The sequence below is a fragment of the Methylobacterium sp. 17Sr1-1 genome, assembly GCF_003173775.1.
Taxonomy (GTDB): Bacteria; Pseudomonadota; Alphaproteobacteria; order Rhizobiales; family Beijerinckiaceae; genus Methylobacterium.
In genome coordinates this window covers 885,001-942,095 of the sequence record NZ_CP029552.1, presented here as the reverse complement: position 1 = coordinate 942,095, position 57,095 = coordinate 885,001, and the positions used below count along the sequence as shown (strand labels likewise).

Genomic DNA, 57,095 nt, shown 5'->3' with positions numbered 1-57,095 from the left:
TAGCGGAGGAGGGATTTGAACCCCCGACACAAGGATTATGATTCCTCTGCTCTGACCAACTGAGCTACTCCGCCGCGCGGTGGCCGGTTCGTGTCCGGCTCTGCGGTGGCGCGGATATAGGGGGAGGCCATGGTGCCTGTCAAGGAACCGTCGCAGCCCTTTTCGCGCCTCGCCGTGAAAGGCGAGGCGCCAGGCGGTTTCAGAGGGCGTCGCCCAGGATCTCGGCCACCTGGGGGATGTCCTTGTCGCCGCGGCCCGACAGGTTCACGACCATCAGGTGGTCGCGCGGCAGGCTCGGGGCGAGTTCCTTGACCTTGGCGAGCGCGTGGGCGGGCTCGAGGGCCGGGATGATGCCCTCCATCAGCGAGCACAGCCGGAACGCCTCCAGGGTCTCCGTATCGGTCGCCGACAGGTAGGTGACGCGGCCCATCTCGTGCAGCCAGGCGTGCTCGGGCCCGATGCCCGGATAGTCGAGGCCGGCGGAGATCGAGTGCGCGTCGGCGATCTGGCCGTCGCCGTCCATCAGGAGATAGGTGCGGTTGCCGTGCAGCACGCCGGGCTTGCCGCCGGTGAGCGAGGCGGCGTGCAGGCCGCTCGAGACGCCGTGGCCGGCCGCCTCGACGCCGTAGATCGCCACCTCGCGGTCGTCGAGGAAGGGGTGGAACAGCCCCATGGCGTTCGAGCCGCCGCCGATGCAGGCAACGAGCGAGTCCGGCAGGCGGCCCTCCTGCTCCAGCATCTGCGCCTTGGTCTCGATCCCGATGATCGACTGGAAGTCGCGCACCATCGCCGGGTAGGGATGCGGTCCCGCCACCGTGCCGATGCAGTAGAACGTGTCCGCGACGTTGGTGACCCAGTCGCGCAGGGCTTCGTTCATCGCGTCCTTCAGGGTGCGGGTGCCGGACTCGACCGGCACCACCTCGGCGCCGAGCATCTTCATCCGGAAGACGTTCGGCTTCTGCCGCTCGACGTCGACCGCGCCCATGTAGACGACGCATTTCAGCCCGAAGCGGGCGCAGAGCGTCGCGGTCGCGACGCCGTGCTGGCCGGCACCGGTCTCGGCGATGATCCGCGGCTTGCCCATGCGCCGGGCGAGCAGGATCTGGCCCAGCACGTTGTTCACCTTGTGCGAGCCGGTGTGGTTCAGCTCCTCGCGCTTGAAGTAGATCTTCGCGCCGCCGAGGTGCTCGGACAGCCGCTCGGCGTAGTAGAGCGGGCTCGGCCGGCCGACGTAATGGGTGAGGTAAGCGGTCATCTCGGCCTGGAAGGCCGGATCGGCCTTGGCTGCCGTATAAGCCTCCTCCAGGGCGAGAATGTTCGGCATCAGGGTCTCGGCCACGAAGCGGCCGCCGAAGATGCCGAAGCGGCCGCGCTCGTCGGGGCCGGTGCGGAACGAGTTCGGGGTCTGGAGAGCGGTCACGGCAGGGACTCTTCGCGTCTGGGAGGTTTAGCGGATGTCGGTCTCGGCGGCGGGCCTTACGCCCTTCGCGCCTCTGGGGCAATTTGCGGTTCGGACGCAGCCCGTTTCGCGGCCGCCACGAAGGCGGCGATGCGGTCCGGGTCCTTGCGGCCGGGGCCCGATTCGACGCCCGACGACACGTCCACCGCCTGCGCGGCGGTCACCGCCAGAGCTTCGGCGACGGTGTCGGGCGTCAGGCCGCCGGAGAGCATGAACGGGTGGTCGCGGCCGGCGCCCGCCAGCAGCTCCCAGTCGAAGGCGTGGCCGTTGCCGCCGGGCAGGACCGCGCCGGGAGCCGGCTTGGCGTCGTAGAGCAGCCGGTCGGCGATGCCCGCGTAGCGGGCGGCGCGGGCGAGATCGTCGGCGGTGGCGATGCCGAGCGCCTTCATCACCGGGCGTCCGCTGAGGGCCTTCACGGCCGCCACGCGCTCCGGGCTCTCCCGGCCGTGCAGCTGAAGCCAGTCCGGATCGAGGGCCGCGACCACCGCCGCGACAAGGGCGTCGTCGGGATCGACCAGCAGGGCCACGCGCTCGGCCCGGCCCCGCGCCTGTCGCGACAGGGCGGCGCCGAGGTCGAGGTCGACGTGGCGCGGGCTCTTCGGAAAATGCACGAGGCCGATCAAGTCGGCGCCGGCGGCGAGCGACGCCTCCAGGGTGTCGGGCGTGCTGAGGCCGCAGATCTTGACGAGTGTGGGAGCGGGCGACATCCGCTCCCTATACGCCGATCCGCGCACGCCCGCACGTGGTGCGCACGCTCAAGGATCCTGCGTCAGGACTTCCCACACCGCCGCCGCGGCGGCCAGGTCCTCGATCGCGGCGCCGACCGACTTGAACACCGTGATCGCCTCAGGGCTCGGCCGCCCGGGCGCCTCGCCCCGGCACAGGGCCGCGAGGTCGCCGGCGATCGCCTCGGGTGCGAGGGCGCCGGACTGGATCGCGATCGAGACGTCGCCGCCCTTCTTGAGGGCGTCCGGCGTGTCGACGTAGACCGGCCCGCGCAACAGGGCCTCGTCGTCGGCCTCGCGCATCGCCGGCGTGAAGGCACCGACGAGGTCGAGATGGGTGCCGGGCCGCAGCCAGGCGCCGCGCACCAGGGGCTCGGTCGAGAGGGTGGCGCAGGAGACGAGGTCCGCCTCAGCCACCGCCGCCGCGAGATCGGTGACGGGGTGAGCGTCGATCCCCTCTGCGACGAGGGTCGCGGCGAGGCGCTGCGCTCCCTCCGGCCGGCGGTTCCAGACTGCGACGTCGCGGATCGGCCGCACGGCGGCATGCGCCCGCACCAGGGCGGGTGCGAGGGCACCGGACCCCACCATCACCATCCGGGACGCGTCCGCGCGGGCGAGGTGGCGTGCGGCGAGCGCCGAGGCGGCGGCGGTGCGCCAGAGGGTCAGGCGGGCGCCGTCGAGCAGCGCCAGCGGCCGGCCGTCGCGCCCGTCGCAGAGCAGGACCCCGCCCTGGATCGTATCGACGCCCCGGGCCGGGTTGCCCGGAAACAGGGTCAGGATCTTGACCCCGACATAGTCGGCCGTCCAGGCCGGCATCAGCAGCAGCGAGGCCCCGTCCGGGGCCGTCTCGATCGGGTGGTGATGGCGCGTCGGCGCCGTCGCGCCGGCCCGGAAGGCGACCCCGAGGGCGTCGACCATGCGCAGGGGCGTCAGCGCCGCGTCGATCTCGGCCTCGCCGATCAGCCGCATCTCAGGCGCGGCTCACCGGAGCCGGCAGGGCGGTGCGGCCGACAGTCGGGGTATGGGCCGAGGCGGTCTGGCGCAGGCGCTCGGCCTCGCCCCGCAGCCGGGCGAGCTCGCGGCCCTTGGCCCGGCGGTCGCGGCGGGTATCGCCCTGGCCGAGCCAGGAACCGATGCCGCCGACCACGATGCCGACCGCCACGGCGGCGAAGATCAGCGCGTAGAGCGGCATCGGCAGGCTGAAGGCCGGCGTCCCGTTCGAGAACGGATCGAAGGACAGCATCACCGGCTGGCGGTTGGCCACCGCCAGGAGCACGACCACGATCGCGATGGGCAGCAGGATCAGGCCCTTGAGGAAGCGGATCATCGGGAAACCCGGTCTTTCGTCGGTGATGCGGGAAGGAAGCGGGGCCGCCGGACGGAGCCCCGCATGGGCAAGTGTGCACGGGCAAGTGTAACGCGCGGGAACCCGAGCGCCAGGGTCGACCTTCGCCTCAGCTCGCCGCGGCCTCGGCCCGGCTCGGCTCGTCGGAGCCGATCCCGGCGGCGTTCAGGCGCAGGCGCATCTCCTTGCCGGTCTTGAAGACCGGGATCGCCTTCTCGGCCACCGCGACGGCGGCGCCGGTGCGCGGGTTGCGGCCGCGCCGCGCCTCCCGGCGCTTGACCGAGAAGGCGCCGAAGCCGCGCAGCTCGACCCGATCGCCTCGCGCCAGCGCATCCGCGATCGTGTCCAGGATGGCGTTGACGATGTTCTCGACGTCGCGCTGATACAGGTGCGGGTTCTGCTCGGCGATCTTGAGCACCAGCTCGGACTTGATCATGGGCGGTAGGGTCTCGACTGAGGCGGGCCGGCCGGGGGAGGTGCGCGGGGAGGCGTCTTGTCTTCTACGGTCGCCAGACCGCGAGGAGGCCGCCTTGGGTCAGGCTCTTCGTCTCCGGGCCGGCCTGCCGCAGCCGGGCGGCGAGGTCGTCGTAGCCCAAGAGCCCAGCGCCGAAGGCCGCAGCCGAGAACAGGCCGAAGCGGTTGTCGGAGCGCGGCTTCCAGTCCCGCACCGGCAGGTCCTTGGCGACGCCCTTCTCGCGCTCGAGCCAGGCGATGGCCTGACGCTCGTTGCCGGTCTCGTCGATCAGGCCGAGCGGCACGCTCTGGCGACCGCTGAACACCCGTCCGTCGGCCACCGCCTTGATCTGGTCGGGGTTCATCTTCCGGCGCTCGGCCACCAGGTCCTTGAACCAGCCGAAGGTGTCGCCGACGATCGCCTGCAGGGCCGCGCGGGCTTCCGGCGGGGTCGGGTGGAAGCCGCTCGGCTCGGCCTTGAGCGGCGAGGACTTCACCTCCTCCACCTTCACCCCGACCTTGTCGAGGAGGCCGGACAGCTCGGGATACTGGAACAGCACGCCGATCGAGCCGACGAGGCTGGTCTCGCGGGCGACGATGTGGTCGGCGGCGATCGCCGTGATGTAGGCGCCCGAGGCCGCCGTCCCGTCGACGAAGGCGACGATCGGCTTCTTCTCGGCAAGCGCGCGCAGGTTGCGGAAGAGCTCTTCGGACCCGGTGGTGGTGCCGCCGGGCGAGTTGATCGCTACGACGACGCCCGAGACGGCGCTCGACTCGCCGACGCGCTTCATCAGCTCGCGGGTCTTCTCGCTGCCGGCGATGAAGCCGTCGATGCTGATGCGGGCGATCTGCGGCGTGACGGCCGAGAGGCCCCTGCCCCCGGCCGCCCGCCAGCCGACGGCCCCGGCGGCGACGATCAGCGCCCCGATCCCGATCGCGCGCCAGACGGACAGCTTCCGGCGGAGAGACCGCCGGTCGAGGAGAAGTTCGGCATCAATGGCCATGCGGCGCCCGTATCCTGGTCAGACTCCGGAAGGCGCCGTCCTGCCGGGTGGTTCCCTGCAAGTCATTGGCGCACCTCGCTCCCGGGCTGTTCTACCCCCGGCCGTCGCGCAGCGGCAAGACCGGTTTTCCGGGCATCCCCCTCCCCGATCGCGGTAATTCGGACGTGAGAACGCCCGCGCGGAGGCTTTCCGCGCGGGCGCTCGGTCTCGATCCGGACTCCCGGGCCCGAAGGCCCGGGATATTCCTTACTTCTTGTCGCCCTGACGGGCCTTGAGGGCCGCGCCGAGGATGTCGCCGAGCGAGGCGCCCGAATCGGCGGAGCCGTACTGGGCGATCGCCTCCTTCTCCTCGGCCATCTCGAGGGCCTTGATGGAGAGCTGGACGCGGCGGGCCTTGCGGTCGAACTGCGTCACGCGCGCATCGACCTTCTCGCCGGCGGCGAAGCGCTCGGGGCGCTGGTCGTTGCGCTCGCGGGCGAGGTCGGCCCGGCGGATGAAGGCCTGGAGGTCGGAATCGACGATCTTGACCTCGATGCCCGAATCCTTGACCTCGAGCACCTCGCAGGTGACCACCTGGCCCTTGCGGATGCCCTCGCCCGCATCGGCGAAGGGATCGCCGGCGAGCTGCTTGATGCCGAGCGAGATGCGCTCCTTCTCGACGTCGACGTCGAGAACCTGGGCGCGCACCACGTCGCCCTTCTTGAACTCGTCGATGACCTGCTCGCCCGGACGGTTCCAGTCGAGGTCCGAGAGGTGGACCATGCCGTCGACGTCGCCTTCGAGGCCGATGAACAGACCGAACTCGGTCTTGTTCTTGACCTCGCCCTCGACCTCGGTACCGGCCGGGTGCTTCTCGGAGAAGGCCTCCCACGGGTTCTGCAGGGTCTGCTTCAGGCCGAGCGAGATGCGGCGCTTGACCGGATCGACCTCCAGGATCTGAACCTCGACCTCCTGGGAGGTGGAGACGATCTTGCCCGGATGGACGTTCTTCTTGGTCCAGCTCATCTCAGAGACGTGGATCAGGCCCTCGATCCCCGGCTCCAGCTCCACGAAGGCGCCGTAATCGGTGATGTTGGTCACGCGGCCCTTGAGCTTGGCGTTGACCGGGTAGCGGGCGGCGATGCCCTCCCACGGATCGGCCAGGAGCTGCTTGATGCCCAGCGAGATGCGGTGCGTCTCGTGGTTGATCTTGATGATCTTGACCTTGACGGTCTGGCCGATGTTGACCACCTCGGACGGGTGGTTGACGCGGCGCCACGCCATGTCGGTGACGTGCAGCAGGCCGTCGATGCCGCCGAGGTCGACGAACGCACCGTACTCGGTGATGTTCTTGACCACGCCGTCGATGACCTGACCCTCTTCGAGGTTGGCCACCAGCTCGGAGCGCTGCTCGGCCCGGCTCTCCTCGAGCACGGTGCGGCGCGACACCACGATGTTGCCGCGGCGGCGATCCATCTTGAGGATCTGGAACGGCTGCGGCGTGCCCATCAGCGGGGTGACGTCGCGGACCGGGCGGATGTCGACCTGCGAGCGCGGCAGGAACGCCACGGCGCCGTCGAGGTCGACGGTGTAGCCGCCCTTGACCTGGTTGAAGATCGTGCCGGTGACGCGCTCGTTGTTCTCGAACGCCTTCTCGAGCTTGACCCAGCTCTCCTCGCGGCGCGCCTTGTCGCGCGAGATGACGGCCTCGCCGAGCGCGTTCTCGATCCGGTCGACGTAGACCTCGACCTCGTCGCCGACGCCGATCGGCTGGTCACGGCCGGGGCCCGTGAACTCCTTGAGGGCGACGCGGCCCTCGGTCTTGGCGCCGATGTCGATGACGGCGACGTCCTTCTCGATCGCCACCACACGGCCCTTGACCACGGACCCTTCCGTGATCTCGTGCTCCCGGAACGACTCTTCCAGGAGGGCGGCGAAATCCTCGCGGCTCGACGCGGCGCCTTGCAAACCTGCGGACATTGATGCTCCTTTTCGTCCCGCCCTATCCGGGGGGACGGCGCCGGCGGCTCGTATGAACGGGCCGCTTCCGCCCGCCGGAGTCCCGAGAGGTCTCTCGGAACCGCCGCTCCCCGAAATGTGAAGGGGTGCGGGCCGGCGCATGATCGACGGGCGAAAACGTGTATTTCCGAAGGCCCCGGCCGATGCGCCGCTCAGAGCTCGTCGCTCCGCGCAGGCAGCATCCCGGCATCGGACCACCGGAGGTTGGGCCGATACACGAAAAGCAATCCTCCGGCAAGGCGTCGCCACAGGCGCGACGCGGCATTTCGGCGACGCGCGACCGTCTTGCCGACACGCGCGACTCCGGGGTACCCATCCCTAACCTGAAACAATTCTGAGTTTCAGGTGATGGCGGGCACACCCCCGGGGCCGGGGGCCGCCCAAGCAAGCAAGACCACGCCGATCCAGGCGTGATCCGGGAGGAACGGGGCGCGGGCCTGCGACGGCCGCCGCGCCGCGAGACGGGACGTAGAATCGACGGGGAGACTGGGCGCCGCGACCGGAGCCATGTCCGCGGGGCGTTCCCACAAAGCTCCCGAAGCCGGAGGGCGACGATGATCAAGCTCAACGTGAACGGTGAGGAGCGCCGCTTCGACGGCGATCCCGAGATGCCGCTGCTGTGGTACCTGCGGGACGAGCTCGGCCTGACGGGCACCAAGTTCGGCTGCGGCGTCGCGGCCTGCGGCGCCTGCACCATCCATGTCGGCGGCGCCGCGGTGCGGGCCTGCCAGACCGCGGTCTCGGCCGCCGACGGCCAGCCGGTGGTGACGATCGAGGGCCTGTCCCCGGACGGCAACCACCCGGTCCAGGCCGCCTGGCGCGACCTCAACGTGGCGCAGTGCGGCTACTGCCAGACCGGGCAGATCATGCAGGCGGCGGCCCTCCTCAAGGACACCCCCAAGCCGACCGATGCCGACATCGACTCGACGATGAGCGGCAATCTCTGCCGATGCGGCACCTATCCGCGCATCCGCGCCGCCATCAAGCAGGCGGCGGGGCTGACCCCGAAGGCCGGCCAGGGAGATCGCCTGTGATCCACGACCTCTCCTCCTTCCTCAAATCCGCCCCGGCCGAGGAGCCGGAATCCGCCCTCGCCAAGGCGACGCCCGGCCAGCTCAGCCGCCGCGGCCTGCTCGCGGGGGCGGGCGCCCTGGTGCTCGCCCTGTCGCTGAAGCCGAAGGACGGACTCGCCGCCGAGCCGGGGAAGTTCGGCGCCGACGGCATGCCGCATGGCTGGCGCGACGATCCGACCCTGTTCGTGGCGATCGCCCCCGACGGCACCGTGACGGTGACCTGCACCCGCTCGGAGATGGGCCAGGGCGTGCGCACCTCGGTCGCCTTCGTCGTCGCCGACGAGCTCGAGGCCGACTGGGCCAAGGTCAAGGTCGCCCAGGCGCACGGCGACGAGGAGCGCTTCGGCAACCAGGACACCGACGGCTCGCGCTCGCTCCGGCACTTCTTCATGCCGCTGCGCCGCGCCGGTGCCGCCGCCCGTACCATGCTGGTCGAGGCCGCCGCCAAGCAATGGGGCGTGCCGGCCGGCGAGGTGACGGCCGAGAACCACGCCCTCGTCCACGCCAAGTCCGGGCGCCGGATCGCGTTCGGCGACGTGGCGCAGGCGGCGGCCAGCGTGCCGGTGCCGGACCGCGGCTCGGTCAAGCTCAAGGATCCGTCGGCCTTCCGCTACATCGGCAAGGGCCGGGTCGGCCTCATCGACAACGTCGGCATCACCACCGGCAAGGCGCAGTACGGCCTCGATACCCGCGTCGAGGGCATGCTCTACGCCGTCGTCGCGCGGCCTCCGGTCTTCGGCGGCAAGGTCAAGAGCTTCGACGAGGCGGCGGCCCTGAAGGTGCCGGGCGTCGTCAAGGTCGTGACCATCGATCCGCCGGCCCCGCCCTACGAGTTCATGCCGACCGGCGGCGTCGCGGTCATCGCCCGCAACACCTGGGCGGCGATCAAGGGGCGCGAGGCGCTCAACCCCACCTTCGACGACGGTCCCAACGCGTCCTACGACTCGGACGCCTACCGGGCCACCCTGGAGCAGGCCGTGCGCAAGCCCGGCAAGGTGGTGCGGCAGGAGGGCGACGTCGACGCGGCGATGAAGAAGGCGGCCAAGCGCCACGAGGCCGAGTACTACATCCCCCATCTCGTCCAGGCGCCGATGGAGCCGCCGGCCGCGACCGTGCGGATCGCCAAGGACGGCAAGATCGAAGCCTGGGGCTGCGTGCAGTCGCCGCAGGCCGCCCGCGATCGGATCGCCAAGCGCCTCGGGATCGATCCCAAGGACGTGACGGTCAACGTCACGCTGCTCGGCGGCGGCTTCGGCCGCAAGTCGAAGCCCGACTACTTCGTCGAGGCGGCGCTCTGCTCGAAGGCGATGGACGGCGCCCCGGTCAAGATGACCTGGACCCGCGAGGACGACCTTCATCATGGCTACTACCACACCGTCTCGGTGGAGCGGCTGGAGGCCGGGCTCGACGACAAGGGCATGCCGGTGGCCTGGCTGCACCGCAGCGCGGCCCCGACCATCGGCTCGACCTTCGTCGCCGGCGCCAAGGAGCAGATCCCGATCGAGCTCGGGATGGGCCTCGTCAACGTGCCGTTCGCCATCCCCAACATGCGGATGGAGAACCCGCCCGCCGACGCCCATGTCCGCATCGGCTGGTTCCGCTCGGTCTCGAACATCCCGCGGGCCTTCGCGGTGCAGTCGTTCGTGGACGAGCTCGCCCACATGGCCGGCCGCGACCCGAAGGACTACCTCCTCGACGTGATCGGCCCGGCCCGGATCATCGATCCGGTCAAGATGGGCGATGCCTGGAACTACGGCGAGGATCCCTCGCGCTACCCCTACGACACGGGCCGCCTGCGCAACGTGATCGAGGCGGTTGCGCAAGGAGCCGGCTGGGGCCGCAAGGTGGAGAAGGGCCGCGGCCTCGGCATCGCGGCGCATTACAGCTTCGTCACCTACACGGCGGCCGTCGCCGAGGTCGAGGTGTCGCCGAAGGGCGAGGTCAGCGTCCAGCGGGTCGATATCGCCATCGACAGCGGCCAGCAGGTCAACCCGGAGCGGGTGCGCTCGCAGCTCGAGGGGGCGGTGGTGATGGGCATGGGCCTCGCGCTCACCGCCCAGATCACCTTCAAGAACGGCCGCGCCGTCCAGGACAACTACGACACCTACGAGCTCACCCGCATCGACGCGGCGCCCAAGATCATCAACGTGCACCTCGTGCAGGGCGGGTCCTGGGACAAGCCGCTCGGCGGCGTCGGCGAGCCCGGCGTGCCGCCGGTCGCGCCCGCCATCGCCAACGCGATCTTCGCGGCGACCGGCCGGCGCATCCGCCAGCTGCCGATGCGCGACAAGCTGAGCGCGTGATCCTGATCCTGCGGGGCCTCGTGCCCTGCGGGCCGAGACGAGGGGCCGCCTCCCGCACGGGGAGCGGCCCTTTTTTCCTGAGATGGTTCCCGCGATGCGGAACCCCCGCCCCCGTGCCGGTGTTCGCGACCAGGGTTCATCGGGCCAAGGTTCGCCAGTCAGTGCGCGCCGCGTGCTCGGAACGGGAGAGACACGCCATGAAGCTCATCCTCGCCGCCGGCCTCCTTGCCGGCCTCGCCGGTCCCGCCCTCGCCGGCGCCTGCGGCACCGAGATCTCGTCGCTGGAACCGCGCCTCGACGCGAAGGGCCGCGAGACCATCTCCGCATCGAGCGGCGGCAAGGAGGTGGCGTCCCGTCGGGAAGCTCAGGCCGAGGCGGCGACCGAGAAGGGCACCAGCCCGTCCGCGCTGCCCAAGGGCCCCGCCCCCGGCTCCGCCGAGACGCAGGCCACCGCCGACGTCGCCAAGGCGAGCGGCGGCGGCACCGGCGTGATGGAGGCGCGCGCCAGCCTCAACCGCGCCCGCGAGCTCGACAAGAAGGGCGACGAGACCGGCTGCATGAAGGCGGTGTCGGACGCCAAGGAGCAGATGGACAAGTCGTGACGTCCGGGGGGTTCAATCCCCGCCCCGAGGTGAGGCAGCGCACATCCCGGTCCGGGCCGTCGGGCCCGGGTCTGGTCCGCTGCGCTGCAGCGCCCACATCTCCCGGGCATCGCCCGGCCCTTGAAGCCGGGCTCGATCCGGAGTTGTTCTCAGTGCCCTCCCTGTTCGACCCGATCCAGCTCGGCGCCATCGCGGCGCCGAACCGCATCCTGATGGCGCCGCTCACCCGCGGCCGCGCCTCGCGCTCGCACGTGCCGACGCCGATCATGGCCGAGTATTACCGCCAGCGCGCGGGTGCCGGCCTGATCATCAGCGAGGCCACCGGCATCTCGCAGGAGGGGACCGGCTGGCCGTTCGCCCCGGGCCTGTGGAGCCCTGAGCAGGTCGAGGCCTGGAAGCCGGTGGTCGCAGCGGTGCACGAGTCCGGCGGACGCATCGTCGCCCAGCTCTGGCACATGGGCCGGCTGGTCCATCCCGACTTCCTCGGCGGGCAGCCGCCGGTCTCGGCCTCGGCCACCACCGGGCCCGACCACGCCCACACCTACGAGGGCAAGAAGCCCTATGCCGAGGCGCGGGCCCTGCGCGAGGACGAGATCCCGCGGATCCTCGAGGATTACGCCAAGGCCGCCCGCAACGCGATCGAGGCCGGCTTCGACGGGGTGCAGATCCACGCCGCGAACGGCTACCTGATCGACCAGTTCCTGCGCTCCAATTCCAACCTGCGCGAGGACCGCTACGGCGGCTCGGTGGAGAACCGGATCCGCCTGCTCGCCGAGGTCGCCCGCACCGTCGCCGACACGGTCGGCGCCGACCGCACCGGCGTGCGCCTGTCGCCGAACGAGCCGATCCAGGGCGTCGACGACGCCGATCCCGCGACCCTGTTCCCGGCCGCCGCCGCTTCCCTGTCGGAGATCGGCGTCGCCTTCCTCGAACTGCGCGAGCCCGCTCCCGACGGCACCTTCGGCAAGCCCGCCCACCCGCCGGTGGCGCCGGCGATCAAGGCCGCCTTCCGCGGGCCCCTGGTCCTGAACTCCGACTACGACGGCAAGCGGGCGCAAGCCGCCCTCGACGAGGGCCGCGCCGACGCGATCGCGTTCGGCCGCCCCTACCTCGCCAATCCCGACCTGCCGGAGCGGATCGCCAAGGGTGCCCCCCTCAACAAGGACAATTACAAGACCTGGTACAGCCAGGGACCCGAGGGCTACACCGACTACCCGACCCTCGACGCCGCCTGACGCGGCCATCTGACCGGCCCGCGCGTGCAGTGCAGCACGATCCGGCTTGACGCGCGGGCCGGCGTTTGCGACGCCCCCGGCGCCTGCCCCGACGGGCAGGCGCCGTCCCGCCGGACGGCCTTCGTCGCGGCACGCGGAGACGACGCGCATGAGCAACCCGGGCAACACCACGCCGTCCACCTCGCAGGAACCCAAGCAGCTCCTCCACCTGGTGTTCGGGGGCGAGCTGACCGACCTCGACAGCGTGACCTTCCGCGACCTCTCGAAGCTCGACGTGGTCGGCATCTTCCCCGACTATGCCAGCGCCGCGATGGCCTGGAAGGCGAAGGCGCAGCAGACCGTCGACAGCGCCCAGACCCGCTACTTCATCGTGCATCTCCACCGGCTGCTGCAGCCCTGAGGCGACCGGCGGGCGCGGCACAGCAATCCTGCACAGGAATGCAGGGGTGCTGCGCAGTCGCGCGCGCATGAAAGCATTGTGACGGTATCCCGGCACTGGTAAGAGCCTCGCCCGTCACATGAGAGCATCGTCGCGCGAGGGGTCCGTGTTCGCGCGAAGCTCGATGCGATCCTCCCTCACCCCGGCGCGCGCGGGCCTGACTCAAGGGCATCGCGCGGCAGCGCCGGGGGTCTTGGCGCGGGCCACGATGGAAGCACGATGAAATCCTCGATCAAGATCGTCGCCGGCAATGCGAGCCGCCCGCTGGCCGAGGCGATCGCGGCCTATCTCGAGAAGCCGCTGGCGGTCTGCTCGGTCCGCCGCTTCGCCGACATGGAGATCTTCGTCGAGCTCCAGGAGAACGTGCGCGGCGAGGACGTGTACATCGTCCAGTCGACCTCGTTCCCGGCCAACGATCACCTGATGGAACTGCTCATCATGATCGACGCGGCGCGGCGCTCCTCGGCGCGGCGGATCACCGCCGTGCTGCCCTATTTCGGCTATGCCCGCCAGGACCGGCGCACCTCCGGCCGCACCCCGATCTCGGCGAAGCTCGTGGCGAACCTCATCACCGAGGCCGGCGCCGACCGGGTGATGACCCTCGACCTGCATGCCGGCCAGATCCAGGGCTTCTTCGACATCCCGACCGACAACCTGTTCGCCGCCCCCGTCATGGTGCGGGACATCAAGGAGCGGCTCGACCCCGCCGACATGATGGTGGTGTCGCCCGACGTCGGCGGCGTGGTGCGCGCCCGGGCGCTGGCCAAGCGCATCGACGCGCCGCTGGCCATCGTCGACAAGCGCCGCGACCGGCCCGGCGAATCGGAGGTGATGAACATCATCGGCGAGGTCGAGGGCCGCTCCTGCATCCTCGTCGACGACATCGTCGATTCCGGCGGCACGCTCGTCAACGCCGCCGAGGCCCTGCTCGCCAAGGGCGCCAAGGACGTCTCGGCCTACATCACCCACGGCGTGCTCTCGGGGGGCGCGGTGTCGCGCATCGCCTCCTCGAAGCTCAAGGAACTGGTGATCACCGACTCGATCCAGCCGACCGCCGCGGTCAAGCTCGCCCGCAACATCCGGGTCGTCACCATCGCGCCGCTGCTCGGCGAGGCGATCGGGCGCACCGCCGAAGAATCGAGCGTGTCGAGCCTGTTCGTCTGACGATCCGTCGCCCGCCGCCCGTCCGGCGGCGGGCCTTCCTTTCGCGCGAAGGGACCTCACCGCCGCCGCGAAAGCTTTTCGCCCGCGAAAGCGGTTTGCGCCGGGCCTGAGACGCGCCTATATATCGGGCGATTCCCTCACAGCGTGAGACAGGCCGTCCTGGTCATCCCGGGACGCCGGCGGGGCCTCCCGGCCCCGCCCCGGGCGCCCTGTCGCCGTCGAGGGGCCCGTGTTTGGATTGGGCCGCTTCCCGGGCGGCCGTCGCGCTCCCGCGTCGGAGCGCCCCGAGGAGGTGTGGTATGTCCCAGGGACCGTTGATGCCGAAGGCGACGGCCGTCTGGCTCGTCGAGAACACGTCGCTGTCCTTCGATCAGATCGCCGATTTCTGCAAGCTCCACCCCCTCGAGGTGAAGGGCATCGCCGACGGCGAGGTGGCGGCCGGCATCAAGGGCCTCGACCCGGTCTCGACCGGCCAGCTCACCCGCGAGGAGATCGAGCGGGCGCAGAAGAACCCGAGCCACCGCATGAAGGTGGCAGTGTCGAAGGTGAAGCTGCCCGAGGTGAAGCGCACCAAGGGCCCGCGCTACACCCCGCTGTCGCGCCGCCAGGACCGGCCGAACGCCATCCTGTGGCTGCTGCGCAATCACCCGGAGCTGAAGGACGCGCAGGTGATGCGCCTCGTCGGCACCACCAAGTCGACGATCCAGCAAATTCGCGAGCGCACCCACTGGAATTCCGGCTCGCTGCAGCCGATGGACCCGGTGACCCTCGGCCTGTGCTCGCAGATCGACCTCGACTTCGAGGTCCAGCGCGCCGCCAAGGACCGTCCGCTCGTGGAATCCGCCGAGGGCGGCGCGACCCTGATGCCGCCCGAGCTCTCGGTCCTGCCCGAGCCCGAGGACCGCGACGAGGATCGCCGCCCCGGCCGCGGCGACGAGCGCATCGACGCGGATTCGGTCTTCGCCCGCCTCAAGCCGATGCGGAAGGGCGAGCAGGATGACGACGACGACGAGTATTGAGCTCTTCTGAACTCGTTCTCAGCAAGAAGACGCTTCGATGGCCGACGCGTAACCCTCCCCTCTGCGGGGGAGGGTGGCCCCTGCGTCAGCAGGGGTCGGGAGAGGGGCAGCGCAACGATTCAGGTTGGGGCGCCCTTCATGGAGCGCGCGACGTCTCCGGAAGCGTCGCCCCCTCTCCCGCCCCGCTCCGCGGGGCACCCTCCCCCGCAGAGGGGGGAGGGTTCGGGCGGCGAGCCTCAGCTCTCGAACAAGGACCCCTGCAAGGCGCCCGCCACGGGCGCCTTCTTCGTTTCCGCCCCGGTCTCCCGGCGCTTCGCCGCGCGGCGCGGAGCCGGCTTCGGCGGGGTCTCGGGGCTTGCGCCCTCCACCGTCGCCGCCACCCGCCCGTCGGCGAACTCGACCGTCACGCGTCCGGCCGCACGGGCGGCGTCCGCCGACCCGACCGGCGTGCCGGCCTCGTCGAGCACCAGCGCGTAGCCGCGGGCCAGCACCGCCCGGTAGTTGAGGCTCGAGAACAGGGCGGTCGCCCGCGACAGTCGCCCCGACAGGCGCTCCAGCCCGTGACCCGGCGCCTGCTCCAGCCGGCGCGACAGGCCGTTCAGGCGCTCGCCCTGCACCGCCAGCACCCGCTCCAGGGCGTGGCGCGGGCGGTGGTCGATCGCCGCCAGGCGCTCGCGGGCTCGCGCCAGGCGCAAGGACGGCGGGTTGCGGGCGAGCCCCTGGAGCGCCCGGTTGAGGCGGCTCTGCGCGTCCCGGGCATTGGCGGCGAGCGCCGGGGCGAGGCGGGCTTCCGCCAGATCCAGGCGCTGGCGCTTCTGGGCCAGCAGCGCCTCCGGGCCCGGCAGCGCCCGGGTCAGGCCACGCAACTCGCCCCGGCGCTGGTCGACGAGGCGCAGGAGCGCGCCGGCATGGCGCCGGCTCAAGGAATCGAGGTCGACCAGCAGCTCGTGCAGCACCGGCACCGCCATCTCGGCGGCGCCGGTCGGGGTCGGGGCGCGGCGGTCGGAGGCGTGGTCGATCAGCGTGACGTCGGTCTCGTGGCCGACGGCGGAGATCAGCGGGATCGTGCTGGCGGCGGCGGCCCGCACCACGATCTCCTCGTTGAAGCACCACAGGTCCTCGATCGAGCCGCCGCCGCGGGCGACGATCAGCACGTCCGGCCGCGGGATCGCGCCGCCGGGCTCGAGCGCGTTGAAGCCGTGGATCGCCGCCGCGATTTCTTCCGCCGCCCCCTCCCCCTGCACCCGCACCGGCCAGACCAGGACGGGGCGGGGGAAGCGGTCGGCGAGCCGATGCAGGATGTCGCGGATCACCGCGCCGGTCGGCGAGGTGACGACGCCGATCACCGTCGGCAGGTAGGGCACCGGCCGCTTGCGGCTCACGTCGAACAGCCCTTCCGCCGCGAGCAGGCGGCGGCGCTCCTCCAGGAGCGCCATCCAGGCGCCGGCCCCGGCGGGCTCCAGCGAATCGACCACGATCTGGTAGGCGGACTTGCCCGGGTAGGTCGTGATCCGCCCGGTGACCACGACCTCCAGCCCCTCCTTGGGCTTGTGGCGCAGCCGCAGCATCGTGCCCTTCCAGATCACGGCGTCGATCTTGGCGCCGCCGTCCTTGAGGCTGAAATAGGCGTGGCCCGAGCCGTGCGGGCCGCGATAGCCCGAGATCTCGCCCTTCAGGCGCACGTGGCCGAACGCATCCTCCAGGGTGCGCTTGAGGGCGGTCGCCAGTTCGGTGACCGACCATTCGGGCACGTTGGGGATCGGGGCGGCAAGGGAAGCGGAGTGAGCGGAAGCCGACATCGGGTGTGAGGCTACCGGCTCGGGCCGGGCCGCGGAAGGCCGTCCCGCCGCATGATCCGGCGACTTGAGCGGGTGAGTGGCCCCCGCGCATCAGTCCGGTTGCCGCCCGGGCGCGCCTTCCCTAAACCGTCGCGCGAGACCCTTGAGATCCTTGTCGGAACCGGCGATGCGCGACCAGCACCCCCTCACCCTCCTGCTGATCGGCTCCGGCGGGCGCGAGCACGCGCTCGCCTGGAAGCTGGCGCAGAGCCCGCTCTGCCGGCGCCTCTTGATCGCCCCCGGCAATCCCGGCACCGCCGCCCACGGCACCAACCTGCCCCTCGACGTCGCCGACCACGCGGCGGTGATCGCCGCCTGCCGGCGCGAGGGCGTGGACTTCGTGGTGGTCGGCCCCGAGGCGCCGCTGGTGGCGGGGCTGGTCGATGCGCTGGCCGAGGCCGGCATCCGCGCCTTCGGGCCCAAAGCCGCGGCGGCCCAGCTCGAGGGCTCGAAGGCCTTCACCAAGGAATTGTGCCGGGATTTCGCGATCCCGACTGCCGCCTTCGCGCGCTTCCGCGACGTGGAGCCGGCGCTGGCCTATTTGCGCGCCGGCCGCATCCCGGTCGTCGTCAAGGCCGACGGGCTCGCCGCCGGCAAGGGCGTGGTGGTGGCCGAGACCTTGCGCCAAGCCGAGGCGGCGGTGGAGAGCATGCTCGGCGGCGGGCTCGGCGCCGCCGGAGCCGAGGTGGTGATCGAGGAGTGCATGGTCGGCGAGGAGGCGAGCCTGTTCGCCCTGTGCGACGGCACCCGCGCCGTGCTCCTCGGCACCGCCCAGGACCACAAGCGCGTCCATGACGGCGACAAGGGGCCGAATACCGGCGGGATGGGCGCCTATTCCCCCGCCCCGGTGCTCACGCCCGAGCTCGAGGCCGAGGTGATGGAGCGGATCATCCGCCCGACCCTCGACGGGATGCGCGCGCGCGGCACCCCCTTCTCCGGCATCCTCTATGCCGGGCTGATGCTGACGGCCGACGGGCCGATGCTGATCGAGTACAACACCCGCTTCGGCGATCCCGAATGCGAGGTGCTGATGCCGCGCCTCGCCTCGGACCTAGTGCCGCTGCTGCTCGCCGCCGCCGAGGGCGACCTCTCGGGCGTCGCGCCGGACTGGCGCGACGAGGTGGCGCTGACCGTCATCATGGCCGCCCCCGGCTATCCCGGCCCCGTCGCCAAGGGCTCGGAGATCCGCGGCCTGTCGGAGGCGGAAGGAGCCGGCGCCCTGGTGTTCCAGGCCGGAACCAGGCGCGACGGCGAGCGGCTGGTGGCCGATGGCGGCCGGGTGCTCGCCGTGACCGCCCTCGGCCGCGACGTGCGGGAGGCGCAAGGGCGCGCCTACGCCGCCCTCGACCGGATCGACTGGCCGGAGGGCTTCTGCCGCCGCGACATCGGCTGGCGCGCCGTGGCCCGCGAGACCTGAGAGCCTGTTTGAGGCCCTCTGCCGGCCGTCCCCATCTGTCTTGCTGGGAACAACCTGGGCTCCGCCTGGCCGGGCGGAGGCAAGAGCAGATGTGGACGGACCGACATCGGACGCGTCACGAGACGCGCCTCAAGAACATAGTTGTCCAGGCAGGCCTGGACGAGATGGCCCGCCTGGTACAGCGCCTCGACCCACCTGGCAGCCCGAGCGCGACGCCGGCCCGCCAAGTCGTGGCGGCGATCGCCTGGCATCTGCGGGTCGGCAGCGCCTGGCGCGCCCTGCCGGCGGGGTTTCCTCCTTGGCGTACGGTCTATGGCTGGTTCCGGCGCTGGGTCGAGAAGGGCGTGCTCGATATCCTGATGCGGGCCCTGGCCCGGCGCCAGCGGCGTCGCGGCGGTCGTCGCCCGCAGCCCCGGCTGGCGATCATCGATACCCAGAGCGTCAAGTGTATCGGGGTGCGCGGGCCGCGTGGCTACGATGGGGCCAAGAAGCTGGTCGGCCGCAAGCGCGTGCTGATGGTGGACGCCCAAGGCTTCATCCTGGCCGTGACCGTCGTGCCCGCCGACGTGCAGGATTGCGACACGCTGCCGGCGTTGGATGCCGGCAAGGAGCAGTGGCCGAGCCTGCGCCTGGCGATCCTCGACGGCGTGTTCCGGGCCCATCGCTGCGAGGAGTGGTGCACCCTGCACGGCATGCGCTGCGAGGTGGTGCAGAAGGAACCGGGTCAGACGGGCTTCGTCGTGCTCAAGCGGCGCTGGGTGGTCGAGCGGACCTTGGGCTGGCTCAGCCACTGGGGCGGGTTGCTGCGCGAACGGGCCGGTCGCCTCGACGTCGCGACCGGCCGCATCACCTTCGTCGCCTGCCTGATGGCCCTCTCCGCACTCCACAATCCAGCATAAATGTAGGCCCTCAAACAGGCTCTGAGGCGGGTTCTCGCGTTAACCCAGGTCAGCTCGCGCCCCGGCGCGGGTCAAGGACCTTGGGGAGCGCAGATGCCCGCCGACCTGTTTCCCGGCTTCACCTCGCACTGGATCGACCTGCCCGACGGGCGCTTCTTCGCCCGGGCCGGCGGGCGGGAGGATGCGCCGCCGCTGGTGCTGCTGCACGGCTTTCCCCAGACCCATGCCTGCTGGCACCGGATCGCCCCCGCGCTCGCCCGCACCCACCGGGTGATCTGCCTCGATCTCAAGGGCTACGGCTGGTCGGCGGCGCCGAAGGGCGATGCGGGCCACGAGGCGTATTCCAAGCGCCGGATGGGCCGCGAGGTGGTCGCCGTGATGGAGCGGATGGGCCATGTCCGCTTCGGGCTGATCGGCCACGATCGGGGCGCCCGGGTCGGCTACCGCCTCGCCCTCGACGAGCCGGGCCGGATCGACCGTCTCGCCCTCCTCGACATCCTGCCCACGGTCTCGCAGTGGCAGAAGATGGACCGGGAGCCGGACGCCTACCCGCATTGGCGCTTCCTGGCGCAACCGGCGCCGACGCCCGAGCAGGAGATCGGCCGGGCCCCGATCCCGTACTACGAGGACCTGCTGCGGCTCTGGACCGGCGACGGCACCCTCGACGCGTTCTCCCCCGGCGCCCTCGACCTCTACCGCCAGAGCTGGAACGTGCCCGAGCGCATCCACGCGAGTTGCGAGGATTACCGCGCTGGGGCCGGGCCCGACCGGGCGGCCGACGAGGCCGACCTCGCCGAGGGGCGCCGCCTCGCCGGCCCGGTCCTGGTGCTGGTCGCCGACCGCTTCGTCGGCCGCGATGGGCTCGATCCGGTGCGGCAGGCCTGGACCGGCACCTTCGCGCCAGAGAGCACCACCTTCGAGATCGTCCCCTCGGGCCACTTCCTGGCCGAAGAGAATCCGGGGGCGACGCTGCCGATCCTCGAGCGCTTCCTCGCCGCCTGACCCTCCGGCAGCCCCGCCGGAAGACCCGCCGGAAGACCCGCGTGGAGCGGGTGACCGCTCCCCGCCCCGGACCGTAGCCGGGGCGGGCCGCCTGCGGCACAAGCCCTCGGGGGCGCGGCAGACGCCCGGGGGAAACATCCGTGGGTCTGATCTACGCGCTCGGCGCCTTCCTGAGCTGGGGCCTCGTCGTCCCGGTTCATTTCCGCCTGCTCGACGGGGTGCCGGCCTGGGGCATCCTCGCCCACCGCATCGTCTGGTCGAGCCTGTTCATCGCGCTGCTGCTGGCCGGTCTGCGCCTGATGCGCCGGGGGCCCGGCTTCACGCTCCAGCGCCGCCACGGCTTCCTCGTGCTCTCCGCCCTCCTCATCGCGAGCAACTGGTCGCTCTACCTGTGGGCGGTGCAGAACGGGCGGATGCTGGATGCGAGCCTCGGCTACTTCATCAACCCGCTGGTCAACGTGGCCCTCGGTGCGCTGGTGCTGCGCGAGTCCCTGCGCCCGCTCCAGCTCGCCGCGGTGGCTTTGGCCGGCATCGGCGTCGTCGCGGCGGTGGTCGCGGCCGGGACGCTGCCGTGGATCGCGCTGGCGCTTGCCGTCACGTTCGCGGTCTACGGCCTGATCCGCAAGCTGGTGCCGATCGACCCGATCCTGGGGCTTGGTGCCGAGACCTTCGCGCTCCTGCCGATCGCGCTCGCCTATCTCAGCCTCGCGCCGACGCCGCCGGGCCAGGACACCGGGCAGGTGTTGCTCCTGATGCTCACCGGCGTCACCACCGCCCTGCCGCTGATGTGGTTCGCCGCCGCGGCCTCGCGCCTTAAGCTGTCGACGCTCGGGCTGCTGCAATACCTCTCGCCGACGGGCCTGCTGCTGCTCAGCGTGCTCGTCTACGGCGAATCGCTGCCGCCGTCCCGGGCCCTGGTCTTCGGGCTGATCTGGGCCGGGCTCGCGCTCTACGCCCTCGACGTGGCCCGCCCGCGGTCCGTCGCGGCGCACCGGCCCGGGGACGAGCCAGCCTGACGCAAGCTCCACCGGTCAAGCTTCCCCCGTCCAACCACAATCGCCGGGCTTTCTCGCCTCACGCGACGAATCGGCGGGGGCGGCGATGATCCTGAACGAAGTAAAGACGAGGGACGAGGCCGGGCCGCACCCGATCTGGCTGGTCGTCGGGCCGTGGGCGGTGTTCGCCGTGGCAGTGGGCGGATTCCTGGCGCGGTGGCTGCCCTGATCCGGTGGCGGTGAGTCGACGGCGTCTCCCACCCACGGCCTCATCCTGAGGTGCTGCTGCTTGCAGCAGCCTCGAAGGAGGGCTCCAGAAGTCTCGGCGCTCTCTGGAGCCCTCCTTCGAGACCAACCGACCTTGGATCGGCCGGCACCTCAGGATGAGGTCGCGAGTGGGAGGAGGCAAATTCCGGCCTTGGCCCCGCTCCCGGTTGAGTCGCTCCTGGTGCGCGCCTTCGACTACGTCAGCATCTGCAGGTCGCCATCCACCGCCAAGGCCTGACCCGAGATGGTCTTGCCCCGCACAGAGGCCAGGAACAGGATCTGGTCGGCGATCTGGCGCGCGGTGACGTAGTCCTTGATCGAGGCCGCCGCGAAGGCCGCCTGCTCCATCTCGGAGAAGCTGATTCCGCGCTGCTGCGCCTTGGCCTCCAGCACCCGGCGCTGGCGGTCGCCGGCGACGATGCCCGGCAGCACCGCGTTGACCCGGACGCCGTCCGGCCCGAGCTCCCGCGACAGCGACTTGGTGAAGCCGATCACGGCCCATTTCGCCGCCGCGTAGGGCGTGCGCAGCGGGAAGCCGAAATGGCCGGCCACCGAGGACAGGTTGACGATCGACGGGTTGGCGCTCTTGCGGAGGGACGGTACCGCCAGGCGCACGCAGTTGAACTGCCCGGTGATGCAGATGTCGAGGGTGCGATCCCAGTCCTCCGGGTTGATCTCCTCGACGCGGCCCGTCGGCCCGGCGATGCCGGCATTGTTGACGAGGCAGTCGAGCCCGCCGAGCGCGGTGTCGGCCTCCGCGAACAGCCGGGCGACGTCGTCGCGCGAGGCGACGTCGGCGTAGGTGCCGGTGAGGCCGGCGGGCAGCGCCGCCAGCGCCTCGCGGTCGACGTCGCAGACATGGACCCGCGCGCCCTCCTCCACGAAGGCCTGCGCCACTTCGAGCCCGATGCCGGCGGCGCCCGCGGTGACCAGCACCTTCAGGCCGCTCAAACCCATGTCCATGGTATCCTCCCTGTTCAGGGCGCGAGGCGCCCGGTGGTCTCGATGAAGCCGGCGCTGCCGGCGATGTCGGCACTGAGCGCCGCGCGGGCACTCTCGGCATCGCCGGCGGCGAGCGCCGCCACGAGGGCCGCGTGGTGCGCCTGCGCCCCGCCCTCGGCGAGGCGGCGGGGCGAGGAGCGCATGTCGAGGTTGAGCACCGGGCCGATGCGCAGCCACAGCCCCTCGATGATCGCGATGAGCGAGGGCAGGCCGGCGGCCTCGTAGACCGCGAAATGCAGGTCGCGGTTGGCCCGCATCGCCCGCTCCAGGTCGGGCGTCGGCGACAGCACCTCGTGCCGGAACGCCGCATCGTGCTCAGCGATCGCCGCGAGGTCGCGGGCGCTCACCGCCCGCGCGGCCTCCGCCGCCGCGAAGCCCTCGACGGCGATGCGCACCCGGGTCAGCTCGCGGAATTTTTGCAGCGTGATGACCGGCACCCGCACCGCCCGGTTCGGCAGCACCTCCAGCGCCTCGTCGGCGACGAGCCGCGACACCGCCTCGCGGGCCGGCATCATCGAGGTGCCGAGGCGCTCCGCGACCGTGCGCAGGGACAGCCGCTCGCCGGGCGCCAGTTCGCCTGCAATCAGCAGGTCGCGCAGGGCGTCGTAGACCTGCGTGCCGAGGGTGATCCGCGCCGGCGGCGCGACGCCGTCCGGGTCGGGGCGCTCGCGCGCCTCCCCTCCATGCAAGTCCCGCCGTTCCAAGCGGACCTCCCCCGTGCGTTCCCCTCGCGGCGTCGCGCGGACGGTTTCCCGTCTCGACAGGCGCGCCGTTTGGTGCCAGCCTAAGTGTGATCACAGATCACGGCAACCCGAACGACCGTGATGCGATCCCGGGTAGGACACGCACCATGACGCAGGGCTCCATTCCCACGCGCCACCTCCACACGCGCCGTCACCTCCTGCAGGGCGGCCTCGCGGCCGGCGCCGCGCTCGCCATGCCGGGCCTCGTGCGGGCCCAGAGCGGGCAGCCGATCCGCATCGGCCATCTCACGCCGCGCACCGGCTTCCTCGGGCCGCTCGGCGAGTACGCCGTGATGGCGGCCCAGCTCGCCGCCGAGGAGATCAACGCCGCCGGCGGCATCGACGGCCGCAAGGTCGAGCTCCTGACCGAGGATTCGGTCAACCCGCAGACCGCGTCGAGCAAGGCCGAGCGCTACGTCGAGCGCGACAAGGTGGCGGCGATCGTCGGCGAGATCTCGTCCGCCTCGGCGCTCGCCATCGGCCAGGTGGCGCAGCGGGGCAAGACCATCTTCCTCAATACCGGCGCCAATTCGGATGCGTTGCGCGGGCAGGATTGCAAGCGCTACATGTTCCACGTCGAGGGCGCCAACTCGATGTACGTCAAGGCGGTCGGCCGCTCGCTGACCGAGGGCGGGCTCGTCAAGGGCAAGCGCTGGTACTCGCTCACCGCCGATTACGCCTTCGGTCACGACCTGCTGCGGGTCGCCAAGGGGTTCATGCAGGGCCAAGGCGGCACCTTCGCCGCCGACGAATTGGTCCCGACCGACGCGACCGACTTCTCGGCCTACCTCATCAAGATCCGGCAGGCGAAGCCCGACCTCGTGATCTCGAACCTCGCCGGCAACCAGATCACCAACTTCCTCAAGCAATACGCCGAGTACGGCCTGCCCTTCCCGGTCGCCGGCTTCGGCTTCGACACCGCGCTCGCCTGGGGCGCCGGCCCCGGCAACTTCGCCGGCACCTGGCCGTGCCTGTGGCACCACAAGGTCGACACGCCGTCGGCCAAGGCCTTCGTCGTCGCCTTCACCAAGAAGTACGGCAAGCCGCCGGAGAACCAGGCCTGGGGCGACTACAACGCGGTCAAGATCGTCGCCAAGGCGATGGCGGACACCAAGTCCACCGAGGGGCCGAAGCTGGTCTCGTATCTCGAGGGCGGCGCGAAGTTCGACGTGCAGAAGCCGCGGCCCGGCTATTTCCGCGCCCGCGACCACCAGCTCATCAGCGAGATGTACGCGATCACGGCGCTTCCCGCCGACAAGGTCAAGGACAAGTGGGACCTGTTCACCTCGACCCCGGCGATTCCCGCTCCGAACGAGGACATGGAGGTGCTGGCGCCGACGGCGGAGGAGGCGGCGTGCAAGCTGGAAGGGTAGCCGTCGCCGACGCTCCGACACTGCCAAGATAAGGCGCGCCTCCCCTCTCCCGTGTGGGAGAGGGGCCGTGGGGATCGAAGATCCCGCGTGAGGGTGACACGCTTCCGGATAAGTCTCCGGACGTTGAGCTGCCAGCACGACGGTCTGAGCTTCACACTGAAGCGTGTCACCCTCACCCCTACCCCTCTCCCATACGGGAGAGGGGATCCCGCGCTTTACTTGTCGGACAAAGTCGAAGCGCTGCAACCGGACTGATATTCGCGAAATTCTGAAGGAAGCGATCGTGCTCCTCCTCACCCTCGCCGTCGAGCAGGTCGTCAACGGCCTCTTCCTCGGCGCGATCTACCTCCTGATCGCGCTCGGCCTGTCGCTGATCTTCAGCTTAGGGGGTATCGTCAACCTGGCCCACGGCGCGTTCTACGCGATCGGCGCCTACCTGACGATCGTGCTCTCCCCTCACCTCGGCTTCGGCGGCTCCATCGTCGCGGCGCCCGTCCTCGTCGCGGTGATTGGCCTCCTGGTCGAGCGGTTCCTCTTTCGGCGGTTCTACCGCGCCGACCCGATCCTCTCGCTGCTCCTCACCTTCGGCCTCGCCATGGTGGCCGAGCAGGCCCTGCGGATGGTCTTCGGCGCGCCGCCCCTGCCCTACGCGATCCCGCAGGCCCTGCGCGGCCAGATCTTCGTCGGCGATTTCGTGCTGTCGCGCTACCGGCTCACCATCCTGGCGGCGGTGGTCGTCGCGGTGGCCGGCGTCTGGGTCCTGCTCCAGCGCACCACCTTCGGGCGGGTGGTCCGGGCCGGCGTCCAGAATCCCGACATGGTCGCGGCGCTCGGCATCTCGCTCAAGCCCTACATGGCGACCGTGGTGGGGCTCAGCGTCGGCCTCGCGGCGCTCGCCGGGGTGATGCTGGCGCCGATCTCCGGCGTGCACCCGGCGATGGGCGCGGAGGTGCTCACCGGCGCCTTCGTGGTGGTGGTGATCGGCGGGCTCGGCTCGTTCTGGGGCGTCGTGCTCGCGGCCCTCATCGTCGGCGTCGTGCGCGGCCTGATGGTGCTGGTCTATCCGGGCTTCGCCGAGGCCGCGATCTACGCCCTGATGGCTTTCATCCTGCTCGTGCGGCCCCGCGGCCTGCTCGGCGAGCGCATCCTGCGGTTCGAGTGACGACGATGACCGACCGCAGCGACCGTCTCACCCTGCCGCTCCTCGCCGCCGCCCTCGTGGCCCTGCCCCTCTGCCTGCAGGCCCTCGGCCTCACCCTCACCTCGGCCACCGACGTGGTGGTGTTCGCGGTGGCCTGCCTCGGCCTCAACATCCTGGTCGGACAGACCGGGCTCGTCTCCTTCGGCCACGGCGCCTTCTTCGGGCTCGGCGCCTACGCGGCGGCGATCGGCCAGCGGACGTTCTTTCCCGGCACGCTGCTGCCCCCGGTCCTGTTCGCCCTCGTCGTCGTGGCTGTGGCGTCCCTGCTCCTCGGCCTGCTGATCCTGCGCCGGCGCGGCGTCTATTTCTCGCTCCTGACGCTGGCCTTGTCGGCCCTCTCCTTCACAATCGCCTTCCGCTGGACGGCGCTCACCGGCGGCGAGAGCGGCTATGGCGGCGTCGAGCGAACAGGGCTCCTCGGGCTCGACCTCGATGCGGCCTGGACCTGGTATGGGCTCGTGGCGCTCGTCGGCTTCGCGGTCGCCTACGGGCTCGCGCGCTTCCGCCGGTCCCCGGTCGGCACGGTGCTGGAGGCGATCCGCGAGAACGAGCAGCGGGCGCGCTTCCTCGGCTACCCGACCAACCGCTACAAGCTCCTCGCCTTCACGGTCTCGGCCACCGTGACGGGACTCGCCGGCGTGTTGAGCGTCTTCACCCACCGCTTCGCCTCGGCCGAGCCCCTCGGCTCCGCCTTTTCGGGCGAGTTGCTCGCCATGGTGGTGATCGGCGGGATGCGCGGCCTCGCCGGGCCGGCGATCGGGGCCCTGTTCTTCATCCTGTTCCGCGAGATGCTGTCGATCTGGACCGCGAACTGGCTGTTCTGGTTCGGCCTCCTGTTCGTCGGCTTCATCCTGTTCTCGCCCGACGGGCTCGTCGGCATCGGCCGGCGGCTCTACCGGATGCTGCGCCCGCCCGCCACCGAGGAGGCCGCCATGGCCGGCCGCCGGGCCGGGTTGCCGGAGAACCTGCCGCCCTTCCTGCGGCCGGACGGCGCGATCGACGGGGTAATCCTCGCGGCCCGCGGCATCGCCAAGCGGTTCGGCGGCCTGAAGGCGGTCGACGGGGTCACCCTCCTGATCCGCGACCGGACGCTGCACGCCCTGATCGGCCCCAATGGCGCCGGCAAGACCACCGCCTTCAACCTGATCTCCGGAATGTACAGGCCGGATGCCGGCACCGTGACCCTGGCCGAGCGCTCGATCGCCGGCTTCGCGCCGGAGCGGATCTGCGCGGCCGGCATCGGCCGCTCGTTCCAGATCACCAACCTGTTTCCGGCGCTCACCGTCGAGGACAACATTCGCCTCGCCGTGCAGGGGCGCCGCCCCGGCCGGTTCCATCCCTGGCGCGACGCCCGCGCCGACCGGGAGGCCGCGGCCGAGACCGCGGAGATCCTGCGCTGGCTCGGGCTCGCCGGGCTGGAGCGGGCCGAGGCCGGTTCGCTCTCCTATGGCGGCCAGCGCCTGCTCGACATGGGGGTGGCGCTCGCGACCAAGCCCCGGGTGCTGCTCCTCGACGAGCCGCTGGCCGGCCTCGCCGCGGCCGAGCGCACCCGCATCGGCGACATCATCAAGCGGGTCTCGACCGAGATGCCGGTGCTGATGGTCGAGCACGACATCGACCGGGTTTTTCAGATCGCCGACGCCGTGACGGTGATGAACGAGGGCACGGTCTTGGTCGACGGCACGGTCGAGGACGCCCGCACCTCGCCGCGCGTGCAGGAGGTCTATATCGGATCGGGCACCGCCGCGATGGCGGGCAAAATCCGCCCGAGCGCCGCAGAGCCGCGCGTGCTGCTCTCGCTCGACTCCGTCGACACCTATTACGGCAAGAGCCACATCCTCTCGGGCGTCACCTTCGACGTCCACGCCCACGAGATCGTGGCCCTGCTCGGCCGCAACGGCGCCGGCAAGTCGACCTGCCTCAAGACCATCACCGGCCTCGCCCCCCACGCCGCCGGCCACATCACGCTCGGCGACGAGATCCTCGACGGCCGCTCGGCGGCGGCGATCGCGCGGGCCGGCATCGGCTACGTGCCGCAGGGGCGCGGCCTCTTTGCCGGGATGAGCGTCGCCGAGAACCTGGAGCTCGGCCGGCTCAAGCGCCGCACCGGCAACGGCGTGCACTGGGACGAGGAGCGGGTGCTGTCCTACTTCCCGCGCCTGCGCGAGCGCTGGCGGACCCCGGCCGATTACCTCTCGGGCGGCGAGCAGCAGATGGTGGCGGTGGCCCGCGCGCTCTCCGGCGACGTGCGGGTGCTGCTCCTCGACGAACCGTTCGAGGGCCTGGCGCCGGCGGTGGTCGAGAGCCTGTTCGAGACCTTCGACGCCCTCCGGCGCGAAGTGTCGATCGTCATCGTCGACCACAACCTCGATCTCGCGCTCGCCCTCTCCGACCGCACCGTGGCGCTGGAGCGCGGCCGGGTGATGCATGTCGGCCCGTCGCAGGCCCTGCGCGACGACCTCGGCTTGCGCCGGCAGGTGCTGTGGCTGTGAGTTCCTGTCTATGATCCGCCGCGAGGGAGATTCGTCGCAGATGCCAACAGTTGCCGTCGTCGGGGCCGGGCTGATCGGCCGGTCCTGGGCCGTGGTCTTCGCCCGGTCCGGGTTCGAAATCCGCCTCACCGACCTCCACCCGGCGGCGCTCGATGCCGCCCCCGGCCACATCGAGGCGGCTTTGCGCCAGCTCGAGGCCCACGGCCTCGTCGCCGACGTGCCGGCCGCGCTTGCCCGGATCCGCACCTGCCCGACCCTCGCCGAGGCGGTGGCCGGCGCCGACCTCGTGCAGGAGAACGGCCCCGAGACGGTGGAGGCCAAGCGCGCGCTCTTTTCCGAGCTCGACGCCCTGTGCGGACCGGAGACGATCCTCGCCTCCTCGACCTCGGCCATCGTCGCGTCGCTGTTCACCGAAGGCCTCGCGGGGCGCGCCCGCTGCCTCGTCGGCCACCCGGTCAACCCGCCCCACCTCGTGCCGGTGGTCGAGCTCTGCGGCGCGCCCTGGACCGACCCGGCGGTGGTGGAGCGCGCCCGCGCCCTCTACGAGGCCGCCGGCCAGGCGCCGGTGACGGTCAACCGCGAGGTCGAAGGCTTCGTGCTCAACCGTCTGCAGGGCGCCCTGCTCTCGGAGGCCTTCCGCCTCGTCGCCGAGGGCGTGGTGAGCCCGGCCGACCTCGACAGGACGGTGGCCGAGGGATTGGGCCTACGCTGGTCCTTCCTCGGGCCCTTCGCCACCATCGATCTCAACGCGCCGGGGGGCGTGGCCGACTACGCCGCCCGCTACGGCGGCTTCTACGGCCGCCTCGCCGCCGATCCTGCCCCCGCCTCGGTGTGGTCGCCCGAGAGCACCGCCCGCATCGTCGCCGCCTGGGGCGGCGGCCCCGATCCCGCCCCGCCGGCGGAGCGCAGCCGCCGCCGCGACGCGCGCCTCGCCGCCCTCATGGCGCACAAGCGCGCCCAATCCTAAGGAGCAATGTTCATGGCCAAGCGGAAAGTCGTCATCACCTGCGCCGTCACCGGCGCGATCCACACGCCCTCGATGTCGCCGCACCTGCCGGTGACGCCCGACGAGATCGCCGAGGCCGCGATCGGCGCGGCGGAGGCCGGCGCCGCGATCGTTCACCTGCACGCCCGCGACCCGAAGACCGGCAAGCCCGACCAGTCGCCGCAAGCCTTCGAGCCCTTCCTGAAGGTGATCAAGCAGCGCTCGAACTGCGTGGTGAACCTCACCACCGGCGGCGCCCCGACCATGGGCATCGACGAGCGCCTCGGCCCGGCAGCCCACTTCAAGCCGGAGGTCGCCTCGCTCAACATGGGGTCGATGAATTTCGGCCTCTACCCGATGCTGTCGCGGTTCAAGACCTTCCAGCACGATTGGGAGCAGCCGTATCTCGAGGGTTCCCGCGATCGGATCTTCAAGAACACCTTCGCCGATATCGAGCACATCCTCACGACCTGCGCCGAGAACGGCACCCGGTTCGAGGTCGAGTGCTACGATATCGGCCATCTCTACACGCTCGCCCACTTCGCCGATCGCGGCGTGATCAAGCCGCCGTTCTTCGTCCAGAGCGTGTTCGGCATCCTCGGCGGCATCGGCCAGCATCCGGAGGACGTGCAGCACATGAAGCGCACCGCCGACCGGCTGTTCGGCGACGATTACCGCTGGTCGGTGCTGGGCGCGGGCCGCAACCAGATGACCATCGCCGCGCAGGCGATCGCGCTCGGCGGCAACGTCCGGGTCGGGCTGGAGGATTCGCTGTGGATCGGGGCGGGCCAGATGGCCGAGTCCAATGCGCAGCAGGTCCTGAAGGTGCGCCAGATCATCGAGGGACTGGGGCTCGACGTCGCGACGCCGGACGACGCGCGCGAGATCCTGGCGCTGAAGGGCGGCGACCGGGTGGAGTTTTAGGAGTCTGCTCGAACGATACTTTGGAGAGGGCCGACGCCCAACCCTCCCCCCTCTGCGGGGGAGGGTGCCCCAACGGAGTGGGGCGGGAGAGGGGCGGCGCGACGTCGATCCAGGGAGAGCCCTTCATGACGGCCGCGACCTCTTCGGAAGCGGCGTCCCCTCTCCCGACCCCCGCTGACGCGGGGGCCACCCTCCCCCCCCCGCAGAGGGGGGAGGGTTCGCGCGCTCTACATAGAAGGCATCGCTCTACGTAAACTAAGAGCAAGTCCGAGACTTTACGGCACCATCGCCCCCTGCGTCTCGACATACACCGCGTAGATCGACGTGCTCGCGGCCATGAACAGCCGGTTCTTCTTCGGTCCGCCGAAGCAGAGGTTGGCGCAGGTCTCCGGCAGGTGGATCTTGCCGATCAGGTCGCCCGACGGCGTGTAGCAGCGCACCCCGTCCTCCTTCGGGTCGGCCCAGCCCATCGAGCACCAGACGTTGCCGTCGACGTCGGTGCGCACCCCGTCGGTGAAGCCCGGCGAGAACCCCTCCGCGAAGACCCGGTCGCCGGTGAGCTTGTCGCCCTCGACGGTGAAGGCGCGAATGTTCGCCCGCCCGCCATGGGTCGCGCCGGAATCGACCACGTAGAGGATCTTCTCGTCAGGCGAGAAGGCGAGCCCGTTCGGCCGGTCGATGCCTTCGGCCACCACCTTGGCCTGGCCGGTCGAGGGATCGAGCCGGTAGACCCGGGTCGGGAGTTCCGCCTTGTCCTTGTGGCCCTCGTAGAACCCGTCGATGCCGTAGCCCGGATCGGTGAACCAGACCGCGTTGTCGGAGGCCACCACCGCGTCGTTCGGCGCGTTGAGCGGCTTGCCGTCGAACTTGTCGATCAGCACCGTGATCTTGCCGTCCGGCTCGGTGCGGGTCACCCGTCTTGTGTCGTGCTCGCAGGTGATGAGCCGGCCCTGGCGGTCGCGGGTGTTGCCGTTCGAATAGTTCGAGTTCGCCCGGAAAACGCTGACATGGCCGTTCTCGAGCCAGCGCATGATCCGGTTGTTGGGAATGTCGCTCCACAACAGGTAGCCGCCGTCCCGGAAATAGACCGGCCCTTCCGCCCAGCGGAAGCCGGTGGCGATGCGCTCGATGGCGGCGTTGCCGACCTTGTAGCGGAAGCGCTTGTCGAGCACCTCGACCCGCGGGTCGGGATAGCGGGTGCCCGGCAGGTCGCCGAGGGGCAGCCGGTCGGCCCGCGCCGCGACCGTGGTCGCCGTGAGGGCGGCGGCGCCCGCGAGGACGTCACGTCGGTTCATCACTCGTCTCCTCCCGTCCGGTGTCTTCGCGCCGGACGGGAGGATTGTACGGAAGCGGAGCGCCGTGTCTCGTGGTTTTCTGGGTGGTTGGCGCTCAAGGGCGCTGGTTCAGCGCCTGTACGCCTCCCCATCCAATCCATGCGGCCGTCCCACCGCGAGAAGCGTCTCCCACACCGGATCGGACAGCGGCACGCCTTCCGCCAAACGCTTCGCCCGCGTCCGCCGCTCCGGCTCGCCCGGCAGCAGCACCTCGCCGCCGGGCACCGGCCGGGCGCTCTTGAAGAAGTCGAGATAGGCCCGGGTCTCGCGCACCATCGCGTCCTCGGAGCCGAAGGCCTCCGGCGTCATGTAGAGCGACAGCATGCCGTTGCAGAACCGCCGCGCGCCCGGCCCCGCCGTACCGGATCCCGTGAGCGCCCCGGCGAGCAGCTCGCACATCAGCGCCAGCCCTGAGCCCTTGTGTTCGCCGAAGGCCCGGATCGCGCCGGCACCGTTGCGGTTGTCGCGCTCGAGGCCGTCGAGGGGGCCGTAGAGGGTCGCGGGATCGGCGGAGAGGCGCCCGTCGGGCTCGATCAGCACGCCCTCGGGCAGCGCCTTGCCCCCTTGCGAGGCGACCAGCACCTTGCCCTCGGCGACCGCGGAGGTCGCGAAGTCGAGGATCACCGGCTCGCCGCCCTGGACCGGGAAGCCCGCCGCGAAGGGCGCGGTCGAGAAGCGCCGGTCGACCGAGCCGAAGGGCGCGACGAGAAGGCTGCCGGCCACGTTGACGAAATGCACAGAGACGAGGCCGGCGGCGGCGGCCTGCTCCGCCCACTCGCCGATGCGGCCGAGATGGCCGGCATGCCGCAGGGCCACGATGGCGACACCGTTCTCTTTGGCTTTGCGAATTCCGAGTTCCGTCGCGAACGGGCCGGCGGTCTGGCCGAAGCCGTAATGGGCATCGACGAGCGCGAAGGCCGGGCCGTCGCTCACCACCTCGGGCGTGCGGTCGGCCTCGACCTCGCCCTCCTGCAGCCAGGCGACGTAGCGCGGCACCCGGATCACCCCGTGGCTGTCGTGCCCGGTCAGGTTGGCGGCGACGAGGTAGCGGCCGATCCGCTCGGCCTCGGCCTCGGAGCAGCCCTCGCGCAAGAAGATGTCCCGCACGTAGGCGGTCAGGCCGCTGGCTGGGATCTGCATAAACAATCCTCCCGGTTTCTTGGTTCTGGCGGCCGCGGGGAAGCCATCTTCTGGCAGCCGCGTTCTGGCGGCCGGGAGAATGGCCGCGCCGGAGCCGCAGGTCGAGGGGATCCTGCGCAGATCTGACCCGGCATTTTTCAATCCCGGGGGATGGACATGGCAGCGCTGCCGGTGTCTCATTCCCGCCCAAGGCCGGGCCTCGAAGCACCGGCCATTTGCCCACGGGAGGAACATGCCGATGAGGACGACGCGCCGCGTTTTCCTGAAGAGTGCGGCCACGGTCGCGGCCACGGGCCTCGTCGCCCCGTCGATCATCCGACCAGTGAGCGCTCAAGCGGGCGGCACGATCCGCATCGGCATGGTGCTGCCGGTCACGGGGCCCGGCGCCGATGCCGGCCGCTTCGCCCTCAACGGTGCCAAGATCGCCCTGGAGGCCGTCAACAAGGCCGGCGGCGTCCTCGGCAAGCCGATGGAGCTCGTCACCGAGGACGACCAGACCACCAATCCGGGCGCGGTGCTGGCCTTCTCCAAGCTCGCCTCGCAGCCCGACCTCGTGGCGTTCCTCGGCTCGATCCGCTCGACCCAGAACCACGCCATGGCGCCTGACATCCTCAAGACCGGCAAGCCCGTGGCCTTCGGCGGCACCGACCCGGTGCTGACCCAGCTCGGCAATCCCTGGCTGTTCCGCTTCCGCCCGAACGACAGCTTCTCGGCCCGCGTCATTGCCGAGTACGGCGTGAGCACGCTGGCCAAGAAGAAGTGGGCGATCATCCACTCGACCGACGCCTTCGGCACCAGCGGCGCCAAGGCGCTGACGGAGGCGCTCGGCAAGGCCGGCGCCACGGTGGCGCTCGACCAGGGCTACACCAACCAGAGTCAGGACTTCACGCCGGTGGTGCTGGCGATCCGCCAGTCGGGCGCCGACGTGATCGGCTCCTACTTCACCTTCGAGAACGACCTCGGCATCTTCGCCCGCCAGCTGCGCCAGCTCGGCGTGCAGGCGCCCTGGGTCGGCTCGGCCTCGATCGTCAACGTCACGGCGCTCAAGCTCGCCGGGCCGTCGCTCTACAACACCTACGGGGTGGCGGATTACGCCGAAGAGTCGAGCGACGCGGCGCGCAACTTCGGCAAGGCCTACCGGGCGGTGATGAAGCTCGCCCCCGACAACCAGTCGTCCTGGACCTTCGACGCCGTGACGGTGCTGGCGAAGGCCATCAACGCCGCCGGCAAGACCGACCCGAAGGCGATCCGCGAGGCCCTGCTCGCCGTGCGCGGCCACGAGGGGGCGGAAGGCACCTACAACTTCGACCAGAACGGCGACGGCCTGCACGGCTACAACGTGGTGCGCAACGACAAGGGCAACATCGTCTTCGACAAGCGCATCGACTTCTACAAGGCCTGATCTTCGGACACCTTGAGCGGGACGGCTCTGTGCCGTCCCGATGCCGTTTCGGCCGTCTCACCAGCGGTACGCCCCCTCATCCGATCCAGGACGGGCCCTTATGGACCTCATCCTCCAGCTTCTGTTCACCGGGATCGGCATCGGCGCCGTCTACGCGCTCGTCGCGCTCGGCTTCGTGCTGATCTTCCGCGCCACCAACGTGGTGAACTTCGCGCAAGGCGAGTTCTCGATGGTGGCGGCCTTCCTGATGGTGGTCTTCGCCGTCGACCTGCAATGGCCGTACTGGCTGTCGTTCCTGCTCGCCATCGGCGGCATGGCGGTGCTGGGGGCCCTGTTCAACCTCGGCGTCTATTATCCCCTGCGTCACCGCACCTACCTGCCGGTCATCATCTCGACCATCGGCGCCTCGATCTTCCTCGCCAACACCACCCTCGCGCTCTACGGGCCGCAGCCGCAGGTGCTGCCGCCGGTCTTCGAGACCCAAGGGTTCCTGGTCGGACCGGTCTTCCTCGACACCCAGTACCTGCTGATCATCGCCGTTACCGCGGTGCTGGTGGCGTTCCAGTACTGGTTCTTCGAGCACACGCTGATCGGCAAGAAGCTGCAGGCGACCTCGCAGGACAAGGAGATGGCGGCGTTGCTCGGCATCCCGGTCGCCGGGATGATCATGCTGACCTTCGTCTACAGCGCGGTGCTCGGCGGCATCGCCGGCATCCTGGTGGCACCCGTGCTGTTCGTGTCGATCCAGATGGGCGCCACCATCGCGCTCAAGGCCTTCGCGGCCACCATCATCGGCGGCTTCGGCGACGTGACCGGCGCGATCATCGGCGGGCTCGCGCTCGGCATCATCGAGACCTTCGGGGCGGCCTACGTCTCGGTGCCCTACAAGGACGCCTTCGCCTTCATTGTCCTCGTCGCCTTCCTGGCCTTCCGCCCGCAGGGCATCTTCGGCGAACGCATCGCGGAGAAAGCATGACCGGCTCCCCTCGCCCCGTCGCGGCGGACCCGGTGTCCGACGCTCCCGCCCGCCGCTTCCCCGTCGGCACCCTCGCCTACGTCGCCCTCGTCGCGGTCGCGGTGTTCCTCGCCGCCACGACGCCGTTCAGCGGCTACGTGCTCAACATCCTGATGCAGGCTGCGACCTACGCCGTCGCGGTGATCGGCCTCACCGTCGTGCTGGGCCTGTGCGGGCAGATCAACCTCGCCCAGGCCGCCTTCTTCGGCATCGGCGCCTACGCGGTCGGCCTCGGCACGGTCGATCTCGGCATCAGCTTCTGGCTCTGCCTGCCGATCGGCCTCGTGCTGGCGCTCATTCTCGGCGCGGTGCTCGGCGCCTCGACCTTGCGCCTCGGCGGCCACTACCTCGCGATGGTGACGATCTCTTTCCAGCAGATCCTGACCCTGATCATGATCAACTGGATCCCGGTCACCCACGGGCCGGACGGCGTTCCGAACATCAAGCGCCCCGGGCTCTTCACCGACGGCCAGAGCTACCTCGCGCTCTGCGTCTTCGTACTGGCGGCAGTCGCCTACGCGGTCTGGCGGATGCCGAAGACCCGCCTCGGCCGCGCCATGCGGGCGGTGCGCGACAACGAGCTCGCCGCGGGCGTCACCGGCATCGACATCTACCGCACCAAGGTGGCGGCCTTCGCGATCGGCGCCCTTCTGGCGGGGCTCGGCGGCGGGCTGTTTGCCGGCAGCTTCACCTATATCAGCCCGGACCAGTTCTCCTTCGCGGAATCCGTGGTCTTCCTCACCATGGCGCTGCTCGGCGGCGTCGGCTCGCCGGTCGGCGCGGTGATCGGCACCGGGCTGCTGATCCTGATCCCCGAATGGCTGCGCTTCCTCAAGGAGATCCCGGGCCTCTACCTCGCGATCTACGGCCTCGCCGTCATCCTGATCGTGGTGTTCATGCCGGAGGGCATCTGGGGCTTCCTCGGCGACCAGGTGAAGCGCCTGCGGCCGAAGAAACCCGTCCCGCCCCGGGCCCAGGAGCTGACGCTGACGCAAGGTGCGGCCTCGACCGCGCCGGTGCTCGAGGTCGAGGGCCTGTCGAAGCATTTCGGCGGCCTGAAGGCCGTGGACGAGGTGAGCTTCACGGTCACCCGCGGCGGCATCCACGCCCTGATCGGCCCGAACGGATCGGGCAAGACCACGACGCTCAACGTGCTGTCGGGCCTCTACACCCCGACCGGCGGAAAGGTGCGTCTCAACGGCCAGGACATCACCCGCTTCGCGCCGCACCAGCGCGCGGCGGCGGGCCTCGGGCGGACGTTCCAGAACATCCGCCTCTTTCGCTCGATGAGCGCTCTCGAGAACGTGGTGATCGGCGCCGAGCGGCCGGGCAACCGCATCGTCGCCCATGACCGCGCCTCGCTCGAAGCCCGGGCGCGGGCGGCCCTCGCCTTCGTCGGGCTGGAATCCAGAGCCGACGAGCCGATCTCGTCCTTCTCCTACGGTCACCAGCGCCTGGTCGAGATCGCTCGCGCCCTCGCCGGCAATCCGGTGCTGCTCCTCCTCGACGAGCCGGCGGCGGGCCTCAACTCGTCCGAGAAGAACGCGCTGACCGTGCTCCTGCGCCGGATGGCCGCCAAGGGCCTCACCATCCTGATCATCGACCACGACATGACGCTGGTGAGCGACGTGGCGAGCCACATCACGGTGCTGAATTTCGGCCGGCGCATCGCCGACGGGGTCACCGCCACGGTGTTGCGCGAACCCGCCGTGATCGAGGCCTATCTCGGCCAGGAAGCGACCGAAGGGCCGAATGTCGGCCTCAAGACCGACCTCGCCACGGCGTGAGCAGGAGACATTGATGGCACTCCTGGAAATCCGCGACCTAACCGTGCGCTACGGCGAGATCGAGGCCGTCCGCGGCATCTCGTTCTCGGTCGAGGCCGGCGAGGTCGTGACCCTGCTCGGCTCCAACGGCGCCGGCAAGTCGACGACGCTCAAGACCATCTCGGGCCTGGTGAAGCCGGTCGGCGGCGAGGTGCTGTTCGAAGGCCAGTCTCTCCTCGGCCTCAAGCCAGAGGAGATCGTGCGCCGTGGCGTGGCGCACGTGCCCGAGGGGCGCCGGGTCTTCCCGGGCCTCACGGTCCGCGAGAACATCATGCTCGGCGCCTCGAACCGGAAGGGGCTCACGAGCCGCCAGATCCGCGACGAGGCGGAGAGCATGTTCGAGCTCTTCCCCGACATCCGCCGCTTCGGCGACGCGCTCGGCTGGACGCTCTCGGGCGGCCAGCTCCAGATGGTCGCGCTCGCCCGCGGGCTGATGGCCAAGCCCCGCATCCTGCTCCTCGACGAGCCCTCGCTCGGCCTCGCCCCGGTGATCGTGCAGGCGGTCTTCGCGATCATCGCCGAGGTGCGCCGGCGCGGCACCACCGTGCTCCTCGTCGAGCAGAACGCCCGGATGGGCCTCTCGGTCGCCGATCGCGGCTACGTGCTGGAGACCGGGCAGCTGGTGCTCAGCGGCGAGCCGCAGGCGCTCTGGGCCAACGACGATATCCGGGCGGCGTATCTCGGCGGGCGGGCCAAGGCGGAGGCGCTTGCGCATTGACGCGCCATCGGGGCTTATCGAGGCGTTCTCTCGCCCTCAACCTCATCCTGAGGTGCGACCGGAGGGAGCCTCGAAGGAGGGCTCCAGATATCGCAGAGGCCTCTGGAAGCCTCCTTCGAGGCTCCCTCCGGTCGCACCTCAGGATGAGGTTGAGGGTGGGATGAGATTCCAAGGCGCCCGGAACGGCCGTATACATCGATCCAGGTTTTGAAGGTCCCATCCATGTCCTCCCCCACGCCCCTCCACCCCACCAACCCCCGCATCGTGCGCCTCAGCCACGAGGACAACGTCGTGGTGGCGGTGGATCCGATCGTGCCCGGCGCCACCGTTGAGGGCGTGACCGCCTCGGCGCGCGTGCCGCGGGGCCACAAATTCGCGGTGGTGACGATCCCCGAGGGCGGGCCGATCCGGAAGTTCGGCCAGATCATCGGCTTTGCCAGCCGCGCCATCGCGCCGGGCGAGTGGGTGCACGAGCACAACGTGGGCTTAGGCGAGGACAAGGGCGACTTCGCCCGCGACTACCGCTTCTGCGAGGAGGCGCGCCCCGTCGCGATGGTGCCGGAGGCCCAGCGCGCCACCTTCGAGGGCTACCGCCGGGCCGACGGCCGGGTCGGCACCCGCAACTATGTCGGCGTGCTCACCTCGGTGAACTGCTCGGCCACGGTCGCGCGCTTCATCGCGGAGGAAGCGCGCCGCTCCGGCCTCCTCGACGAATTTCCGGGGATCGACGGCATCATTCCGCTGACCCACGGCACCGGCTGCGGCTACGACATCCAGGGCGAGGGCGCCGACATCCTCAAGCGCACGCTGTGGGGCTACGCCGCCAACCCGAACATGGGCGGCGTGATCATGGTGGGCCTCGGCTGCGAGGGCCTGCAGATCGACCGCTGGAAGCGCGCCTACGGCATCGAGGAGAGCGAGACCTTCCGCAGCTTCACCATCCAGGACACCGGCGGCACGCGCCGCACCATCGAGGCCGGCGTCGCGGCGCTCCGCGAGATGCTACCGGCCGTCGCGAAGGCCAAGCGCGAGACCGTGCCGGCCTCCGAGCTGATGCTGGCGCTGCAATGCGGCGGGTCGGACGGCTATTCGGGCATCACCGCCAACCCGGCGCTCGGCGCGGCGGTCGACCGGCTGGTCTCCGAGGGCGGCACCGCGATCCTCTCCGAGACGCCGGAGATCTACGGCGCCGAGCACCTGCTGACGGCGCGCGCCGCGACGCCGGAGATCGGCCACAAGCTCGTCGAGATGATCCATTGGTGGGAGGCCTACACCGCCCGCAACGGCGGCGAAATGAACAACAACCCCTCCCCCGGCAACAAGGCCGGCGGTCTGACCACCATCCTGGAGAAGTCCCTCGGCGCCACCGCCAAGGGCGGCTCGACCACGCTCACCGGCGTCTACCGCTACGCCGAGCCGGTGACGGCCAAGGGCTTCGTCTACATGGACACGCCCGGCTTCGATCCGGTGGCGGCGACCGGACAGGTCGCGGGCGGGGCCAACGTGCTCTGCTTCACCACCGGCCGCGGCTCGGCCTACGGTTGCAAGCCGACCCCGTCGATCAAGCTCGCCACCAACAGCGAGATGTACCGGCGGATGCAGGACGACATGGACATCGATTGCGGCGACGTGCTCGACGGTGTCTCGATCGACGAGAAGGGCCGCCAGATCTTCGAGACGATCCTGCGCGTGGCCTCGGGCGAGCGCACCAAGTCGGAAGGGTTCGGCTACGGGGATGCCGAGTTCGTGCCCTGGCAGATCGGCGCGGTGATGTAGCCGGCGCGATATGGCGAGGCGGACCGAACCGCAGTAAGGGGCCTCCGGGGCACAAGGACAAGAACGCTCCGGAGGACACCACGATGACACCTGACGTGAGCAGCGGGAGCGATCTCACCCGCCGCCAATGGAAGATGACGCTGCTCGCGAGCCTCGGCGGCGGGCTCGAATACTACGACTTCATCGTCTACGGGATTTTTGCGAAGGACATCGCCGCCGCGTTCTTCCCGGCGAGCGATCCCGTCGCGGCCCTGAGCCTGTCGCTGGCGGTGTTCGCGGTCGGCTACCTCGCCCGGCCGCTCGGCGGCCTGGTGCTGAGCCATTTCGGCGACCGCTACGGCCGCAAGACCGTGTTCGTGGTCACCGTCTTCACCATGTCGGCCTGCACGCTCGGCATGGGCCTCGTTCCTCCTTACGCCTCCTGGGGCGTCTGGGCGACCTTGCTCCTCGTGACGTTGCGCTTCGTGCAGGGGCTGTGCATCGGCGGCGAGCTCCCCGGCGCCATCACCTTCGTGGTCGAGACCGCCTCGCGCCGCCCCGGCCTCGCCTGCGGCATCGTCTTCTGCCTCGTGAACGGCGGCGTGCTGCTCGCCGCCCTCGTCAACCTCGCCCTGCAATCCTGGCTGCCGGCGGCCGCCATGGCCGAGTACGGCTGGCGCATCGCCTTCCTGTTCGGCGGCATCGTCGGGCTCGTCAGCTTCGTGCTGCGGCGCTCGCTGGAAGAGACGCCCGAGTTCCTGCGCCTTCAGCACCGCGCCGCCCGCCGGCCGATCGGCGAGGTGCTGCGCGATCATCGCCGGGCGGTGCTCCTCGGCATCGGCGTGGTGGCGCTGACGGCCGGCTTCAACGGCATCCTGTTCGCCCACATGCCGGCCTACCTGATCCAGGTGCTGAAGTATCCGCCGCGCGAGGTGGCGCTGGCGATGAACGTCGCGCTCTTCGCCATGTCGGCTTCGCTGCTCTTCGCCTCGTTCTTCGCCGACCGGGTGCCGCCGCGCCGCCTGATGCAGGCCTCAGGCCTGATCGTCCTGATCGGGGTGATCCCGGCCTACCAGGTGCTGGCGCGGGGCGGGGCGAACCTGTTCGTGGTGCTGCCGCTCCTCACCATGGCGGTGGCCGGGGCCAATGGCAGCTTCGCCTTCCTGCTCGCCGGGCTCTTCCCGACCCGGGTGCGGTTCAGCGGCGTCGCGCTCTCGCTCAATATCGGCTTCACCCTGCTCAGCGGCCTCGGGCCGCTCGTCGCCAACGCGCTCATCGGCGCCACGGGCTGGGCGGCGGCGCCGGGCCTCATCATCGCGGCCTCGGCGCTGATCGGGCTCGTGGTCGCGAGCCGGCTCTCCGACCGGCCTGCGACGCTCGCCGAGGCGGTGCCGGCCGCCTGATCCGGAACGGACCGCCCGGGCACCGGGCGGTCCGGCGCTCACGGAGCGTCCGGAGCCCGCCGGGCGATCCAGGCGCCCCAGAACAGGCTGGAGAAGAACCGCAACGGCGGGCCGAAGCCGCTCTCGCGCAGCAGGTCGGCCACCGCCTGCTCCGAATGCGGCGGGTCCGCCCCCTGCAGAATCTTCGCGCGCTTCGCCGCGACCTCGTCGGGCCCGGCGCCCTGCTGGCGCCAGCGCTCGCCCCAGGCGGCGAGCAGCAGCGGCTGACTCGCGTAAGCCTGATGGTTGCCGGCGAGGATCAGCGGCGCGCCCGGCGCCAGGCGCCGGGCGATGTCGCGCAGAATGGCCTGCTTCGCCCCATCGCCGGGCAGGTGGTGGAGGACACCGATCAGGGTCGCGGCGTCGAAGGCCTCGCTCTCCGGCAGGTCGGCGACCGTGCCGCGCACGACCGCCGTGCGCTCCGTCAGCCCCCTCTCCTCCAGCCGGGCGACCGCCAGCGCCAGCATCGGCTCGGACGGATCGACCGCGGTGAAGCGCCAGCGCGGCTCGAGCGCCGCCGCGGTGACGATCTCCTTGGCGCCGCCGCCGGCGCCCGCCACCAGCACCCGCGCGTCGCGGCCTGAGCCGATGGCGGCGGCCAGCATGCAGGCGGAGAGCTCGTGGCAGGCCTCGTAGCCGGCAAGCGCGATGCGGCTCTGCTGCTCGTACTCCGCGGCGCGGGAGCCGTCGAATTTCTGGGCGGCGTCGGTCTGGGCGGGGTCTCGCGCGGCGCTCACGGGGCGGGCTCCGGTCAGGGAACGGGTCCGCGAGTTGGACCCGGTCGGCGCCGGCGCGCAAGCCGAAGCCGGTCGCCTCAGCCCTCCGGATGCCGCTCGCGCCAGCGCGGGCCGGGGCCGCGCATGTAGTGCAATTCGGGGCGGTAGGGATCCATGACCTCGGCGATGAGATCCCGCCAACGCTGGGTGAGGCGTCCGACGAAAGCCATCAGCATGGAACCGTCCTCCTGCGCGCGAACCTGAGTCGCTATCGAACCACGCACGGATCGTGCCGGCTGTTTCTTGCGAAACTCTTGCAGGGAAATCTGGTCCGAAGCTGGGGCGAGAGTGCGACGGCGGCGTGGAGGGCTGAAGGCAGGATGCCTATGGAAGAATGCCGGCGAGCTTCAGCCCGCCCGCGGCGATCACCGCCAGCACCACGCCCCAGAGGTCGAGGGGCATCGCCGCCCACCAGGCGGTACTCTCGGCGTCGGGCAGCGGCGCATCCTGCGCCCGTGGGATGTCGCGCATGGTCGTCTCCCTTGGGCCCGCATCCTCCGGGCGCCCGTCTCGTGCGGGCATCCCTGCCTCAGCGTACAGCAGGACGCCGAGAGCCGCAGCAGAAAGACGTGAAATCGATCACGAGCTGGCGCCCAAAGATGCGCCGTCGGCTTGCATGTGCCCATGATGCGGGCGGCCACCCCGGATGAGAGCACGATCAATCCCGACAGGCTTCGTGGATGTCGGATGCCGCGCGGGCTTCACGGGGCAGGTGCCGGACACGCCGTCACGGCACCTCGTCGGGCTCGGGCGGCACGCCATACACGCGGGTGTAGATCTCGGCCGTCGGGTCGACCTCGACCGCCCCGGTCTCCCCGGGGCCGTAAGCCCCCACGACCGCGAAATGCCAGGCTTCCTCGAAGCCGACCACGTCGACGCGCAAGGCCGGAAAGCGTCGGTGCAAAGCCTCGAACACCGGAGTCGGAAAGCTCCACGCCGTCGCCAGGACGAACTCCAGTGTCGCGCCGCCCGCACCGTCGTCGGTCCGCGCCAACTCGTCGTAGGCGTCCGCGTTGCGCTGCGTGCCCCAGTGTTCCAGAGCCCACGCGGTCCGCTCGGGGCCGTCCGCCAGCGTGCCCGGCATCGGCAGGATGCGGTTGAAGTCGAATGTCGAGGGCGGCGAGGGGCGCTGCTCGGGCGCGGTCCGTCCCAGCAGGGCGCGCAGCCGAGCCACGAGGCCCGCGTAGGGAGGCTCGTGGAGCGGCGGATCCTCGACCATCAGGGCCCGGAAAGCCACCACGTCGGCCGAGGATCCGCGGACCTTGCAGCGCGCCGTCACGTAGTTGGTCATCGCTGAGGATCCCTGCCGGCGCGGTGCAGTTCCCGTCGTCTCGGGCGCACACGACGAGCGTCACGGGCCTCGCGGCGTGCCGTCCGGGGAAGTCGACCCATCCCCGGCACGACCCGCGCCTCAGCGCGGGTTCGGGTTCATCGGGTCGGCGCCGGGCGGCGGGGTGTCGTTGGTCGGGAAGAAGCGACGCGACGGCGACTGGCGCGGCTGGACCGGCGTGCCGCGCAACGGCTCGACATCGACCTGGCCCTGGCGGTTCACCTGGCGCGAACGGGGCGCCTCCTCGCCGCGGGCCTGCTCGCGGCGCTTGCGGCCCTCCGGCTTCGCGGCGGCCACCGGCGCATCCTCCTGCTCCTTCGGCTCGGCCACGATGTCGGTGCCGCCTTTGCAGTCGACCAGCCACACGTCGTAGATCGGATGCTCGATCGCGTGCAGGCCCGGGCTCGAGGCGAACATCCAGCCGGTGAAGATCCGGCGGTACTTGTTCTCGAGGGTGACCTCGTCGACCTCCAGGAAGGCCGTCGTCTTGGCGCTCTCGGTCGGGGGCCGCGTGTAGCAGACCCGCGGGGTGAGCTGGAGCGCGCCGAACTGCACCGTCTCGTCCACCGCCACCTCGAAGGAGACGATGCGGCCGGTGATCTTGTCGAGGCCGGAAAACACCGCGGTCGGGTTGCGGATCTTGTCGGCCCAAGCCGGCGCGCTCGTGCCCAGGAGGGCACCGCCGAGGAGCAGGAAGGCGCCCGCGGCGCGGCGTGCGGTCATGCGGCTCAAAACCCAGTCGCTCCCGGCTCGAAGTTCGGCAGGCCTTACCCGGCCTCTCGCGCCCGAAGGAAGCGGGCGCGCGGGCCCCGTCGGCCCGCCCGCGATAGACACAAGGAGGATGGTGGAAAAAGGGCGGGTCGGCTTACTCGCCGGGGATCACTTACTCGCCCGGCACCCACGGCACGTAGTCGCCGGTCGCCGCCGGCCGCTGGCCGTAGGAGAGCTGCGAGCCCCGCGGCCGGTAGGCCGCCACCGTCCCGGTGAGGTTCTCCTCGTGCGGCTTCTGCCACTCGCGCGGGACGTAAGATTCCTCGGAGGGCGGCACGTCGGTGGCGTGGCAGAGCCAGCCGCGCCAGCCGGGCGGCACCTTCGAGGCGTCGGCGTAGCCGTTATAGATCACCCAGCGCCGCTCCGAGCCGACCGAGGCGTCGATCAGCGGGCCTTGCGCCCGGTAGTAGCGGTTGCCGAACTCGTCCTCGCCCACGAAGCTGCCGCGGCGCTTGGTGTAGAATTCCAGGCTGACGGTCGAGCCGCTCCACCAGGTGAAGATCCGAAGCAGGGTGTCTTTCAGCGCCATCGCGACCGTCTCTGGGACCTGAGGCCCTCGGGAACGGGGGGAAGCCCCCCTCAACTCGCGCGGGACTATGGTGAGAGGACTCCCGGATGTCCAGCGCGTCCCGCGCCGCAGCACGATTCCTGTGCGCGGGGCGCTCCCGCCCCCGGCGCGGGGCCCCGATTCGCAACGACCTGTGAACAAATCGGTGGTCGGATGCTGCGCCGGCTGTGAACCGGCACCGGTCTTGGGCCGATTCCGCCAAGCCGGGCGCGAGCTTAGGCGGAGGTTCGCCGCCATCCACAGGATTCCGCCCTCCACCACAACATCTAGCGAGGAACGGAGTCCGTCGACACTAGTTATTGACGTGGGGCTGCCATGGTCGGTAGTTTCCAGGCTGACAGGACGGGCGGCCCCGAGGGGCTGAAGGCTCGTCCACCTCAACCCGAGCGTCCCCGCCCTTCCTTGTAACCGGCGGACCCCGCTGTCATGCGGGCGGTCCCCGGCTGTTCGTGACCGGAGAGTATCCCATGCGGTTCGAGCGTCGCATCACCACCGCGGGGCAATCGCCCTATGCCAGCATCCCGTTCCGCAAGGCCGTGAGCGAGATCCGCAATCCGGACGGCTCGGTGGTGTTCCGCCTCGACGGCATCGACGTGCCGGAGGCCTGGAGCCAGGTCGCCTGCGACGTGCTGGCCCAGAAGTACTTCCGCAAGGCCGGCGTTCCGAAGGCGCTGAAGAAGGTCGAGGAGAACGGCGTCCCGTCGTTCCTGTGGCGCTCGGTGCCGGACGAGGCGGCTCTGGCCGCCCTCCCCGAGGGTGAGCGGACCGGCTCCGAGACCTCGGCGACGCAGGTCTTCGATCGGCTGGCCGGCTGCTGGACCTACTGGGGCTGGAAGGGCGGCTACTTCTCGAGCGAGGAGGACGCGGCCGCGTTCCACGACGAGCTGCGCGCGATGCTCGCCCGCCAGATGGTGGCGCCGAACTCGCCGCAATGGTTCAACACCGGCCTGCACTGGGCCTACGGCATCGACGGTCCGGCGCAGGGCCACTTCTACGTCGACTACAAGGCCGGCGAGCTGACTCAATCGGCGACCGCCTACGAGCACCCACAGCCCCACGCCTGCTTCATCCAGTCCGTCGCCGACGACCTCGTCAACGAGGGCGGCATCATGGACCTGTGGGTGCGGGAAGCCCGCCTGTTCAAGTACGGCTCGGGCACCGGCTCGAACTTTTCGCGGTTGCGCGGCGAGAACGAGAAGCTTGCCGGCGGCGGCAAGTCCTCGGGCCTGATGAGCTTCCTCAAGATCGGCGACCGGGCCGCCGGCGCGATCAAGTCCGGCGGCACGACGCGGCGCGCCGCCAAGATGGTGATCGTCGACATCGATCACCCCGACGTCGAGGCCTTCATCGACTGGAAGGTCAAGGAGGAGCAGAAGGTCGCCGCCCTCGTCACCGGCTCCAAGGTGGTGTCGAAGCACCTCAAGGCGGTGATGAAGGCCTGCGTCAACTGCGAGGCCGCCGGGGACGCCTGCTTCGATCCCGACCGCAACCCGGCGCTGAAGCGCGAGGTCAAGGCCGCCCGCAAGGCGATGGTGCCGGACGCCGCGATCAAGCGGGTGATCCAGTACGCCCGCCAGGGCTACACCGACATCTCCTTCCCGATCTACGACACCGACTGGGATTCCGAGGCCTACCTCACCGTCTCGGGCCAGAACTCGAACAACTCGGTTTCGCTGACCGACGACTTCCTGCGCGCAGTCGACCGGGACGCTGACTGGACGCTGACCCACCGCACGAGCGACAAGGTGGCGAAGACCGTCAAGGCGGCCGAGCTGTGGGACAAGATCGCGGAGGCCGCCTGGGCCTCGGCCGATCCCGGCCTGCACTTCAACACCACGATGAACGACTGGCACACCTGCCCGGCGGGCGGGCGGATCCGGGCCTCGAACCCGTGCTCCGAGTACATGTTCCTCGACGACACCGCCTGCAACCTCGCCTCGGCGAACCTGCTGGCGCTCTACGACCGCGGCGCCAAGCGCTTCGACGTCGAGGGCTACGAGCACCTGTGCCGGCTCTGGACCGTGGTCCTCGAGATCTCGGTGCTGATGGCGCAGTTCCCGAGCCGCGAGATCGCCGACCTCTCCTACAAGTACCGGACACTAGGCCTCGGCTACGCCAATATCGGCGGCCTCTTGATGACCATGGGCTTGCCCTACGATTCCCGTGAGGGCCGGGCGCTGGCCGGTGCACTGACGGCGATCATGACGGGCGTGTCCTACGCCACCTCGGCCGAGATGGCGAAGGAGCTCGGGCCCTTCCCGGCCTACGAGGAGAATGCCGACGCGATGCTGCGGGTGATCCGCAACCATCGCCGGGCCGCGTACGGCGAGGCGGAAGGCTACGAGTTCCTCAACACCAACCCGGTGCCGCTCGACCATGCCGGCTGCCCCCAGGGCGAGCTGGTGGAGCACGCCAAGACCGCCTGGGATCGGGCCCTGCAGCTCGGCGAGGAGCACGGCTACCGCAACGCGCAAGCCACCGTCATCGCGCCGACCGGCACGATCGGCCTCGTCATGGATTGCGACACCACCGGCATCGAGCCCGACTTCGCGCTCGTGAAGTTCAAGAAGCTCGCCGGCGGCGGCTACTTCAAGATCATCAACCGGGCGGTGCCGGATGCCCTGCGCAGCCTCGGCTACCGCGAGGCCGAGATCGCCGAGATCGAGGCCTACGCCGTCGGCCACGGCTCGCTCGGCCAGGCCCCGGCGATCAACCCGGGCTCGTTGCGCGCCAAGGGCTTCACCGACGACAAGATCGCGGCGGTGGAAGCGGGCTTGAAATCGGCCTTCGACATCAAGTTCGTGTTCAACCGCTGGACCCTCGGCGAGGATTTCCTCACCCAGACCCTGAAGGTGCCGGCAGACAAGCTCGCCGACCCGTCCTTCGACCTGCTGACCTTCCTCGGCTTCAGCCGCAAGGACATCGAGGCCGCCAACGTCCATATCTGCGGGGCGATGACGCTCGAGGGCGCGCCGCACCTCCGGCCTGAGCATTACCCGGTCTTCGACTGCGCCAATCCGTGCGGCCGGATCGGCAAGCGCTACCTCTCGGTCGAGAGCCACATCCGCATGATGGCGGCGGCGCAGCCCTTCATCTCGGGGGCGATCTCCAAGACCATCAACATGCCGAACGACGCCACGGTCGAGGATTGCAAGAACGCCTACCGGCTGTCCTGGACCCTGGCGCTGAAGGCCAACGCCCTCTACCGCGACGGCTCGAAGCTGTCGCAGCCCCTCAACTCGGCCCTCATCAGCGACGAGGCCGACGAGGAGGAGGATGCGGTCGAGGCCCTGCTGGCCATGCCGGCGGCCGCCAAGACCGTCGCGGTGACGGAGAAGATCGTCGAGCGCATCGTCGAGCGCGTCGAGCGCCTGCGCTCGCAGGAGAAGCTGCCGAGCCGCCGCAAGGGTTATACCCAGAAGGCCAAGATCGGCGGCCACACCATCTTTCTGCGCACCGGCGAGTACGACGACGGGCGGCTCGGCGAGATCTTCCTCGACATGAACAAGGAGGGCTCGGCGCTCCGGGCCTTCATCAACAACTTCGCGATCTCGGTCTCGCTCGGCCTGCAATACGGCGTGCCGCTGGAGGAGTACGTCGACGCCTTCACCTTCACCCGGTTCGAGCCGGCCGGCTTCGTCCAGGGCAACGACGCGATCAAGAACGCCACCTCGGTGCTCGACTACGTGTTCCGCGAGCTGGCGATCTCGTATCTCGGCCGCAACGACCTCGCCCATGTCGACCTCTCGGAGATCGGCACCACGGTGACCGGCGGCGTCGCCCCGACGAAGCCTGCCACCTCGGACTCGGTCCCGGCGAACAACGTCGTGTCGCGCGGCCTGCTGCGCGGCTCGGGCGATCGGCTGACGCTGATCCATGGCGGTCCCGGCGGCACCACCCCGGGCGTCGCGGCGCCGAGCACGGGCCAGACGGCGCCGGCCGGCGGCAGCGTCCACGCGGTGCGGGGTTCGGTGGCGTTGAAGACCGAGCCGACGCTCGCCGGCCGGGTCGAGGCGCTGGTGGAATCCCTCCCCTTCGCCAAGCCGGATCCGGCCGCCGCCGGCCGGTCCGTCTCGGACCGCCGGGCGGAGGCGAAGATGAAGGGCTATGTCGGCGAGGCCTGCCCGGAATGCGCCAACTTCACTCTGGTGCGGAACGGGACCTGCCTGAAGTGCGACACCTGCGGTTCGACGACCGGGTGCAGCTGAGGCGCGACCGGCCCGGGCGGCGAGCGCCCGGGCCGGGTCGAGACGGCGTGATCTGACCACCAACGGCAGGCGAGCCTCGCGGCTCGCCTGCCGTGATGATTCGAGGGGACGACGACGCGCTTGTCGGGTGCTCGCCAAGTCCCCCGTTCGCCTGTCCGACTTGCTCGGCAGCGCTGATACCCTCAGGGTCCAAACCCAATCAGGGCCGTTGGGGGTGGGAAGCGGACGGTGGCTTTGGCTGTCGATCAACTCCGGACGATCCCACACCGCGTGATCCAGTGCTGCGGTAAGACGTTTGCCCCCACGTTCGGCGGCACCACGAAGAATGCCATCTTCCGATAGCTCCAGGCGTAGGGCGTGCATCCCTTGAGCGCCACCGTGTGCAAGAAAAACTGGAATTCCGAAGGGGCCTCGCGGATGGATGTGAAGAAGGATTGCTCTTCGACCTCGTCCGCGCCGAAGGCGAGAACCGCGCGATGCCTGATCCCGTCCGCGTAGAGACCTACGACCGCGGTTGGCAGGAGAACGGCAAGGATCACGAACACCAAAGGCCGGAGGAGAGCCGTGACCGTGTTTTTGAGGGGTCTCGCGAAGATCAAGGCCGATGCCGCGACGCAGAGGAGAGCGATCACCCGCCAGTGAGGGACGCCGAGCCTATCTGACCAGAATGTGGCGAAGGCGATCGGTTGCAACGGATTGCCGAACAGCACCGCCGTCGCCACAACATAGGCGAGTGCGGCCAGCAGAAGCCTTGCGATGAGCATTTTGAGCCGGTTTCGCTGCCGCGGTCGCTGAAGCGTTGCCTGTAGCAGAAGGCGCTATCGCGCGCGTCACTTACGTGTCCGTTTGGGGTCGAAAGCAGGCACCCAAGCGGTCAAGCTGATTGGGTTTTGACCCCAGTGTCATCCCGGAGCCGCGTAGCGGAAGCCGGGATCCATAACCGCTGACGGTTGAGGTTGAGACGGAACGCTCTCCACCTTTTCCGTTATCCTCGGCGGTTATGGATCCCGGGTTCTCGACTTCGTCGAGCCCCGGGATGACGTGGAGAGTTGGTAGTCTGTGCGCAGGATCAATCGAGGGGAAGAATCAGAAAGACTTCGACACGCCATCACCGCCCCGCGAACCGATGCTCCACCGCATCCCGCAGGTGGTACCACCCGCTCACCACCGGCAGGAACCACGGCTTGCCGTCGTAGAACGGCACCGGGACCCGCGGGAAGGACGGCGCGTCGAAGGCGCTCGGACGGTTCTGGCGGCCCAGAAGCTTCAGCGCCGCCTGGTGGCCGAGATAGGTCATCAGCGCCACGCCGTTGCCGTTGCAGCCGACCGCGAAATCGACGCCGTCCTGCCGGCCGAGATGGGCGAGCTTGTCGGCGGTCATGCCGACCTTGCCGCTCCAGCAATGCGTCACCTGCACCGCTGCGAGTTGTGGCCAGACCGCCCGCATCAGGGCGTGCAACTTGGGCGCGGCCTCGCGCTCCGGCACGGTGAACATCCCCGGCCGGCTGCCGAACAGGAGCCGCGTGCCGTCCGGCGAGGGCCGGGCGTAGATCAGCTCGCGGCGCGAATCGGTGATCATCCGCCGGCCCGGATTGATCTCGTCCATCAGGGCCCGCGGCAGCGGCGCGGTGGCGATCTGGTAGCTCCGTACCGGCACCACCCGCTGGCGCAGGTAGGGGCTCGCCCGGTCGCTGTAGCCGTTGGTGCCGTAGAGGACATGCCGGGCCCGGATCCGGCCGCGCCCGGTCTCGACGGCGTAGAAGCCATCGCCCGACGGCTCGACCGAGAGCACGGGCGCGTGCGAGCGCAGGGTCGCGCCGTGGCGCCGGGCGAGGCCGCGCAGGGCCCGGTGGTACTTGCCCGGATGCAGGCCGCCGTAATCGTCGATGACGATGCCGCCGTGGTAGAAATCGGTCCGGGTCACCTCGTGCTGGCGGCTCTTCGGGATCTCGTGGACGGTGACTCCCGTATGGCGCGCCAGCAATTCGCCGTTGCGGCGCAGGCGGTCGTAGTGGCGCGGCACGTAGGCCGCGAAGTAGCGGCCGACCACGCCGAGATCGGCGTCGAGGGCTTCCTCGCGGATCAGCGTCTTCAGGTGCTCGTAGGACGAGAGCGAGTCTTCGAGCAGCCGCGCCATGCGGGCGGCATCCACCCCCTTGATCGCGCCGCCGATCACCAGCTTCTGGCCGCTCGACACCATGCCCCCTGAGCGGGTCGAGGCTCCGGCGCCCAGCTCCTCGGCATCGACCACCGTGACCGATACGCCGTTGCGGGCGAGCTCCGCCGCCGCCGAGAGGCCGCAATAGCCGGAGCCGACGACGAGCACGTCGGTCTCGTCGGGCAGCGGGTCGCGGGCGGTCTCCGGGGCGGCGGCGTCCCACCAGTACGGATCGGTGGTGAAGCCCTCGGCGAGGAGGGCGGCCGGATCAGGCATGGAGGGCCTCGGGGGTACGGCGAAGGGAGGAGAGGAAGCTTTTCGTGCGCGCGTGCCGCGGGTCGCCGAAGAGGGCCGAGGGCGGTCCCTCCTCGACGATGGCGCCCTCGGCCATGAAGACGACGCGGTCGGCGACCTCGCGGGCAAACCCCATCTCGTGGGTGACGACCACCATCGTGGTGCCGTCGCGGGCGAGCCCGCGCATCACGTCGAGGACGTCGACGATCGTCTCCGGGTCGAGGGCGGAGGTCGGCTCGTCGAACAGGATCGCCTTCGGCCGCATGGCGAGCGCCCGCACGATCGCGACCCGCTGCTGCTGGCCGCCCGAGAGGGCACTCGGAAAGTCCTCCGCCTTGTGGGCGAGGCCGACCCGGGCGAGGAGCGCTCTGGCCTGCGCCTCGGCCTCCTCTCGCGACAGGCCGAGCCGGCGCATCGGCGTCAGCGTCATGTTGCGCAGGACCGTGAGGTGCGGGAACAGGGCGTAGTCCTGAAACACCATGCCGATCTCGGTCCGCAGGCGCTGCCAGGCGCCCTCGTCGCCAAGATCGACCGACCGGCCGGCGACGCGCAGGCTCCCCGAATCCGGCCGCACCAGCCCGTTGATGCAGCGGATCAGGGTGCTCTTGCCCGACCCGCTCGGGCCGATCAGCACCACGACGCTGCCGGCCGCGACGTCGAGCTCGATGCCGTGCAGGGCCCGGAACGCACCGAAGTTTTTGGTGAGCCCGCGCAGGGAGATGAGGGGTTCCGCATTCATGCGGCGAGCTCCCGCACGGCCCGCTTGAGCGCGTCGCGCGCCGCCTGGAGCTGCGTGCGCCGGGCGACGAGGGCGGCGCGGCGCGCTTCGAGCCGGCCTTGCGCCGCCTCGACGCTGCGGGCCACCGCCTCCGGCGCCGGTCCGCCCGGCAGGGTGCGGGCGGCGACGCTTGAGCCCGGATCGAGGCTTCGCCGCACGGCCTCGTCCGGGAGGTGAAGCGCCCGGCCGGCCTCGCTGAGGGCCGCCGCGTCGACCATCGCGGGCGTGATGCCCTCGGCCGAGAGGCCCGCATCCATCGCCGCCCGCACCACCGCGCCGACGACGTGGTGCGCCTCGCGGAAGGACAGGCCGGCCTCGCGCACCATCAGGTCGGCGAGGTCGGTGGCGGCGCAAAAGTCCTCGGTGACGCGCCGGCGCATCAGGGCGGCGTTGGGGCGCGCGGTCGCGATGACGAGGTCGAACAGGGACAGGCAGCGCAAGGTCTCCTCGCCCGCCTCCCACACGCCGCGCATCGTCTCGCGGTTGCCGTCGATGGTGTTGGTGAAGTGCGTGCCCTTCACGGCGCTCGCCGCCGCCACGTAGAGGCCGAGCATCTGGCCGGCCTTGCCCTTCAGATGCTCCAGCACCACCGGGTTTTTCTTCTGCGGCATGATGCTGGAGGTGCCGGTGACGCGGTCGGGAAACTCGATCGTCTGGAACTCGTGCGAGACCAGGACGTGGTAATCCTGCGCCACCCGGCTCCACCCGATCGCCACTTGCGACAGGCCGGCCAGGATCTCGAGCCCGAAATCGCGGGTCGCGACGGCATCGAGCGCGTTCTCGACGAGCCCGTCGAAGCCGAGGCTTTTGGCCAGCATCTCCCGGTCGATCGCGAAGGCGGTGCCGGCGAGCGCGCCGGCCCCGAGCGGGCTCGCATTGGTGCGCGCCCAGGCATCCGACAGGCGGCCGAAATCGCGGGCGAGGGACTGCGCCACCCCGGCGAGGTAGAAGCCGTAGGTGACGGGCTGGGCCGGCTGGAGATGGGTGTAGCCGGGCATCACCACGTCGCGGAAGCGATAGGCGCCGTCCAGCGCGTGCTCCTCGACCGAGAGCAGGGCCTGGCCGGCATCGAGCAGTAGGTCGCGGGCCCGCATCCGGTCGAGGGCCGAGGTCAGGTCGTTGCGGCTGCGGGCGATGTGCATCCGCCCGCCGGCATCCGCGCCGATCAGCCGGATCAGCTGCGCCTCGTAGTTGAAGTACGAATCCTCCCGCTCGGGATCGAGGGGGACGGCGCCGGGCCCCTCCTCCTCCATTCGCAGCAGGCCCGCCGCCAGCGCCCGCGCCGCCGCCGGACTGACCAGGCCGCAGGCCGCGAGCATCAGCACGTGGGCCTGGTTGAGGTCGGTCATGTGGGCGAACACGGCCTGGAAGTCCCGCGCCAGGCGGGGCGCGTAGATGTGCTCGCACACCTCCGGCGCGACCGGCTCGGTGAGCCGGCGGCTGACCTTCGATTCCATGGCGGAGACCCTTTTGTTAGATCTTTGGACCACGGCCGGCCACGGGCCGGTCGCTGCGGCGATCAGGGAAGCTGCGGGGCGGGTGCGCGGGCGGCGGCGGCCGCCTCGGGAGCGGGGCGGCTCTGGGGCCGGCCGAGACGCCGCTCCAGCCAGCGGCCGAACCAGGACAGGCCGGAGCAGATCACGAAATAGGTGACGAGCACGGCGCCGTAGACGAGGAAGGCCGGGTTCCAGCCCTCCATCATCGTGGTGCGCTCGACGATGATCTGCCCGACCTTGAAGAACTCGCCGACGCCGACGAGGGCGCCGAGCGACGTCGCCTGGATCAGCAGCGTCAGCAGCCCGACGAAGGGCGGCAGGATGGCGCGCAAAGCCTGCGGCCCGGTGATGAAGCCGTAGACCTCCCAGGTCTTGAGGCCGAGGGCGGCGGCGCTCTGCCACTGGTGGCGCGGCACGGCGTTGAGGCCGCTGCGCACGATCTCGGCGCCGTTGGCGCTGCCCCACAGCGACAGGCCGACCGTCACGGCCCAGAACGGCGTCAGGTCGAGCCCGGCGAGCGGCGCCACGAAGAACACCAGGAAGATGTTCACGATCAGCGGGATGTCGCGAAACAGCTCGACCCAGACCCGCACCAGGATCCGCAGGGAGCGGAAGCGCAGGGTCGCGAGGACGCCGAGGATCCCGGACAGGAGAGTGACGAAGAGGAGCGTGGTGAGCGAGAGCGCCAGCGTCATGCCGAGGCCCTGGAGGATGAAGGGCAGGTTCTTGACGAGGAGATCCATGAACCAATCTCCTCAGTGCCGGAACGGCGCGTTGAGCCGGAGTTCGAGCCGGCTCGCCAGGAACGACAGGACGAGGACCAGGGCGAGGTAGATCACGCAGATCGCCGCGAACATCTCGAGCGTGCGAAAGTCCATCGAGATCCGGTCGATCGCCACGTAGGTGAGCTCGGCGAGGCCGATCGCCTGGAGGTAGGAGGAGTTCTTCAGGAGCGAGATCGCGGTGTTGAGCATCGCCGGCAGCGCCACCCGGATCGCCAGCGGCGCCGCGACGAGGTGGAAGAACCGCCACGGCGTGAGCCCAAGGGCGTAGGAGGCCTCGCGCAGGCCCTTGCCCACGGTCGCGAGGCCGCCGCGCAGGTTCTCGATCTGGTAGGCGCCGGCCCACACCGTCAGGCAGAGCACGCCCGACCAGAACAGCGACAGCTTCAGGCCGATGCCGGGCAATCCGTAGAAGATGAAGAACAGCTGCGCCAGCATCGGCGTGTTGCGGATGAACTCGACATAGGCCGCCACGACCCGGTCGAGCACCGGCACTTCGAGCACCCGCACGGCCGCGCCGAGGAGGCCGACCAGCACCGAGAGCACGATCGACAACAGGCTGACCTGGACCGTGAGCCACAGGCCGCGCATCAGCGCGGGCCCCTGCGCCGCCAGGTAGGCGAGATCGAAATCCATGCCGGCATCCCTCGGTGTCGGAGGCGGCCGCCGCGGGCCGCCCGGCTCAGGGGTTCAGCGCGTCGTCTTCAGCGCATCTTGGGCGTCAGCGCGCGGTCGGCTTCGGCTTGGTGAAGGCGTCGGCGTAGAAGGGACGCAGGTCGGCGGGCACCCACTTGTCGACCCACTTCGCGTAGAGCCCCTCCGCCTTCATCCGGGCGAGCGCCGCATCGACATAAGCCATCCACTCGGGGTCGTTCTTGCGCAGGCCCGCGGCGGCGTCCGTGACCGCGAAGGCCTCGCCGACGAGGCGCAACGACGGATCCTTGGCGGCGACCACCACCAGCGTCGCGGCATCGTGGGTGTAGGCGTCGCCGCGGCCCTGCTTGAGCGCCTGGAGCGCGTCGGACGCCGTGTTGAGCCGCAGGGTCTCGACCTTCGGCATGGTGTCCTCGAACCACTTCGCCTGGGTCGAGCCCTTGAGCATCACGACCGTCTTGCCGGCGACGTCGTCGAGCTTCCTGATCGGGCTGTCCTTGGCCACCAGCATGTCCGAGCCGCCCCAGCGATAGGGCTTCGAGAAGTCGATCACCCGGGCCCGCTCCGGCGTCACCCCGAGGGTCGCGATCAGGATGTCGACCTTCTTGCCCATGAGCTGCGGGATGCGGTTCTCGGCGGTGACGCAGGTCAGCTCGATCTTGTCGGCCGAGCCGAAGGCCCAGGCGGCGATCTGGACCGCCATGTCGGTCTCGATGCCGGAGAAATTTCCGGACTCGTCCTTGTAGCCGTAGGGCGGCTGGTCGCAGCGCACCCCGGCCCGTAGCATGCCCGCGGCCTGGATCGCCTTCGGCAGCGGCGGCAGCGCCTGGGCCGCCGCGGCGGTGAGGCCCGCGGCCATGAGGGCGGCAGAGACGAAGGCGGTGTGCGCGAGGTGCCGCAGCAAGGTCATCGGGTTCCCCTCCGGTCGATCGGCGGTGTGTGGTTCAGCGGGACGCCGTCATCCATCGCTCCGGCGCCCGAGCCGGTGAGCAGGGCGACGGCGTGGCGGCCGGCGAGCGCCCCCTCGGCGCCAAGCACGAACAGGGCCGCGACGCTCGCGGCGGCGGACAGTTCGGCGTGGAGGCCGGCCCGGCCGAGGCGCCTCTGCGCCGCCCGCGCGGCCTCGTCGTCCACGACGATGGCCGTGCCGCCGCTCTCGCGCAGGGCATGGAGGGCCTGGAATGTCACCGTGTCGCCGCCGATCGAGAGCTGCGCCGTCTTGCCCGGAAACGACTCGCGGTAATCGGCCCCGGCGAGGACGCCGGCGAGGCGCGGGAACGGTTCGACGGCGACGAGACGCGGCATCCCGTGCCCGAGCTCCTGGAAGCCGAGGAGCAGCCCCGACAGCAGGTCGCCCCGGGCGCACGGCACGACGACGAAGTCGGGCAGGCCCGAAGCGGCGATCTCGGCCGCGAGCACCTTGTAGCCGGCGATCCCGAACGGGTTGGTGCCGATGGCCGGCCGCCGGTAATTGGTCGCCGCGAAGGCCCCGTCCGCGACGCGCCGCCCGACATGCTCCCAGCGTGCCGCACTGTCCGGGACCTCGACGAGCCGGGCGCTATAGGCCTGGATCGCCCGGCGCGCCCCGGCCGGCATGGAAGGGGTCGTGGCGATCTCGGCCGGCAGCCCCGCCCGCGCCGCGTAGGCCGCGAGCGACACGCCGGCATTGCCGCTCGACGCCGCCACCACCAGCGGGGCGCCCAGCGCGCGGGCCCGGGCGAGAAGCGGGGCGCTCATCCGGTCCTTGTGCGAGCCGGTCGGATTGCACCATTCGAGCTTCAGGGACAGCCGACCGAGACCCGCCTCCGCGGCGAGGTCAGGAGCCTCGATCTGCGGTGTTCCGCCCTCGCCCAGCGAGATGCCGTCGGTCGAGGGCAGGACGATCCGGCCCGATGCTGCACCGCGAAAGACGAGCCGCAGGTTCGCCGCGTGACCCTCCGCCGCGCAAAGCGGGCATCCGCCGTCGTCATCTCCGAGGGGGAGCGCGAGATCGCAGCGCAGGCAGGCGAACCCGCTCGGAGACTGCCTCTGTATGTCGCGTTGCTCGACCATGGGACGCAGTGTGCGAGCGTCCGGCTATCTGGTCAAATGCTGGTTTCTGCGCATGCTATTCACCAGTGATATGGGGTGATGCATGAACCTGAGGCAGGTTGAGGCCTTCCGCGTCGTGATGCTGCGCGGATCGATGACGGCGGCGGCACAGGCCCTGCGGACGTCGCAGCCGAGCGTCAGCCGGCTCATCGCGGATCTGGAGGCGGCGACCGGCCTCACCCTCTTCGAGCGCCAGGGCGGACGCCTGCGCCCGACCGACGAGGGCTTGTCCTTCTACCGCGAGGTCGAGCGCAGCTTCCTCGGACTCGAGAACCTCGCCCAGGCCGCGCGCGACATCCGGGTGTTCGGCAGCGGGCGCCTGCGGATCGCGGCGATGCCCGTGATGGCGCTCGGCTTCATCCCGCGCTGCATCCGGCGCTTCCGCGCGCAGTTTCCGACCGTCGCGATCTCCCTGCAGATGGGCAGCGACGGCACGGTGATGCGCTGGATGTCGGCGTCCTATTGCGACATCGGCTTCATGGCCAACATCGTCGAGACGCCGTTCATCGAGTACCGCCCGCTCTACGCGATCCCGGGCCTGTGCGCCCTGCCCCCGGGCCACCGGCTGGCGGACCGCGCCGTCATCGTGCCGGAGGACCT

The 57,095-nt window shown here is 70.5% G+C and carries 50 protein-coding genes and 1 tRNA gene (2 of these 51 only partly in view); 24 read left to right on the top strand and 27 right to left on the bottom strand.

Translation table 11 applies throughout. The annotated features are described in order from the left end of the window. The 8 genes from DK412_RS04285 to rpsA form a co-directional block, all read right to left on the bottom strand. Positions 1-74: transfer RNA gene (locus DK412_RS04285), tRNA-Met, on the bottom strand (it extends 3 nt beyond the left edge of the window). Between the two features lie 125 nt (positions 75-199). Then, on the bottom strand, positions 200-1,420 hold the full coding sequence (gene trpB, locus DK412_RS04280; protein ID WP_109970941.1) for a tryptophan synthase subunit beta: 1,221 nt from the start codon (positions 1,418-1,420) through the stop codon (positions 200-202). A 56-nt stretch (positions 1,421-1,476) separates the two neighbouring features. Next, positions 1,477-2,166 carry a phosphoribosylanthranilate isomerase gene (locus tag DK412_RS04275; RefSeq protein WP_109970940.1) on the bottom strand — a complete coding sequence of 230 codons (690 nt, stop codon included), beginning with the start codon at positions 2,164-2,166 and terminating at the stop codon, positions 1,477-1,479. 48 nt (positions 2,167-2,214) lie between these two features. Next, positions 2,215-3,153 (bottom strand): ornithine cyclodeaminase family protein, encoded by a 939-nt coding sequence (locus DK412_RS04270; protein ID WP_109970939.1) that lies wholly within the window; start codon positions 3,151-3,153, stop codon positions 2,215-2,217. A gap of 1 nt (position 3,154) precedes the next feature. Then, on the bottom strand, positions 3,155-3,511 hold the full coding sequence (locus DK412_RS04265; protein WP_109970938.1) for a LapA family protein: 357 nt from the start codon (positions 3,509-3,511) through the stop codon (positions 3,155-3,157). Positions 3,512-3,638: 127 nt separating this feature from the next. Further along, positions 3,639-3,965: an integration host factor subunit beta gene (ihfB, locus tag DK412_RS04260; protein WP_109970937.1), complete on the bottom strand. Its 327-nt coding sequence runs from the start codon at positions 3,963-3,965 to the stop codon at positions 3,639-3,641. A 64-nt stretch (positions 3,966-4,029) separates the two neighbouring features. Continuing rightward, positions 4,030-4,986 carry a signal peptide peptidase SppA gene (gene sppA / locus DK412_RS04255; protein ID WP_109970936.1) on the bottom strand — a complete coding sequence of 319 codons (957 nt, stop codon included), beginning with the start codon at positions 4,984-4,986 and terminating at the stop codon, positions 4,030-4,032. Between the two features lie 246 nt (positions 4,987-5,232). Continuing rightward, positions 5,233-6,945 carry a 30S ribosomal protein S1 gene (gene rpsA, locus DK412_RS04250; RefSeq protein ID WP_109970935.1) on the bottom strand — a complete coding sequence of 571 codons (1,713 nt, stop codon included), beginning with the start codon at positions 6,943-6,945 and terminating at the stop codon, positions 5,233-5,235. 593 nt (positions 6,946-7,538) lie between these two features. Between rpsA and DK412_RS04245 the strand changes: the two genes are divergently transcribed. The 7 genes from DK412_RS04245 (at position 7,539) to DK412_RS04215 (ending at position 14,819) form a co-directional block, all read left to right on the top strand. Further along, positions 7,539-8,018 carry a (2Fe-2S)-binding protein gene (locus DK412_RS04245; protein ID WP_093568276.1) on the top strand — a complete coding sequence of 160 codons (480 nt, stop codon included), beginning with the start codon at positions 7,539-7,541 and terminating at the stop codon, positions 8,016-8,018. Further along, positions 8,015-10,360 carry a xanthine dehydrogenase family protein molybdopterin-binding subunit gene (locus tag DK412_RS04240; RefSeq protein ID WP_245447418.1) on the top strand — a complete coding sequence of 782 codons (2,346 nt, stop codon included), beginning with the start codon at positions 8,015-8,017 and terminating at the stop codon, positions 10,358-10,360. The genes DK412_RS04245 and DK412_RS04240 overlap by 4 nt, the downstream gene beginning before the upstream one ends. A gap of 197 nt (positions 10,361-10,557) precedes the next feature. Next, entirely contained in the window at positions 10,558-10,962 is a 405-nt protein-coding gene (locus DK412_RS04235; RefSeq protein ID WP_109970933.1) for a hypothetical protein, read from the top strand. Positions 10,963-11,114: 152 nt separating this feature from the next. Then, the gene (locus tag DK412_RS04230; protein WP_109970932.1) at positions 11,115-12,197 is read left to right on the top strand and encodes an alkene reductase; all 1,083 of its coding nucleotides are present in this window, start codon (positions 11,115-11,117) and stop codon (positions 12,195-12,197) included. 148 nt (positions 12,198-12,345) lie between these two features. Continuing rightward, the gene (locus tag DK412_RS04225) at positions 12,346-12,597 is read left to right on the top strand and encodes a DUF4170 domain-containing protein (RefSeq protein ID WP_109970931.1); all 252 of its coding nucleotides are present in this window, start codon (positions 12,346-12,348) and stop codon (positions 12,595-12,597) included. A 258-nt stretch (positions 12,598-12,855) separates the two neighbouring features. Beyond that, on the top strand, positions 12,856-13,800 hold the full coding sequence (locus DK412_RS04220; protein WP_109970930.1) for a ribose-phosphate pyrophosphokinase: 945 nt from the start codon (positions 12,856-12,858) through the stop codon (positions 13,798-13,800). Positions 13,801-14,099: 299 nt separating this feature from the next. After that, positions 14,100-14,819, top strand: a complete 720-nt coding sequence (locus DK412_RS04215; protein ID WP_109970929.1) for a DUF1013 domain-containing protein — start codon at positions 14,100-14,102, stop codon at positions 14,817-14,819. A 236-nt stretch (positions 14,820-15,055) separates the two neighbouring features. On the opposite strand, the gene xseA is transcribed toward DK412_RS04215, so the two are convergent. After that, complete coding sequence (gene xseA / locus DK412_RS04210; protein WP_109970928.1) at positions 15,056-16,618, bottom strand: exodeoxyribonuclease VII large subunit; 1,563 nt, start codon at positions 16,616-16,618, stop codon at positions 15,056-15,058. Positions 16,619-16,784: 166 nt separating this feature from the next. Between xseA and purD the strand changes: the two genes are divergently transcribed. The 4 genes from purD (at position 16,785) to rarD (ending at position 20,991) form a co-directional block, all read left to right on the top strand. Beyond that, entirely contained in the window at positions 16,785-18,074 is a 1,290-nt protein-coding gene (gene purD, locus DK412_RS04205; protein WP_109970927.1) for a phosphoribosylamine--glycine ligase, read from the top strand. A gap of 164 nt (positions 18,075-18,238) precedes the next feature. Beyond that, entirely contained in the window at positions 18,239-18,973 is a 735-nt protein-coding gene (locus DK412_RS04200; protein WP_162596086.1) for an IS5 family transposase, read from the top strand. A gap of 93 nt (positions 18,974-19,066) precedes the next feature. Further along, complete coding sequence (locus tag DK412_RS04195; RefSeq protein WP_109970925.1) at positions 19,067-19,975, top strand: alpha/beta hydrolase; 909 nt, start codon at positions 19,067-19,069, stop codon at positions 19,973-19,975. A 140-nt stretch (positions 19,976-20,115) separates the two neighbouring features. Then, a complete protein-coding gene (gene rarD, locus DK412_RS04190) occupies positions 20,116-20,991 on the top strand; it encodes an EamA family transporter RarD (RefSeq protein ID WP_109970924.1) in 876 nt (291 codons plus the stop codon). Between the two features lie 441 nt (positions 20,992-21,432). Here the strand turns inward: rarD and DK412_RS04185 are convergent, their stop codons facing one another. Together DK412_RS04185 and DK412_RS04180 are read right to left on the bottom strand one after the other, a co-directional pair. Continuing rightward, entirely contained in the window at positions 21,433-22,200 is a 768-nt protein-coding gene (locus tag DK412_RS04185; protein WP_109970923.1) for an SDR family oxidoreductase, read from the bottom strand. 14 nt (positions 22,201-22,214) lie between these two features. Further along, entirely contained in the window at positions 22,215-22,943 is a 729-nt protein-coding gene (locus DK412_RS04180; protein WP_245447417.1) for a GntR family transcriptional regulator, read from the bottom strand. A gap of 146 nt (positions 22,944-23,089) precedes the next feature. On the opposite strand from DK412_RS04180, the gene DK412_RS04175 reads away from it, so the two are divergent. The 5 genes from DK412_RS04175 to DK412_RS04155 all read left to right on the top strand — a co-directional run bounded on the left by DK412_RS04175 (position 23,090) and on the right by DK412_RS04155 (position 29,957). Then, a complete protein-coding gene (locus DK412_RS04175; protein ID WP_109970921.1) occupies positions 23,090-24,355 on the top strand; it encodes an ABC transporter substrate-binding protein in 1,266 nt (421 codons plus the stop codon). A 283-nt stretch (positions 24,356-24,638) separates the two neighbouring features. Continuing rightward, positions 24,639-25,517, top strand: a complete 879-nt coding sequence (locus DK412_RS04170) for a branched-chain amino acid ABC transporter permease (RefSeq protein ID WP_109970920.1) — start codon at positions 24,639-24,641, stop codon at positions 25,515-25,517. Positions 25,518-25,522: 5 nt separating this feature from the next. Beyond that, a complete protein-coding gene (locus DK412_RS04165) occupies positions 25,523-28,048 on the top strand; it encodes a branched-chain amino acid ABC transporter ATP-binding protein/permease (protein WP_109970919.1) in 2,526 nt (841 codons plus the stop codon). A gap of 40 nt (positions 28,049-28,088) precedes the next feature. Beyond that, the gene (locus DK412_RS04160; protein ID WP_109975048.1) at positions 28,089-29,015 is read left to right on the top strand and encodes a 3-hydroxyacyl-CoA dehydrogenase; all 927 of its coding nucleotides are present in this window, start codon (positions 28,089-28,091) and stop codon (positions 29,013-29,015) included. A gap of 12 nt (positions 29,016-29,027) precedes the next feature. Further along, positions 29,028-29,957 carry a 3-keto-5-aminohexanoate cleavage protein gene (locus DK412_RS04155; protein WP_093568294.1) on the top strand — a complete coding sequence of 310 codons (930 nt, stop codon included), beginning with the start codon at positions 29,028-29,030 and terminating at the stop codon, positions 29,955-29,957. A 275-nt stretch (positions 29,958-30,232) separates the two neighbouring features. Here DK412_RS04155 and DK412_RS04150 read toward each other — a convergent pair whose 3' ends face one another. Together DK412_RS04150 and DK412_RS04145 are read right to left on the bottom strand one after the other, a co-directional pair. After that, the gene (locus DK412_RS04150; protein WP_109970918.1) at positions 30,233-31,252 is read right to left on the bottom strand and encodes an SMP-30/gluconolactonase/LRE family protein; all 1,020 of its coding nucleotides are present in this window, start codon (positions 31,250-31,252) and stop codon (positions 30,233-30,235) included. A gap of 108 nt (positions 31,253-31,360) precedes the next feature. Then, positions 31,361-32,431: a malate/lactate/ureidoglycolate dehydrogenase gene (locus DK412_RS04145; RefSeq protein ID WP_109970917.1), complete on the bottom strand. Its 1,071-nt coding sequence runs from the start codon at positions 32,429-32,431 to the stop codon at positions 31,361-31,363. 238 nt (positions 32,432-32,669) lie between these two features. Here DK412_RS04145 and DK412_RS04140 point away from each other — a divergent pair, with 238 nt between their 5' ends. From DK412_RS04140 to DK412_RS04115, 6 genes are all read left to right on the top strand, one after another. Then, on the top strand, positions 32,670-33,833 hold the full coding sequence (locus DK412_RS04140; RefSeq protein WP_109970916.1) for an ABC transporter substrate-binding protein: 1,164 nt from the start codon (positions 32,670-32,672) through the stop codon (positions 33,831-33,833). Positions 33,834-33,933: 100 nt separating this feature from the next. Further along, positions 33,934-34,809, top strand: coding sequence for a branched-chain amino acid ABC transporter permease (locus DK412_RS04135; protein WP_109970915.1), 876 nt, complete (start codon positions 33,934-33,936; stop codon positions 34,807-34,809). Further along, positions 34,806-36,635, top strand: a complete 1,830-nt coding sequence (locus DK412_RS04130) for a branched-chain amino acid ABC transporter ATP-binding protein/permease (RefSeq protein WP_109970914.1) — start codon at positions 34,806-34,808, stop codon at positions 36,633-36,635. Before DK412_RS04135 ends, DK412_RS04130 begins: the two co-directional genes overlap by 4 nt. A gap of 13 nt (positions 36,636-36,648) precedes the next feature. Next, positions 36,649-37,392, top strand: a complete 744-nt coding sequence (locus DK412_RS04125) for an ABC transporter ATP-binding protein (RefSeq protein ID WP_109970913.1) — start codon at positions 36,649-36,651, stop codon at positions 37,390-37,392. Positions 37,393-37,614: 222 nt separating this feature from the next. Beyond that, complete coding sequence (locus DK412_RS04120; RefSeq protein ID WP_109970912.1) at positions 37,615-39,168, top strand: altronate dehydratase family protein; 1,554 nt, start codon at positions 37,615-37,617, stop codon at positions 39,166-39,168. Positions 39,169-39,251: 83 nt separating this feature from the next. Then, entirely contained in the window at positions 39,252-40,550 is a 1,299-nt protein-coding gene (locus tag DK412_RS04115) for an MFS transporter (protein ID WP_109970911.1), read from the top strand. Positions 40,551-40,588: 38 nt separating this feature from the next. Here the strand turns inward: DK412_RS04115 and DK412_RS04110 are convergent, their stop codons facing one another. The 6 genes from DK412_RS04110 to DK412_RS04095 all read right to left on the bottom strand — a co-directional run bounded on the left by DK412_RS04110 (position 40,589) and on the right by DK412_RS04095 (position 43,995). Then, a complete protein-coding gene (locus tag DK412_RS04110) occupies positions 40,589-41,326 on the bottom strand; it encodes a class I SAM-dependent methyltransferase (protein WP_109970910.1) in 738 nt (245 codons plus the stop codon). A gap of 77 nt (positions 41,327-41,403) precedes the next feature. Then, positions 41,404-41,541 (bottom strand): hypothetical protein, encoded by a 138-nt coding sequence (locus DK412_RS30530; protein ID WP_204165492.1) that lies wholly within the window; start codon positions 41,539-41,541, stop codon positions 41,404-41,406. Positions 41,542-41,689: 148 nt separating this feature from the next. Next, a complete protein-coding gene (locus DK412_RS29955) occupies positions 41,690-41,836 on the bottom strand; it encodes a hypothetical protein (RefSeq protein ID WP_162596085.1) in 147 nt (48 codons plus the stop codon). A gap of 256 nt (positions 41,837-42,092) precedes the next feature. Next, on the bottom strand, positions 42,093-42,656 hold the full coding sequence (locus tag DK412_RS04105) for a hypothetical protein (RefSeq protein ID WP_109970909.1): 564 nt from the start codon (positions 42,654-42,656) through the stop codon (positions 42,093-42,095). A 120-nt stretch (positions 42,657-42,776) separates the two neighbouring features. Continuing rightward, positions 42,777-43,427, bottom strand: coding sequence for a DUF2155 domain-containing protein (locus tag DK412_RS04100; RefSeq protein WP_109970908.1), 651 nt, complete (start codon positions 43,425-43,427; stop codon positions 42,777-42,779). A 151-nt stretch (positions 43,428-43,578) separates the two neighbouring features. Then, positions 43,579-43,995, bottom strand: coding sequence for an NADH:ubiquinone oxidoreductase subunit NDUFA12 (locus tag DK412_RS04095; RefSeq protein WP_109970907.1), 417 nt, complete (start codon positions 43,993-43,995; stop codon positions 43,579-43,581). A 506-nt stretch (positions 43,996-44,501) separates the two neighbouring features. Between DK412_RS04095 and DK412_RS04090 the strand changes: the two genes are divergently transcribed. Beyond that, entirely contained in the window at positions 44,502-48,242 is a 3,741-nt protein-coding gene (locus DK412_RS04090; protein WP_109970906.1) for a vitamin B12-dependent ribonucleotide reductase, read from the top strand. Between the two features lie 245 nt (positions 48,243-48,487). On the opposite strand, the gene DK412_RS04085 is transcribed toward DK412_RS04090, so the two are convergent. The 8 genes from DK412_RS04085 to DK412_RS04050 form a co-directional block, all read right to left on the bottom strand. Beyond that, entirely contained in the window at positions 48,488-49,006 is a 519-nt protein-coding gene (locus DK412_RS04085) for a hypothetical protein (RefSeq protein WP_109970905.1), read from the bottom strand. A gap of 344 nt (positions 49,007-49,350) precedes the next feature. Next, positions 49,351-50,676: an FAD-binding oxidoreductase gene (locus DK412_RS04080; protein ID WP_109970904.1), complete on the bottom strand. Its 1,326-nt coding sequence runs from the start codon at positions 50,674-50,676 to the stop codon at positions 49,351-49,353. Next, positions 50,669-51,433 (bottom strand): amino acid ABC transporter ATP-binding protein, encoded by a 765-nt coding sequence (locus DK412_RS04075; protein ID WP_109970903.1) that lies wholly within the window; start codon positions 51,431-51,433, stop codon positions 50,669-50,671. Before DK412_RS04075 ends, DK412_RS04080 begins: the two co-directional genes overlap by 8 nt. Beyond that, entirely contained in the window at positions 51,430-52,929 is a 1,500-nt protein-coding gene (gene argH, locus DK412_RS04070) for an argininosuccinate lyase (RefSeq protein ID WP_109970902.1), read from the bottom strand. Before argH ends, DK412_RS04075 begins: the two co-directional genes overlap by 4 nt. Positions 52,930-52,991: 62 nt before the next feature. After that, on the bottom strand, positions 52,992-53,711 hold the full coding sequence (locus tag DK412_RS04065) for an amino acid ABC transporter permease (protein WP_109970901.1): 720 nt from the start codon (positions 53,709-53,711) through the stop codon (positions 52,992-52,994). A 12-nt stretch (positions 53,712-53,723) separates the two neighbouring features. Further along, positions 53,724-54,386: an amino acid ABC transporter permease gene (locus DK412_RS04060; RefSeq protein WP_109970900.1), complete on the bottom strand. Its 663-nt coding sequence runs from the start codon at positions 54,384-54,386 to the stop codon at positions 53,724-53,726. Positions 54,387-54,471: 85 nt separating this feature from the next. Next, a complete protein-coding gene (locus DK412_RS04055; RefSeq protein ID WP_109970899.1) occupies positions 54,472-55,314 on the bottom strand; it encodes a transporter substrate-binding domain-containing protein in 843 nt (280 codons plus the stop codon). Beyond that, positions 55,311-56,456 (bottom strand): pyridoxal-phosphate dependent enzyme, encoded by a 1,146-nt coding sequence (locus DK412_RS04050; protein WP_109970898.1) that lies wholly within the window; start codon positions 56,454-56,456, stop codon positions 55,311-55,313. Before DK412_RS04050 ends, DK412_RS04055 begins: the two co-directional genes overlap by 4 nt. Positions 56,457-56,538: 82 nt before the next feature. On the opposite strand from DK412_RS04050, the gene DK412_RS04045 reads away from it, so the two are divergent. After that, positions 56,539-57,095, top strand: partial view of a LysR substrate-binding domain-containing protein gene (locus DK412_RS04045; RefSeq protein ID WP_109970897.1) — the 5' portion only. The gene runs 355 nt beyond the window's last position; only the first 557 of its 912 coding nucleotides appear in the window; its start codon is at positions 56,539-56,541; its stop codon lies beyond the right edge, outside the window.

Coding starts and splice junctions, on each gene's coding strand:
- sppA (WP_109970936.1), bottom strand. CDS start 4,986: ATGGCCATTGATGCCGAACTTCTCCTCGACCGGCGGTCTCTCCGCCGG.
- DK412_RS04140 (WP_109970916.1), top strand. CDS start 32,670: ATGAGGACGACGCGCCGCGTTTTCCTGAAGAGTGCGGCCACGGTCGCG.
- DK412_RS04160 (WP_109975048.1), top strand. CDS start 28,089: ATGCCAACAGTTGCCGTCGTCGGGGCCGGGCTGATCGGCCGGTCCTGG.
- DK412_RS04065 (WP_109970901.1), bottom strand. CDS start 53,711: ATGGATCTCCTCGTCAAGAACCTGCCCTTCATCCTCCAGGGCCTCGGC.
- DK412_RS04050 (WP_109970898.1), bottom strand. CDS start 56,456: ATGGTCGAGCAACGCGACATACAGAGGCAGTCTCCGAGCGGGTTCGCC.
- xseA (WP_109970928.1), bottom strand. CDS start 16,618: ATGTCGGCTTCCGCTCACTCCGCTTCCCTTGCCGCCCCGATCCCCAAC.
- DK412_RS04220 (WP_109970930.1), top strand. CDS start 12,856: ATGAAATCCTCGATCAAGATCGTCGCCGGCAATGCGAGCCGCCCGCTG.
- DK412_RS04185 (WP_109970923.1), bottom strand. CDS start 22,200: ATGGACATGGGTTTGAGCGGCCTGAAGGTGCTGGTCACCGCGGGCGCC.
- DK412_RS04120 (WP_109970912.1), top strand. CDS start 37,615: ATGTCCTCCCCCACGCCCCTCCACCCCACCAACCCCCGCATCGTGCGC.
- DK412_RS04095 (WP_109970907.1), bottom strand. CDS start 43,995: ATGGCGCTGAAAGACACCCTGCTTCGGATCTTCACCTGGTGGAGCGGC.
- DK412_RS04265 (WP_109970938.1), bottom strand. CDS start 3,511: ATGATCCGCTTCCTCAAGGGCCTGATCCTGCTGCCCATCGCGATCGTG.
- DK412_RS04155 (WP_093568294.1), top strand. CDS start 29,028: ATGGCCAAGCGGAAAGTCGTCATCACCTGCGCCGTCACCGGCGCGATC.
- DK412_RS04245 (WP_093568276.1), top strand. CDS start 7,539: ATGATCAAGCTCAACGTGAACGGTGAGGAGCGCCGCTTCGACGGCGAT.
- DK412_RS04215 (WP_109970929.1), top strand. CDS start 14,100: ATGTCCCAGGGACCGTTGATGCCGAAGGCGACGGCCGTCTGGCTCGTC.
- DK412_RS04235 (WP_109970933.1), top strand. CDS start 10,558: ATGAAGCTCATCCTCGCCGCCGGCCTCCTTGCCGGCCTCGCCGGTCCC.
- DK412_RS30530 (WP_204165492.1), bottom strand. CDS start 41,541: ATGCTGATGGCTTTCGTCGGACGCCTCACCCAGCGTTGGCGGGATCTC.
- DK412_RS04115 (WP_109970911.1), top strand. CDS start 39,252: ATGACACCTGACGTGAGCAGCGGGAGCGATCTCACCCGCCGCCAATGG.
- DK412_RS04225 (WP_109970931.1), top strand. CDS start 12,346: ATGAGCAACCCGGGCAACACCACGCCGTCCACCTCGCAGGAACCCAAG.
- DK412_RS04075 (WP_109970903.1), bottom strand. CDS start 51,433: ATGAATGCGGAACCCCTCATCTCCCTGCGCGGGCTCACCAAAAACTTC.
- DK412_RS04055 (WP_109970899.1), bottom strand. CDS start 55,314: ATGACCTTGCTGCGGCACCTCGCGCACACCGCCTTCGTCTCTGCCGCC.
- DK412_RS04150 (WP_109970918.1), bottom strand. CDS start 31,252: ATGAACCGACGTGACGTCCTCGCGGGCGCCGCCGCCCTCACGGCGACC.
- DK412_RS04275 (WP_109970940.1), bottom strand. CDS start 2,166: ATGTCGCCCGCTCCCACACTCGTCAAGATCTGCGGCCTCAGCACGCCC.
- DK412_RS04080 (WP_109970904.1), bottom strand. CDS start 50,676: ATGCCTGATCCGGCCGCCCTCCTCGCCGAGGGCTTCACCACCGATCCG.
- DK412_RS04135 (WP_109970915.1), top strand. CDS start 33,934: ATGGACCTCATCCTCCAGCTTCTGTTCACCGGGATCGGCATCGGCGCC.
- DK412_RS04145 (WP_109970917.1), bottom strand. CDS start 32,431: ATGCAGATCCCAGCCAGCGGCCTGACCGCCTACGTGCGGGACATCTTC.
- DK412_RS04165 (WP_109970919.1), top strand. CDS start 25,523: ATGACCGACCGCAGCGACCGTCTCACCCTGCCGCTCCTCGCCGCCGCC.
- DK412_RS04085 (WP_109970905.1), bottom strand. CDS start 49,006: ATGCTCATCGCAAGGCTTCTGCTGGCCGCACTCGCCTATGTTGTGGCG.
- ihfB (WP_109970937.1), bottom strand. CDS start 3,965: ATGATCAAGTCCGAGCTGGTGCTCAAGATCGCCGAGCAGAACCCGCAC.
- argH (WP_109970902.1), bottom strand. CDS start 52,929: ATGGAATCGAAGGTCAGCCGCCGGCTCACCGAGCCGGTCGCGCCGGAG.
- DK412_RS04200 (WP_162596086.1), top strand. CDS start 18,239: ATGGCCCGCCTGGTACAGCGCCTCGACCCACCTGGCAGCCCGAGCGCG.
- purD (WP_109970927.1), top strand. CDS start 16,785: ATGCGCGACCAGCACCCCCTCACCCTCCTGCTGATCGGCTCCGGCGGG.
- rpsA (WP_109970935.1), bottom strand. CDS start 6,945: ATGTCCGCAGGTTTGCAAGGCGCCGCGTCGAGCCGCGAGGATTTCGCC.
- DK412_RS04125 (WP_109970913.1), top strand. CDS start 36,649: ATGGCACTCCTGGAAATCCGCGACCTAACCGTGCGCTACGGCGAGATC.
- DK412_RS29955 (WP_162596085.1), bottom strand. CDS start 41,836: ATGCGCGACATCCCACGGGCGCAGGATGCGCCGCTGCCCGACGCCGAG.
- DK412_RS04195 (WP_109970925.1), top strand. CDS start 19,067: ATGCCCGCCGACCTGTTTCCCGGCTTCACCTCGCACTGGATCGACCTG.
- DK412_RS04105 (WP_109970909.1), bottom strand. CDS start 42,656: ATGACCAACTACGTGACGGCGCGCTGCAAGGTCCGCGGATCCTCGGCC.
- DK412_RS04090 (WP_109970906.1), top strand. CDS start 44,502: ATGCGGTTCGAGCGTCGCATCACCACCGCGGGGCAATCGCCCTATGCC.
- DK412_RS04060 (WP_109970900.1), bottom strand. CDS start 54,386: ATGGATTTCGATCTCGCCTACCTGGCGGCGCAGGGGCCCGCGCTGATG.
- DK412_RS04175 (WP_109970921.1), top strand. CDS start 23,090: ATGACGCAGGGCTCCATTCCCACGCGCCACCTCCACACGCGCCGTCAC.
- DK412_RS04130 (WP_109970914.1), top strand. CDS start 34,806: ATGACCGGCTCCCCTCGCCCCGTCGCGGCGGACCCGGTGTCCGACGCT.
- DK412_RS04270 (WP_109970939.1), bottom strand. CDS start 3,153: ATGCGGCTGATCGGCGAGGCCGAGATCGACGCGGCGCTGACGCCCCTG.